Origin of the sequence: Jannaschia pohangensis, assembly GCF_900113875.1 — a bacterium.
Classification (GTDB): Bacteria; Pseudomonadota; Alphaproteobacteria; order Rhodobacterales; family Rhodobacteraceae; genus Jannaschia; species Jannaschia pohangensis.
Genome location: NZ_FORA01000005.1, coordinates 168,920 through 226,098, shown reverse-complemented (window position 1 = coordinate 226,098; position 57,179 = coordinate 168,920). Strand labels below are relative to the sequence as shown.

Genomic DNA, 57,179 nt, shown 5'->3' with positions numbered 1-57,179 from the left:
GGCCGATCATGCCAGCGCCCTCGTGCAGGCGCTGCCCGATCTTGCGAAAGCGACAAGGATCGGCAATTCATCGCGCTAGGGTCATTCTTTCGACATCAGACAGCCCGAATTCGCCGCCAACCGAGAGTTTCCAACAAGAGAGAGTTCCGCCGATGTGCAATGTCTGTTTTGCGACCCAAACATTTGATCCGCTCCGCCATGGAAGCGATGGTCCCCAGGGCCTGATGATCACCGAGGGCGTCGACGCAGCAGAGAGCACATCGACCAGCTATCGGATCAGTGTCGGGGACACGTTCCGCGGCACCCTGTCGAACAGTTCCGACGAGGATTGGATCGCGGTCACGCTGACGGCGGGCGAAACCTATGCGATCAGCATGACAGGAATTACGCTGTCGGACCCGTTTTTGTCGCTCTACGACAGCAGCGGAACGCAACTTCTCGCCTTCAATGACGATTTCGCTGGTCTCAATTCCCAGATCACGTTCACGGCGACCACGACGGGAACCTACTATATCGAGGCCGACGCCTATTCGACCGAGACCGGAACCTACGATGTCCGGATCGTCGAAGTGGCGCCGCCGCAACCCGCCTCCCTGGCAACGCTCGACGAACTGGCCCTCTATCTGACCGAAGGCTATTGGGGCACCGAGATCACCTTCAACACCTCGTTCTCCAACAGGATCACGGTCAATCTCAGCCGCTTGACGCCGGAAGGTCAGCAATTGGCCCGTTGGGCGATGGAAGCTTGGGAAGCAGTGGTCGACATCGATTTCGTCGAAGTGGCCACAGGCGAGATGCTGACATTCGATGACAACGACTCGGGGGCCTATGCCTTTGCTCCGGGCGGACGGCGGCCCGATGGGGTTGAAATCAACATCGCGACCGATTGGCTGGATTTCAATGGCACGACGATCGACAGCTATTCGTTCCAGACCTATGTCCACGAGATCGGACATGCCATCGGACTGGGCCATCAGGGCAATTACAACGGCAATGCCAGGTACGCGATGGATGCGACGTTCCTGAACGACAGCTGGCAAGTGTCGGTCATGTCGTATTTCAACCAGAACGAGAACACGACGATAAACGCTTCTTTCGGCTATACCGCCGGACCGATGATGGCGGACATCCTCGCGATTCAGAACCTCTATGGCGCACCCGGCGCAGGATCTGCCACGGCGGGCGATACCGTGTACGGGCGGGGTTCGAACCTCGGAAACTATATGGATCAAGTCTTCGCCTGGATGGCGACGGGCACGACGACAGCCCGCGTGACCGGCAGCCCCATGGTCTTCACGATCTATGACCACAGCGGAAACGACCTTCTGGACTTCACCTACCTGACGGTTGGCGCGCGTCTTGACATGCGAGCGGAGCAATTCTCGGACATCGGCACGCAGATCGGCGCCATGGGCATCGCCCGCGGCACCGTGATCGAGAACGCATCGACCGGATCCGGCAACGACACCATCACCGGCAACGATGCCGCCAACGCGATCAATAGCGGTGCGGGGAACGATTCAGTCAACAGCGGCAACGGAAACGACACGGTCAATGGTGGCGTCGGCAATGACAGTTTGTTTGGCGGGGCCGGCAATGACAGGATGGAGGGTGGAGTCGGGGCGGATCTGCTGGAAGGCGAAATCGGCTTCGACACGCTGAACGGTGGTGATGGCAACGACACGCTGATGGGGGGCGATGGCGCGGATTCGCTTTATGGTGATGCGGGCAACGACCGAATCGAGGGCGGGCAGGGCTTCGATCAGCTCTACGGCGGCATCGGCAGCGACTCGCTGTTCGGCGGCGAAACCGCGGACCGGGTCTTTGGCGGCGCGGGCAACGACTTCATCAGCGGCGGCAGCAATTTCGGCATAACCGTAGATGGCCTCTATGGCGAAGACGGCGACGATACGATCTTTGGCGACGGCGGCTTCGACCTTCTGGATGGCGGCGCCGGGAACGATTTTCTCGACGGGGGCGACCAAGCAGACAACCTGTTCGGCGGCGCGGGCAACGACACTCTTTACGGCGGATCGGGCCTTGATCGGCTGTTCGCGGGCGAAGGCAACGACCTGCTGTTTGGCGGCGTGGGCAACGACGGTCTGTTCGGCGACGCCGGCAACGACACGATGAACGGTGAGGACGGCGACGACCGCTTCTTTGGCGGGTCGGGCAATGACCTGATGTTCGGGGGCGCGGGCAATGACACGATCAATGGCGGCTCGGGGTTCGACACGATTACCGGCGGCACCGGCGACGATCTGATGTTCGGCCGCTTCAACGCGGATACCTTTGTTTTCTCAAATGGCCACGGCAACGACACCATCGGAGATTTCGCGGCCGGCAACCAGTTCGAGCGGATCGACCTGTCCGCAGTCTCCGCGATTTCGGATCTGTCGGACCTGCAGATCGGAAACCCGAACGGCGGGGCGGCAACGCAGGTCGGATCGGACGTCGTCATCGACACGGGCGGCGGCAATTCGATCACTCTCCTCAATGTCAGCCTCGCCGATCTGGACGCCACCAATTTCATCTTCTAATGCAGGCCTGAAAACGCACTGACCTGATGGATCCATCCGGGGCATATCCAGGAGCTTCGAAGCCGTGTCTACGCCTCCAGTTTTCGGGAATCTGTTTCTCAGCATAGGTGCGATGAAAGCGGGCACGACATGGCTCTATGCGGTGCTGGCGCGAAATCCGGCACTGCATTTCGCGATGGAGAAGGAGATTCACTACTTCTATCACCGTCACGTCGATCCGTCCTTCCTGAGCGAAGAGCGGCGAATGACCGAGGTGCGCGATCGCTACGTCCCGCGCTTTGATCCCAAGACCTCTCATATCGACGTGGTTCGTCAGAATTTCCGTTGGATTTCCGCCTATCTGGACCGTCCGATCGATGATGTCTGGTATGCCAACCTGTTTCAGGTGCGTGGCCCCCAGGTCTATGCCTGCGACTTCTCCAACCTGAACGCGCATCTACCGACAGAAGCCTGGAGAAGTATCAGGCATCAGACGGATCGGCTGCGCGTGCTCTACACGATGCGCGACCCGGTTAAGCGACTTTGGAGCCACACCAAATTTCACCTGGAAGTCACAAACGAGCTTGATAAACTTGAGACTTGGACAGCAGACGAGTTTCATCAGTTTCTGCGCAAACCGCACATCTGGAATAATGCGGAATACGGGGGCGTGCTACGCCGCCTCCGAGAAGCTCTCGACCCGGAACAATACAAGGTGATCTTCTACGAGGATATGCACGCCGATCAGCGCGGCACCCTGCGCGGGATAGAGACATTCCTGGACGTGCCCGCCGTCGATTATCCGCAGGACCTGCTCGACAAACGCTTCACCGAAAGCGTGCGTCACAAGATGCCCGACTTCTTTCCCGAACTCGTCGCGGGGGATATTGCACGCATTCGTGCCGAGATCGAAGCCGAGGGATACGAGATCCCCGGCGGCTGGACCTGAGCGCGTTCGCGTCTCGATGGCAAATCCCCGCTCCGCCGCCCGCTTCCTGCGCAACACGTTTCGCCCCGTCCTCATCCGGCGCTTCGTCACTAGCCTGCGCGAAGAAGGCTGGGGTATGGCGACGGCAAAGGCGCGCATCTACATGGGCATGCGTCTGCGGGGCGAGGCGCTCAGCTCCCTCGCTCCGTCCGAAGCAGGAAACAGAGAGGGCGAAACCCTGCATGGCAGTTGGCTGCAATTGGCACAGGGTGGGGGCTTCCACGTCTCGTCACGCCGCATCGGCACCGCCCCGCGGCTCGCTTTGATCGGCGATCTGAATCTGCCACAGTGTCGAAAGTACCGTGTGGAACAGCTGGCGGATTTCTGGCGCGATCAAGGGGTCTATTGCGAATTCGCGCATTACCAGGACATTCCCCGCGCCTTGCGGTTGATGTCCACGGCGACGCATCTGATGGAGTACCGCCTGCCGGTCACCCCCCTGACAGAAATGCTGCGATATGAGGCGCGTCGCCTGCGTCTGCCGATCCTCTACGACATCGACGATCCGCTGTTCTCGGTGTCTGCCTATGAGACCTACGGCAACATGGCCGAAGTGGATCCCGGCATGAAGGCGCATTTCCTGCGCGAGGCGCCCAAGTACCTGGCAATGATGAACGGGGCCGACGTGCTGTCGCTCTCGACGCCGGGTCTGGCCGAACACGCAGCCCTCTATAGCAACCGGCCGATTTTCCTGCGCCGGAATTTTGCCGACGCCAAGACGCTGAAGGCTGGGACGCGGGCCCGGACGGCGCGGGTCGCGGAAGACGGGCTGTTCCGGATCGCCTTCGCCAGCGGCTCCCAGGGGCACGAGGCGGACCTTGCGACCATCGCCCCGGTGCTGGAGGCATTCCTGGCGGGGGGCAGCGACCGGCGCCTGATGCTCCTGGGTCATGTCGACCTGAAACGGCTGCCCGGCGCGCTGGCAGACAAGGCCGAGGTCGCGGCCTTCTCGACCTACGACAAGTATCTTGCCGCGCTTGCGCGCGCGGACGTGGCTGTGATGCCGCTCGCCGACGATATCTTCAACCGCTGCAAGAGCGCTGTGCGCGTGATCGACGCCGCCTCCGTTTCGGTTCCCGCAATCGTGGGACCCGTGGGCGACCTTCCGCAAATGATCCGGGATGGCGAGACCGGCGTGGTGGCGGATGGGCCCGCCGCATGGGCCGCCGCGCTGGAGATGCTGTCCACCAACAAGGGGCAAGCCGCCGCCATGGGCCGCGCAGCCCGCACCGATCTGGAGACGCGCTGGACCGGGCAGGCTGCGGATCACATCATCTCGCCGGGTCTGATCGACTGGGTCCGCGGATGACCGCCCCTCGTCATATCCTGCTGGCCAATGTCTTCTTCGCGCCCTTCACCTACGGCGGCGCGACCATCGTCGCCGAGGAGGTCGCTCGCGCCCTGCAGCGGCGGGGAGACTACCGCATAACGACAGTGTCGCTCTGCACCCGCGCGGAGCTGATGACCTACACCGTCCTCAAAACCGAAGTCTACGGGATCACGAACTACGTCATCAACGTCCCGCCGGGGCGGGGCTTTGTGCAGATGTACGACAACCCCGAAGTCACGGAAATCCTGGGCGACCTGATGGACATGCTGGCCCCGGACCTGGTCCATGCACATTGTCTTCAGGATATGGGAGCGGGCCTCCTTCAGGCGGCGAAAGCCCGCGACATCCCCACCATTCTGAGCGTGCATGACTTCTGGTGGCTGTGCGAACGACAGTTCATGATCCGCCCCGACCGGACCTACTGCGGCCAGAACCCGGTGCGCGTCGAGGCCTGCAAGGGCTGCGTCGAGGATATCTCCGCCACGATCACGCGCTTCAACTATCTGCAGGAGATATCCGCCCTGCCCGACCGCGTCACCTATCCCAGTCGCTTCGCCCGTGACCTGAGTGTCGCTTCGGGCTTCGCACCTGATCGCGGCACCATCTGGGAAAATGGCGTCCGCCTGCCGGGGCCCGGGTTCGCCGCGGCGCAGGCCGCGCGACGGGCCGCCGACCCGCGTCCCGTTTTCGGCTTCGTCGGCGGTCCATCCCAGATCAAGGGCTGGCCCGTCATCCGCGATGCCTTTCGCGCTCTGGGGCGCGAAGACTTCCGCGTCATCGTCGTAGACGGAGCCGCCACGGGCGGATGGTGGGACAACGTCAACCTCGGCGACCTGCCCGGAGACTGGAAGATCCATCCCCGCTTCAGCCAGGACACGATGGACGGCTTCTATACCGAGATCGACGTCCTGCTGTTCATGTCGCAGTGGAAAGAGACCTTCGGCCTCGCCATCCGGGAAGCTCTGGCCCGTGGCATCGGCGTGATCCAGACGGACAGTGGCGGCACCGTCGAACATGGGGCAGTTCCGGAACAGGACCTGATCCCGATCGGCGCGCCCGCGACGGTCCTGAGAGATCAGCTTCGGAATGTGATCACCAGTTTTCCGACCGAGCGCGCGCCGCACCCCGTGGCAGGCTATGACGATCAGGCCGCCGCCTTCGACCGTCTGGTGACCGAGGTCCTTGCCGCGCGGGGTCGGTCCTGATCTGCCTTGGTCGGCGCCTCGCAGGTGTGACCCAGGGCTTCGGCGTCAGCGGTCAAGAAGATCGCGATGATAGCGCAGGAGGAACAGCAAACCCACGACAAGGCCGATCATCGAAATCGCCATGACATAGGCCACGGAGGCATAGCTTGCGTCATAGCTGGCATAGAATCCGCTGCGCATGACCCCGACGACATGGACGAGCGGATTGAACCACAACCAATCCTGATACGGCTGCGGAATGCCGTCGAACAGAAAGAAGATGCAGGAAATCAGGAACAGGGGACGGGTCAGGATCGCCCAGATGATCTGCCACACCGGGAACTTGAGAATCAGAAAGCAATTGAGTGTCCCGACGCCGGTCGCCAGGGCCGCCGTCATGGCAAACGACAGGATGATCGCTGCAAAATCGAGTGATCCCCGCATGTCATAGAAGACCAGGACACCGGTGAAGACGACATAGCCCACGATGGCCTGGGTCATCGTGTTCACCAGAATGCGCGCCAGAATGGCGTCGACGAATGTGACGCTGGGATAGGCCAGAAGCTGTCTCGAGAACTGAATCGACTGACTGACTTTCGTGCTGACGGCGGTGAAGAACAGGAAGGGGACGATGCCGGACGCGTAGAACGGCGCGAAATCGGGACCGAGGGGCGGTGCCCGAAAGCCGATCGAGAAGATGATCGTCAAAAGCGCGATACCGGCCACCGGTTCGAGCAAAGCCCAGATGTATCCGCCGGGCGAGCGTCCATAGGTCGTCTGCATCTCGCGAAGCATCAGCGCGAAAATCGATCGAAACGACGCAAATCGCCGACGGTTGACGGCGCGCAGGGTTTTCGGTTCGCTCGACGAGGGCGACCGATCGTCAGAGGGAGAAGCGGATGACTGCACGACAAAGACCTGCGGCTATCGGAATAGGTTCTATCTGGTCACTTATGTGGGTAAGAAGACGGACAAACAACGGGGGCAGATGAAGCGTGCAGCGATCCGACGAAAAGTCTCCGGCAGCCCCCGCCCCGGCAAATGGGCCGAAACCGGCTGGCGGACAGCAGGCCCCGCAGGCCCCTAAACCCAAAGCCGCCGGTCAAGGCCCCGCGGCCCCGGTCGCACCGGCGCAGGTTCCGCCGACGGTGCCCCGCGCGACGGTTCGGCGTCGTCACATATTCGCGCTTTTCAGTTTTGTGCTGTTGGTCGCAATCCCGACGGCCATCGGGGCCTGGTATTTGTGGACACGCGCCGCCGATCAATACGCGTCCTACGTGGGTTTTTCGGTCCGCAAGGAAGACACGAGCTCTGCGATCGAATTGCTCGGGGGAATCACGGAACTCTCCGGGTCGAGTTCCTCCGATACGGACGTGCTCTACAAGTTTCTGGAGAGCCAGCGCCTCGTGCGGATCGTCGATGCCGAGCTGGACCTGCGCGCGATCTGGTCCAAGGCCGATCCCGATATCGATCCGATCTTTGCCTATCACCCGCCCGGAACCATCGAGGATCTGCTCGATTACTGGGAGCGCATGGTGAACGTGCACTATGATTCTGCTTCCGGATTGCTGGACCTTCGGGTCAACGCCTTCACCCCCGAAGATGCGCAGGCAATTGCCGAGGCGATCTTCCGGGAGAGCACGGAGATGATCAACGCGCTGTCCTCGATCGCGCGCGAGGACACCCTTCGGTACACCCGCGAGGAACTTGAGGTTTCGGTCGAGAGACTGAAGGCCGCCCGCACCGCGATGACAAAATTTCGGAACGACAACCGGATCGTCGACCCCGAAGCCAACATCCAGACGCAGGTCGGCCTGCTGGGATCGCTTCAGGCGCAGCTGGCCGAAGCCTTGATCGATGTCGATATGCTGACCGGCAATTCCAGCACCACAGACCCGCGCGTCGAACAGCAGCGACGCCGGGTAGAGGTGATCGAGGCGCGGATCGCCGCCGAACAGGACAAACTTGGCGGGACTGGCGGAGATTCAGACACGGTTTTTGCAAACATCCTGAGCGAATACGAAGGCCTGGCGGTGGATCGCCAGTTTGCCGAAGAAGCCTATCGGTCCAGCTTGGCCGCCTTCGACTCCGCCCAAGCCGAAGCCCGTCGCCAAAGTAGATATCTGGCCGCCCACGTAGAACCCACACTGGCAGAAGCATCGGAATATCCCCGTAGAGCTCTTCTTCTGAGCCTGATGAGTCTTTTCCTCTTCCTGTTCTGGTCCAGCCTGACGCTTGTCTTCTATGCCGTGAAGGATCGCAGGTAGGGCCGATGATCCATCTGCAGAACCTTACCAAGATCTATGCGGCCCGCGGATCATATACGGTGGTGGCCGACAATATCACAACGACGTTTCCGGACGGCCGGGCTGTCGCCCTGTTGGGCCGGAACGGCGCCGGCAAGTCGACCTTGCTGGAAATGATCGCCGGGACCCGGTCCCCCACGTCGGGGCAGATCCTGTCGAGCGGCCAGATTTCGTGGCCCGTGGGGTTTGCGGGGTCGTTTCACCCAGATCTGACGGGCGCGCAGAACGTCCGCTTCGTCGCCCGGATCTATGGCGCGGATACCGAGGCGACGATGGCTTTCGTCGAAGATTTCTCGGAGTTGGGGCAGCATTTCTTTCAGCCGTTCCGCAGCTATTCCGCAGGGATGCGGTCCCGCCTGGCCTTCGGAGTTTCGATGGCCCTGCCGTTCGACACCTACCTGATCGACGAGGTGACCTCTGTCGGCGACGCGAGCTTTCGCGCTAAGAGCATGGCCTATCTCGAGACGCGGATGAAGACGGCGGGGGCGATCATGGTGTCGCACAGCACACCGATGATCCGCCGCATCTGTGATGCCGGGGTCATCCTGGAGCGGGGCAGGCTGACCTACTACGAAGACCTGGAGGAAGCGATCGCCCGTCACGATCGCAACATGGGCGTCGCCTGAAGCGTCCGATCCGATTGTCCGGATCACACCTTGAGCGCGGCCAGCACGTCACTCAGGCCCGCGGCCCAATCGGGGCGGGCGATCCCATGGTCCCGCGCGATGTCCGAACAATCGAGCCGGGAATTGGCGGGCCGCGCCGCAGGCAGGGGGAATTCGCTGCTCGGAATGTCCTTGACCGCGCAGTCGAGCCCGGACCGGGCAAATATCGCCCGGGCGAAATCGGCCCAGCTCACATCCGGTTCGCCCGCGAGGTGATAGATGCCCGAGGGACCATCTTTCCGCGACATGTTCATCGAAAGTGTCAGGCAGGCGGCTGCGATGTCGGCAGCAGGCGTCGGGCCACCCACCTGGTCCGCGACAACCGAGATCATGTCACGCTCTGCACCAAGCCTCAGCATCGTCTTCACGAAATTGTTGCCATGAGCCGAGAACACCCAGGATGTGCGCAGGATCACGTGACGGACACCGGTGGCGATGATGCCCTGTTCCCCGGCCAGTTTGGAACGCCCGTACACCCCTAGCGGCCCGGTCGCGTCGCCGGGTTTTCGAGGGGCGGTGCCCGACCCGTCAAAGACGTAGTCCGTCGAAATCTGAATGAACGGAATGTCCGCGTCGGCACAGGCCCTGGCCATGGCCGTGGGTGCGTCGCCGTTGACCCGCATTGCCGTGTCGGGGTCACTTTCGGCCTTGTCGACGGCCGTATAGGCCGCGGCGTTTATCACGGCGTCCCAGTCACCCTCCGCAATCCGGGCAGCGCAGGCGGCGGGATCAGAGAGGTCAGCCGCCGCGCGATCCATAAAGGTCGCGTCGGGAGCCAGCTGTTGCAACTCGCTGGCGACCTGTCCGGTCCGCCCGAAGACCAGAAGCCGCATCATCGCGCCCCGGGTCGGGCGTTCGCGCCGATCCCCGAGATCGGCAACGTCTTGCAGGACGCGAAGGACCAGCTCTCAGAGATCGTCATTTTTGCCCCGGTTCCGCGTGATAATTCTCGCCCCGCAATTGCCGGACGGCATAGCCCATGTCCGCCAGAAGCGCATGGCAAGCGTCCTGCTGGCGGGAAATCTCGACGATCATCTCGGGCCGGTCCCGTTCCAGCCAAGGGCGCAATGCGGTCAGCAGTTCGAGTTCGTGGCCTTCCACATCGATCTTCACCGCTTCGATCCGACCGATGCGGGCCGCCTCCATGACGGTCTTCACGGCCCGGACGGTCGAGACGACGGTTTCGACCGTATTCACGTTCGGTTTTTCGTCGATGGAGTTCCCGGTGCCCAGAAAATCCGACACCCGGGGCATATGAACCTGCACGGTGCCGTCCCGGTCGGACAGGCCATAGGGGTGCAGGGTAATCCTGTCGGCCAGACCGTTGAGGCGGAAGTTGATCTTGGCGCGCTCCGCCGTGCGCAGCATCAGCTCGAAGGCATGGGTGGTGCAACCGTTCCGCGCGGCGACCATCGCGTAAAGCCCACTGTATGCACCGATATCGAGCGCCACGCCGCCGTGCTGCCCGACGTCTTTTGTCAGCCGGTCCCAAAGGTCCATGAGCGCCTTTTCATAGGCGCCGGTCCAGAAGAACAGCCAGGCCACCACGTCATCGTTGACCGAGAACATGTGGTATTCGTGATCGCCGACCGGACAGACCACGTTGCCCATATAGGGGTGCGAATGCTTGAGTTGGTCGACCGCCGCGATCAGGTCGCGGGCCGTGTCGAATGTCTCGCGGCGGAAGGCGTCGCGCCGGTCCAGGGCGATCCGGTTCCGGGCCTCGAGCGCCGGGAGCAGTGTCGAGGTGGGGGGCAGGCCGGACGACATCCGCTCAGCCCCGCCGCGCGACGGACATCAGGGGACCGGCGAAGCGCGGCAGAGACCCCCGGGCGCGCCGAACATGACGCGCGGCTCCGTCGGTCCACTGTGAATTTCGGCTATCCGGCACTGAACGCACCCCCCTGCTGGCCGCCCCGAATGCTGACATCCGGCGCTCCCTGCGGACGTGTCTAGCGGCAGGACCACCCTGTCGCAACGTTTCCTTGGGTCCCGGGCCGGGGGAAATCGTGATGAACCACGGGGGTTTCCGCGCCAATGTCGACGTCAGGACCTTCGGTTTCGACGAAGGCACATTGTTGTTCGCCGTGTAAGTGGCTTTACTCCTAGGTTCAGAAAGACCGACCGGAGCAGCTTATTGAAGGCCATGCCTCCGCCGAAGATCATAGTCTTCTGCGTATCGCTCTCGAACCAGTTTCTCCAAGCTTGGATTTCGGAACGCCGATTGAGGGGGAAACTGGCCTGCAACTCTGCGAAAGCCCGCGATGTCAGACCCGTCGAAGTCAGAGAGGTCCTGATTTATCTCCAAGAAGGAACGCGTGGCGTGAGGCGAAAATTCTCTCAGACTTACGTCGCGCAACACATCGCTCTTGTTCCAACTCTCTTTGAGCGATTCCATTTCTATCACCAACGTCGGCGTGGTGGCTCGAATGTGATATGTCTGGCTTTGCCAATGTTGATCGAGCAGCGTATCGTCTCGTACACTGACGTATTGGACAAACTCTCGGAACGATATTGTGCTTGCTTCAGACGGGCGTTCTTGATTTCGACGGTTCCGCCAGACGGTGTCGAGCACTTCTGCGGCGAAAGGCTCCTTCGCACTTGGAATAACAAGCTTGTTAAGATAGGCTGAAACAAGGCGATCGTAGGGATCTCTCAACACCGCAAGACAAGGCCATTCAGACGTGTCTTGATCTGTTTCAGTGAAAACGTGATCGAACTCATGGGGATTTCGATCTTGAATCACCGACCAACCAAGTGAATTGATAACCGTTGAACATGCGTTCTTCGGAATCTTGACGTATTTTATTTTGTGTTCTGGAAAGTAGAGCAACATTCTATTTTTCATCCTCTGCCTACCAAATAACGGCCAGGCATCTAGCCTAGACATCAACCGGCTTTTGATTTTCATCCTCAAGACCTAGATCAAAATGGTCCGTTATTTTTTCCGTTTTTCACCGAAGCCATCCACTCTGCCGTTCGCCGCATTCCGTCGACGAACGGGGTCCGCGCCTTCCAGTTCAGTTCCTTCTGTGCCAGCCGACAATCGAGCACGTTCACGCTGACATCCGTCGGGCGGCCAGGAAGGAAGCGGGTCTGTAGAGGGCTTCCCGTGACTTCGGCGACCGTCGCGACGATCTCTTTCACGGTCATACCCTTGCCGAACCCGATGTTGAAGACCGGCGTGCTGCCCCGATAGCGCAGCGCGGCCAGGACCGCTTCGCAGACGTCCCCGATATAGAGATAGTCGCGCACCGCCGACCCGTCACCCCAGATTTCGACCTGCGTGCCGTTGAGTCCGCGCCACAGGAAATTCGAGATGACGCCCTGACCATCGGAAAAGGACTGATGCTCGCCAAAGGGGTTCGACACCCGCAGCACCGTCGCGTCGAGCTTGTTCAGGTTCGCGAACATCGCGATGTACTTTTCGATCGCCAGCTTGGTGATGCCGTAGGACGACTTGGGGTTCGTCGGATGCTTTTCGTCCAGGGGCCAATAGACGGGATCGCCATAGACCGCGCCACCCGAAGAGATGAAGACCAGTTTCATCTCGTCGCAGTCCGCAAGCCGTTCGAGCAGACGGACGTTCCCGACCACGTTCGACGTGATGTCGAAGGGGATATCGGCGTTCGAGGAGCCGGGCTTTGTCGTGGTCGACAATTGGACACAGGATTTCACGCCCGCGAGCATGGCATCGAGGGATGAGACATCGAGCATGTCGCCCTTGACGTATTCGATCAGCGGATGGTCGAACGTCGGCTCGCCCGAACGCGACACGGCACGAACCGCAATGCCTTGGCCGGCAAGGTGCGCAACCAGATGGCGTCCGACGAATCCGGAGGCTCCGATGACGAGACAGGGGGAGATTTCACGTTTGATTGGACTGCTTTCCGTGGGTCGAAGTTTGTCGGTCAGATCGGCGAAGAGAAGAACGCCGGAATGGGTGCGTCCTGATCCCGCAGGGTCAGAAACGCCTCGGCCGCCGTCATCGCCTCGTGGATGGTGACGTCCATATCCATGTATTTGTACGACCCCAGTCGCCCGACAAAGCTGATGTTCTCCTGCGTCTGGGCGTATTCGACGTATTTTCGGAGCATGTTCGTCTCGTTGACGAGGCGGATCGGATAATACGGGATATCTTCCTTGCCGCAGAAACGACTGTACTCATGGAAGATCACGGTATCCTCGTGCGTCTCCCAGGGGGTGAAGTGCTTGTGTTCGGTGATCCGCGTGAAGGGGACGTCTTCATCAGGATAGCTCATCACGGCACAGCCCTGATAATCGCCCTTGTGACGGCTCATCGTGAAATCGAGCGTCCGATACCCCAGTTGACCAAGTTCATAGCCGAACCAGGCATCGATGGGCCCGGAACAGAAGACGTGGTCGTAGCCGTCGCAATCCGCCTGGGTGATCTTTCGGCCCAGCGTGACCGTTACAAGCGGATGGTCGAGTATACGGTCGACCATGGTCGTATACCCTTCGGCAGGTATCCCCTGATACCGATGGTTGAAATAGTTGTCGTTGTAGTCAAACCGGACGGGAAGACGTTTCAGAACCGATGCGGGAAGTTCGCTTGGGTGCATTCCCCACTGCTTGATCGGATACCCCATGAAGAACGCCTGATAGAGTTCCGGCCCGAGGAACCGCAGCGCCTGATCCTCGAAGCTCTTGACCTCCGTGATCGACTGCTCTGCACGGGCTTCGATGAAAGCCCGCGCTTCGGCGGGAGAGAAGGTCTTCCCGAAGAATTGATTGATGGTCAGCAGGTTGATGGGAAGCGAAAAGACGCGGCCGCCGGTCGTCGCCTTGACCTGACAGATATAGGGCCGGAAATCGGCAAACTTGTTCACATATTCCCAGACGGGTTCATTGTCGGTGTGGAAGATGTGGGGCCCGTGCTTGTGTAGCATGATGCCCGTCTCGGTGTCCGTCTCGGTATAGCAATTGCCGGCAACGTAGGGACGGCTTTCGACAATATCCACCTGATAGCCCGCTTCGGCGAGCCGTCGACCAATGACGGCGCAGGTCAGCCCTGCCCCGATCCCAAGGATGCGGCCGCGCGGCGGAACGGCGGGATTGGTGATCGTGTTCATTACTGATCCTTGTCTATCGCGCGCTTCACGCGATTGGCCAATGGCCAGATCTTGACCTTGATCCGGTGGGGCAGAGCACGCCAGGTGGCGGTCGTGGCTCTCCGCAGGACACCACGATCTTTCACCAGAGATGGGTCTTGGAGAGCCATCCTGGCTGCGTTTGGGTCATGTGGCAGGTATCTTCGATCAAGGAACTCGAAAAGGATGGTCTCATACCATGGAGTGCCACGCAGAGCCTCCCAATAGTAGTGTGACAATGGGTTCAACGAATTGCGCCACGGTTTTCCGATGCCCGCATAGTGGACGATTGCCGGGTTCTCGAAGCTCTGTTCATACATTTTCCGGTCGCCATCGCTCAGGAGCGATGAATGATCATGATCCATCCACAGCACATTCCACCGACTGGAGATGGACTTGATCTTCCCGAACAGATGCTTGTTCAGAATGTCCTGATCCAGAAACCAGTAGGTGTTTTCGGCAAGGTCGGTAATCGCGTCCCGCAGGATACCCGAGGCCCGAAGTCCCTTGAGATCCATGACCAGCGTTCCCGCCTGATGATAGCTTTCGATGGCCGGTTTGCCGTTCAGGCTCATGTTCAGATGGTCCGCGATATAATCTGCGGTTTTCAGCGACCCGGTTTCGTGAAGGGACGGCACACCCATCTTTGCGAAGGCGCGTATGACAAGGTCGGGCGCCGCAGCGATGAGGGCACCATCGAGGTCCATGTTGTAGAGAACGGCGATATCATCGACCACGACCATGTCGGTGTCGAGAAATAGAATCCTGTCACGTTTCGTCAGAATGTCGGGCAGGCTCAGCCGGAAGAACGTGGCCCGGGAAAAGCCGCTGTGGACGGACAGGCCGAGATACTTTTGCGTCATGTCCACGAAGGAGATGCTCGAGTCCGCGCGGGCCTGGCCGATTTTCCGGATCAGTCGCCGCCCGCCTTCTCCAAGGCCGCCGTCGAGAACGATGAAGTCCAAAAAATAGTCGGACGACGTTGTGCTGAAGATCGACTCGACCAACGCGCCCAGGTGCGGAATATAGGCGGCGTCGCAGGAGGCTACGACCGTTATGATGCTCTTGTCGGTTTCCGGCAGCGGCGGCTCTTCGGGATCCGCTGTCGTATCCCTGACAAAGACCCGCTCCAGCTCCTTGATGACAAGACGCGGCTTCGTCGCCTTTTGCCGCAAAATGAAGACCGTCAGGAGGCGCTCCGCAATGTAGCCCACGGCACGGGCTTCCTGCCACGAATACTCCGACACATCGATTTCGGCGTCCAGCCGTTCAAGGATCGGGAAAATCCACGAACAATACTCTTCGAACACCTCACGGGTGAACAGAAACATGTTGTTCGGGTAAAGCAGCCTTCCGGACATGGCCTTGTCGAAATACGGAACATATTCCGGCGATAATTCCCCCAGGATCCGACCGGCAAGGTCGAGGTCCTCGATATGATGGTGCGGCGCCGTTTCGTAGTGAACCCTCAGGTTTGCGGGACCCGCGCCTCGAACGTCGAACGGCGCGGGAACAAGCATATCGCAACCGTCCATTACCTTTTCTATCACGTCCCGTGTCAGGCCGTATTTCTTGATCAGGCTCTCATCAAGTTGGGGATGGTACATCAACCCATGCTGATCGATCTGCCGCGACGGCTCTGACCGGAAATCGAAAAAGCGACGATAATGCATGAAGCCGAAAACGTCCGATTTGCGATCGTTCTTCCAGGCCCAGTAGATGCCCGTCATCTCGCAATATGCGGGGTTGCGCGCCGAAATGTTGTCGCCGGTATCGTCCCCGATCATGTCGAGCTTGAGATCAGAGTTCGCTGCGCCGACCTGAATGGGCCTGAGCACATCGGTTTCGATTATTTTCGCCGGAGCGAAGTAATTGACGTAGATAGAGATCAAATTTCTCGTCCATTCGAGTTTTTAAATTCGGTTTGAGCGGACCTGCTCAAATATTGGTTCTTCAAACGATACAGGATTGAAAGTTAAGTCGCGTCAGTCATTATGATATTGTCATCTCTCTCGGGGTCGAGTCTGCGGCTTCTTTTGTTCCGGACCCTCGTGAGTTTCCACTCAGTGATCTTGAACGCACCTGACTTCGATCCGACGTGGTCTATACTGAGCAAAGCACGAGCAGGCAACCGCGACAGCGGCTCGGTCGCGCCTCGGCGGAACCATGCGAAGGCGCAGGCGCAGAGGATCAGGTTCTCTCTGCCCAAGCACATGAATTGACCCTTGGTATTTTGGTTGGACGCCCTGTCGGTATGTGTATCCACGCGAGCCCGTGGTCAGCGTTATGACGGGCCTTGGCAAACGGCTGGTCAGCGATAACATGCCCTTCTCGTGCGAATGACGCGGCCCGACATATTGGAAATCCGATTGGAGTCCAGGCAAAGCTGCAACCGGTTGCAGTCCGCGCATACGACTGGCACCCTGACCCGAACAGGAGGGGCCATGTCCGTTACCCTGAAAGACGTCGCACTTCGCGCCGGGGTCAGCCGGTCCGCCGTCTCCAGGACGTTCACCGAGGGCGCGTCGGTCAGCGTGAAGACCCGCGCCAAGGTCGAACAGGCGGCAACGGAACTTGGCTATGCGCCCTCCGCGCTTGCCTCGGCACTGTCGACGGGGCGCACCAAGCTGATCGGGCTGGTCTCCTCGAACTTCCATAACCCGATCTTCTTGGAAGTGTTCGACCGCTTCACCCGCGGCCTTCAGGAGCGGGGGCTGCGGCCGCTGCTGGTGAACCTGTCGGATGAAACCGATCCCGACGCCTCGGTCCGGATGCTGCGGCAGTATTCGGTGGACGGCGTGATCGTCGCGTCGTCGACATTGCCGCCCGGCTTTGCGCGGGCCTTTCGCGACGCCGGCTTGCCTGTGGTCCATTCCTTCGGGCGCTGGTCCGGCACGCCCGAAACCCATGTCGTCGGCATCGACAACGTCGAATGCGGGCGCATGGCAGCCCGAACCCTGATCGCCCGCGGATACACCCGCGTTGCCTTCCTGGGCGGGCCGGAAACGGCCACCTCGACCCAAGATCGGTTGTCCGGCTTCCTCGACGGGCTGAAGGCGCAACCAATCCGAGGCGTGACCACCAGCTTCGCTGCGGCCTATTCCTTCGACGCCGGGCGGACCGAGATGCAGCGCCTCGTGGCGAACGACCCTCCGGCCGAGGCCTATTTCTGCGGTGATGATGTGCTGTCCATCGGCGCGCTGTCGGCGCTGGCGGATGCCGGTTTGGCGGTTCCGGGCGACGTGGGTGTCATCGGGTTCAACGATATGGAAATCGCAGGATGGGCCAATATCGACCTGACCACGATCCGACAACCGATCCCCGCGATCATCGACGCCGCCATCGACCTTGTCATCGCCACGATCGAAGCCCCGGACCGCCCGCCCGAGGCGCGGTTGTTCCCCTGCCATGTGGTCGAACGCGGGACCCTTCGCGCGCCGTAATCCGGGAACGCGGCTCTGCTCAGAACCCGATGGACTGCAAGTATTCGCGGTTCGCCCGCGCGTCCCCCAGGCTGTCGTTGTCTCGGGTCGGATCGCAGTCCTGCTCGACGGTGCACCAGCCCTCGAACCCGGCCTCCAGGAGGATGCGGCGGACCGACCGGAAATCGACATCGCCCTTGCCGAGATTGCAGAAGATGCCGTCCCCGCACGCCGTATAGAAATCGGTGCGGTTGGCGACCGCATTTGCCTTCACCTTCGGATCGATGTCCTTGAAATGCATATAGCTGATGCGCCCGATATGCCGCGCCATGAAGGCCACGGGGTCGAAGCCCGCATAGGAATGGTGGCCCGTATCGAAACAGATTTTGAGAAGGCTTTCGTCCACCTCCTCAAGAAGGCGCTCCAGCTCCGGCTCGAAATCCAGAAAACCGGCGGCATGGGCGTGGATGCCCACGGTCAGCCCGAACTCCTCGGCCCCGATCCGGGCGACGGTCGCGATGCGGTCGCGAAAGGCGGCCCATTCGGCCTTGTCCATCTGCTCGGCTTCGGTCGCGCGGCCCGCCGTCGGCGCACGGCGCGGCGAGATGGAATCGATCAGGACAAGGTGCTGTGCGCCATGGGCCACCAGAGCCCGACAGGTGCGCAGCGCGCCGTCCATCACATCATCCCAGGCGGTCGGATCGTGGAAGGGGCGAAAGACCACGCCGCCGATCAGGCTCAGATCATGGCCGGCCAATGCCTCGGCCAGCACAGCCGGATCCTCGGGCATGAAGCCGACCGGGCCCAGTTCGATCCCGGTGTATCCGGCCGCCGCGCATTGCCGCAGCACCTCCTGCCAAGTGGGATAGCCAGGGCCGCTCGCAAACTCGATCCCCCAGGAGCAGGGCGCGTTGCCGATGCGAATTGTCATGGGACCCTCCCCCTCGCGAGACCGGAAAGGAATTGCAACCGGTTGCAATAGCCGTATGCTCGGGGTTGAAACCACGCAAGTGATTTCCGGGGAGGAGATCTGATGACCCAGACGGTTCGTCTGACCGTGGCGCAGGCCATCGTCCGCTGGCTCATGACACAATACATCGACATCGACGGGACGGAGACGCGGATCTGCGGCGGCGGTTTCGGCATTTTCGGCCACGGGAACGCCCCCTGTCTGGGCGAGGCGCTGTACCCCGTGCAACCCGATCTGCCGCTCTATCGCGGCCAGAACGAGCAGGGCATGGGGTTCGCCGCAGCCGCCTACGCCAAGTATCATCTGCGCCAACGGTTCATGTTCTGCACCGCCAGCGCCGGGCCCGGCACCGCCAATCTGCTGACGGCGGCGGCGCTGGCCCATGCCAACCGCCTGCCGATGTTGATGCTCTGCGGCGATACATTCCTGACCCGACTGCCCGACCCTGTGTTGCAGCAGCTGGAGCATTTCGGAAATCCGACCCTGGGGGTGAACGACGCCTTCAAGTCGGTCAGCCGGTATTGGGACCGCATCACCCATCCCGCACAGATCCTCCAAAGCCTGCCCGCCGCCCTCGCCACGATGCTCGACCCCGCCGATTGCGGCCCCGCGTTCCTGTCCCTGCCCCAGGATGTGCAGGGATGGGCCCATGACTACCCCGAGGTTTTCTTTGCCCGGCGCGTCCACCGCATCCGCAGGCAGGCCCCCGACACGGCCGAGGTTGCCGATGCCGCCTCCCTGCTGATCACCGCCAAACGCCCGGTCATCATCGCCGGGGGCGGCGTGCAGTATTCGCGCGCCGTGGCCGAGCTTGCCGCTTTCGCCGAGGCGCACCAGATCCCCGTGATCGAGACGATTGCCGGCCGCGCCAATCTGGTCGACACCCACCCGCTCAACATCGGGCCGGTCGGCGTCACCGGGTCGGACAGCGCCAATGCCGTGGCCGAACGCGCCGACGTGATCCTTGCGGTCGGCACCCGGTTGCAGGATTTCACCACCGGCAGTTGGACGGCCTTCGCCCCCGACGCCCGGATCGTCCACTTGAACGCCGCGCGCCACGATGCCGCGAAACACGGGGCCCAAACCGTGGTGGGCGATGCCAGACTGGGGCTTCGCGCCATCGGAGCCGAGATCAGTGGCTATGCCGCCCCCGCCCAATGGGTCGATTTCGCCCGGACCGCGCGGGCCAAATGGGTCGCCTCGGTCGCCCGGAACGTCAGCCCGGGGAACCGCCCCAACTCCTATGCGCTGGCGATCGGGGTAGTGAATGCGCTCTGCGATCCGTCCGACCGCATCATCGCCGCCGCCGGGGGCCTGCCGGCCGAGGTCACGGCCAACTGGCGCACGCTCAGGACCGGCACCGTGGATATCGAGTTCGGCTTTTCCTGCATGGGCTACGAGATCGCGGGCGGATGGGGCGCGCGCATCGCCCAGACCGAGCGCGAACCCGATCAGGACGCTATCGTCTTCACCGGCGACGGCTCCTATCTGATGCTGAACTCGGACATCTATTCCAGCGTCCTGACGGGCAAGAAGCTGATCATCCTCGTGCTCGACAACGGCGGCTTCGCGGTCATCGACAAGCTGCAGAGGAACACCGGCAACGAAAGCTTCAATACCCTGATCGCCGACACACCCACAGCCACGCACCCGGTCGGCGTCGACTTTGCCGCCCACGCCCGCGCCCTGGGGGCACAGGCCGAAACAGTCTCTGATCCTGGGGAATTGGCCGATGCCTTTCGCCGGGCCAAGGCGGCGGACACCACCTGCGTCATCGTCATGCAGGTCGATCCGTACGACGGCTGGACGACCGAAGGTCACAGCTGGTGGGAAGTCGGCATGCCCGAGGTTTCGGACAGCAAGCGGGTCCGCGACGCCCATGCCGAAGCGGAAGCAGGCCGCGCGAAACAGCGGCACGGGGTCTGAGCGATGTCGGACACCCCGCCAGACAAGCAGCCAGAATTTCCGCGCAAGCGCTTTCTCATCGTGGGACGGGCGGGCATGGATTTCTATCCCGACCCGCCTGGCACCCGAACCGAGGAGGCGACGCGCTTCGTTTCCTGCCTTGGCGGATCATCGGCGAACATTGCCGTGGCGCTTGTCAAACAGGGCTGCACCGCGGCGCTGGTGACACGGGTCAGCGACGACGCCATCGGGCGCTATGCCCTCAACCAGTTGGGCCACTATGGGGTCGACCGCCGTCACGTCAGCCCGGCGGGCGGCGAGGCGCGCAATTCTCTGGCGGTGGTGGAAACACGGGTCGAGGATCATCAGTCGGTCATCTACCGCAATGGCGCAGCCGATTTCGCCATGACGACGGCGGATGTGGAGGCGGTGGATCTTGCCCCCTTCGATGCGCTCATCACGACCGGCACCGTCTTTGCCGCCGATCCCAGTCGGACCGCCGCCTTCCGGGCCTTCGATCTGGCCCGCGCACGCGGCCTGCCGCTGATCTTCGACATCGACTACCGTCCCTATTCCTGGACCAGCGCCGAGTTCGCCGCCGATGTGCTGAGCCGTGCGGGCGAGATGTGCGACGTGATCGTCGGCAACGACGAGGAGTTCGGCTTCATGGCCGGGGCCTATGAAAAGGGTCTGGAAAAGGCTCGAACGCTGGCGAAAGCGGGCAAGCTGGTCGTCTACAAGATGGGCGAAAATGGCGCGATCACCTTTGCCGACGGTGGCGAATTTCGGACCGGTATCTATCCGACCGCAGCCCTCAAACCGACGGGCGCGGGCGACGGCTTCATGGGCGGCTTGATCGCCGCGCTGGCAAATGGCCATGACGTCAAGACGGCCGTTCTGCGCGGCTCGGCGACGGCGGCCATGGTCGTCGCGCGTGTCGGTTGCGCCCCCGCGATGCCCACGACACAAGAGCTCGAGGCCTTTCTGGCCGATCATCCCGGACCCACGGAGTAGCCGATGCACATCCCGCCCCACGACAACCACAACAAGCCCATCGTCGACGTGAACGACGCGCTGGTCCCGCTCAATTATTTCAACATCGTCAAGCTGACCGAAGGGCAATCCTTCGACTACCGCGTGCCCGGATACGAAACCTGCATCGTGCCCGCGACCGGCACGATCAATGTCCACGTCGATGGCGAGGTTTTCACCGACATCGGCGTTCGCACGATCGACGTCTTCGACGGCGACCCCGAGGGGGTCTATGTGCCGACCGACACCCACGCCCATTTTACCTGCCGCACGGCAGAGGCCGAAGTCTTCATCGCCGGGGCAAAATTTGCCGAAACCCTCAAGCCCTTCGAAGTCCGCACCAAGGACCTCGACAAGGTGCAGTTCGGCAGCGACAAGACCAAGACGCACCGCCGCATTTCCCATATCCTCGGGCCGCAATACCACGACCGCGTCGGGCGCCTTCTGGTGTCGGAGTTGTTCACCGTAGGCGCCGGCGGCTGGTCCGGGTTCCCGAGCCACAAGCACGACACCGACCGTCTGCCCGACGAGACGCGCCATGACGAGACCTACAATTTCCGGTTCAAGCCCAACTATGGCGCGGGCGTTCAGATCCTTCAGCGCGAGGACAACAAGCCGGGAGATGCCTATCATATCATGGATGGCTCAACGATTTGCCTCGACAAGGGCTATCATCCCTGCGCCGCGCTGCCGGGCTATGAGATGTATTACTTCACCATCCTGGGGGGTCTGTCGCAGCGGTCGCTGAAGCAATACTTCCAACCGACCCACGCCGAGCAATTGCACACGATCCCGGGCATCATGGACATGGTGGCCAAGTTCAAATGACACTGGCGACCCTTGCCCAGGTTCTTGAGCCCGCCCTGCGGGACGGCAGTGCCGTGGCGGGGCTGGTTTGCCTTGGGTGGGAGGATATGCGCGCCTATGCGATGGCGGCGCAAGACTGCGGTGTGCCGGTGATCCTGCAGGCGGGGCCATCATGTCGCGACCACACGCCCTTGCCGGTTCTGGGTGCCATGATGCGGTCGCTAGCCGCCGATATGGACGTGCCCGTCGTGGCCCATCTGGACCACGGATATGAAGCCGACGACTGCCGCGCCGCAATCGACGCGGGCTTCACGTCGGTGATGTTCGACGGCTCGGCACTGCCACTTGCCGAGAACATCGCCCGGACCCGCGCCATCGTCGAGATGGCCCATGCGGCGGGCGTGTGCTGCGAGGGTGAGATCGGCTTTGTCGGCTACGCGAACGGCGTCGAAAGCCGTGGGACCGACCCGGCGGAGGCCGCGCGCTTTGCGGCGGAAACCGGCGTCGACGCGATGGCGATTTCCGTGGGCAATGCGCATCTTCAGAACGCTCCGGGAGCGGGTCTGGACGAGGCGAAAATCGCCGCAATAGGGTCTGTGACGACCATTCCGCTGGTCATCCACGGCGGGTCCGGCGTGCCCCATGATCAACGCGCGCGATTGGCCCGCGAGACGGCCATCTGCAAGTTCAACATCGGGACCGAGCTGCGACAGGCCTTCGGGCGTTCGCTGCGCGACTCCGTCGCCCGCGACCCGGACCGGTTCGACCGGGTTCAGATCCTGCGCGACGTCGAAGACCCGATCCGTGCGGCCACCATCGCGGTCCTGCGCTCTCTGAAAGGCTGACCCATGCTGAAGATCGCCCTTCTGGGATGTGGCAGGATCGGTCGGGTCCACGCGGCGTCGGTGGCGCAGCTTCCCGGTGCCCGGATCAGCGCCGTGGTCGACGCCTCGGCCGAGGCCGCCGCGACCCTTTCCGCCTTGACCGGCGCGCCCGCGATGAACGGTGCCGACGCAATTGCCGATGCGGATGCCGTGATCATCGGCACCCCGACCGACACCCATTTCGACCTGATCCGGACCGCCGCCGAAGCGGGCAAGGCGATCTTCTGCGAGAAGCCTGTCGACCTGAGCACGGACCGCATCCTGCGGTGCATCGATATCGTCGCGCGCGCGGGCGTGCCGTTCATGACCGGCTTCAACCGCCGCTTCGACCCGAATTTTGCGACCCTGCGAGACCGATTGGTGGCGGGCGATATCGGAACCCCCGAAATCGTCACCATCCTGAGCCGCGATCCGTCGCCACCGCCGCTGTCCTACATCACGTCATCGGGCGGCTTGTTCCGGGACATGATGATCCACGACCTCGACATGGCGCGGTTCCTTCTGGGAGAGGAGCCGGTCATGGTGCAGGCCACGGGTGCGGCTCTTGTCGACCCGGAAATCGGGGCGGTGGGCGACGTGGATACCGCCGCGGTCCTGCTGACGACGGCGACCGGGAAGATCGCACAGATCAGTTGTTCGCGCCGCGCGACCTATGGCTACGACCAGCGGATCGAGGTGCACGGCTCGGGTGGTCTGCTTCGCGCGGAGAACCAGTTGGAAACCACGGTCGAACTTGCGAACGCGACCGGGTTTCGCCGCGCGCCCGCGCAGCACTTCTTTCTGGAACGCTATGCCGCCGCCTATCTGTCGGAAATGACGGCCTTCGTTGCAATGGTCACGCAAGGGACGCCGCCGAGCCCGTCCATCGAGGACGGCCTTCGGGCGCAAATCCTGGCCGATGCCGCGACCCGGGCGTGGTCGGAGCGCATGATCGTCATGGTCTGACCCGTGCGGGAAAGCGGAAACGATCGGTCACAAGATCTGCGACCGGTTCCAGATGCGCACCACGTCGGGAAAGAGCGTTGCAAATCGGCCTATATGCGTCCGCTTCTGGCGTCGGGAAGCCTTGAATATTCAACCTTTTCCGGCCGACGATCAGATCCGGTACTCTAATTCGCCGCGAGGCACATTCATGAACGCGACATTCAAACAGGCTGACCGACGCGGTCGTCTGAAAACGGCCCTTGGGACAGACAAGCTCGTCCTGTTGCGGATGGATGGCACTGAAGAGCTTTCTGGCGGATTCGAATGGCGTGTCGAAGCCTTGTCCGACGATCCCGCCGTCGACCTCAACAGCCTGTTGGGCACCCATTCGACTGTCGAAATCGATATGGCCGGTGGAACGCGATCTTTCGATGGTGTCGTGGCCGAAGCGACGCGCGGCGGGACGACCGAGAACGGCAACCGCTATGACCTCGTCCTGCGGCCCTGGCTTCATGTTGCGGGCCTGCGCCGAAACCAGCGCATCTTCCACGACATGACGGTCGTGCAAATCATCAAGGAAGTGCTCTCCGACTATGCCTCCCTCGGCTCTCCGCATCTGACGGTGCAGCTGACCGAAGAATATCCCCAGCTTGAGTACACCGTGCAGTACGGCGAAAGCGACGCGACCTTTGCGATGCGGCTGATGGAGCGGTTCGGGATCAGCTGGCGGTACAGGCATACCGGCGGCAACCATACCCTGATCCTCAGCGACAGCGCCGACACCCACCCGGATGTGGACGGATCAAGCAGACCCTATGTCGGGATCGAGGCGCATCATCACGCGGACCAGGAGCATTTCCGCGAATGGCGCGGTGGCGCGCGGATGACCACGGGCACTGTCCGCCTGACCGAATACAACTTCAAGATGCCCCGCGCCGCGCAGGAGGTCGACCGTCAGGGCGACGACACCTATGCCCATGGCCATATCGAGAGTTTCGACTGGCCGGGTGATTATCTGGACCAGGGGGCGGGCAAGACGGTGGTGGCCCGCAGACTTCAGGCCGAGGGTGGACAGTCCCTGCGCTGCGTGGCCAAGGGCGACGTCGTCAGCCTGTCGGCAGGGATGGGCATGACGCTGAGCGGCGAGGAGCTGGAGGGCATGACCGGCAAGCGGTTCATCTGCCTGAAGGCCGAGCATCGGTTTCGCGCCATGGCCTACGGCTCGGGCGACGCCCAAAGCGATGAGCGTGCCTATGACGGCACCTACGTCCTGCTGCCGGATACGGCGCCCTTCCGCCCGGAACGCCGCACCCCCCGTCCGATCATCCAGGGACCGCAGACCGCCGTCGTCGTAGGCGAAGGCGAAGTGGATTGTGACGAATTCGGCCGCATCCTGGTCCGCTATCACTGGGACCTCGCCGCCGAATGGTCCATGCGATGCCGCGTCAGCCAGAACTGGGCCGGGAAGGGATGGGGTGGCATGGTCATTCCGCGCATCGGCATGGAAGTGATCGTCGAACATCTGGAGGGCGACCCCGACAAGCCGATCGTGACGGGATGTGTCTATAACGGCGCGAATATCCCGCCGGCCGACCTTCCGGCGAACAAGTCACGGTCGGTGTTCAAGACCAATTCGCATCAGGGCGAAGGCTTCAACGAACTGACGTTCGAGGACCAGTCGGGCGAGGAATTCATCTATCTTCATGCCCAGAAGAACCTCGACATGCATGTCAGGAATTCATCCAAGCGCCGGGTCGATTTCGATGACAACGTCTCGGTGGGCAACGCCTCCAACCTCGATGTGGCCGCAAACCGGACTGAAACCATCGAGGGCAAACTCGACGTGAAGGTCACCGGCGCCATCGCCGAGAAAACGGAGGCCGACCGCGGCGCGGATGTCGCGGGAAATTATGCGATCAGGACCGGCGGCGATCTGACGATCAAGGCGGCGGGCGAAATCGTGCTGGACGCGTCCAAGATCACCCTGGTGTCGGGCGGAGCCGCGCTAACCGTGCAGGGTGGGGCCGTGAACGTCTCGCCGATGCTGAATGTCGGCTCGGCGTCGCCGGGGGCCGCAGCGATCCCCGCCATTCCGGCCGTGTTGCAGGCCGCGGCGGGCGAAGGCTCTCCGTTTGTGTCCCATTGCCCCCTCAAGGACGGCGCATGACCGACGTCTGGATTGCGACCTGCACCCTGGCCGCAGATACCCCGAGCAAACGTTTCTGGGGCACGCAGGATTCGCGCGTGTCGGTCCGCCTTCTGCTGCGCGCGCCGGACGCCGCGACCTTTGCGGCGAACATCCGTAAATCGGTCGAGGCGGGGGGCGCCCGTCTCGAGGCGATGACGAACATGCAGACCGTGGCGCAGCGCTACGACGGACGAGAGATGTCGGAGGCGATGCGCGATGCCGTCGCCCGCGCCGATACCGCAACCACCCTGATGGTCAGCAGGCCCGCCCCCGCACCTGCGCAATCAGGTGTCTACTGCAAGGAAATCGGCTGGCCCGACGTCCATCCCGGCCCGAACCTCTGGGCCGTCCTCGACGGTGTCGCCTGGCCGGGCCTTCCCCAATTGCTGGAGGGATCTGGCAATGCCTTCACCTGTCTCTACTCCTCGGCTGATGTGCAGATTCTGGCGGCGGCGCCCTGGCTTGTCCGGCTCGACCGGGATGCGGGGGTCCTGACGGAGCTGCGCAAACGGTCAGGCGATCTGCACAGCGGCATCATCCTGCGCTCGCGTCATCCGATGGAAGGGCTTCGCAGGCACCTGCGACGCTACACGATGCTGCCGACCCCGATCGGCGGAGAGGTGCCGCAGTATTTCCGCTTTTACGACCCGCGGGTGATGCTGGACGCCATGACGGCAATGACCCCTGATCTTCTGGGGCAGATGCTCGAACCGTTCGAGACGATCATCGCTCCACTCAGCCCGCTGTGCCTTCTGCCCGATGGGACGGATGTAACGGCGCCACCCGATGTCTTCTCGGAGATCAAGGACTATGATGGCCGTCTTGCCCATGTCACCTGGGGCCCGCCGGTCAAGGCCGGCCCGCATGTGCGCGTGGCGATCGACGACGCGAGTTTCGCACGCTTTGGTGCGCTGCAGTTGCGCCGGTCGGTCGGACGACTGGCACGCAAGCTGCACGACGAAGCGGACGGCGCCTATGGCACGCAAGCCTGCATGGATGCCGCAGAGGCCGCTCCGAAGGCCGCCGCGCTGTTCAATATGCACAGCAAATTGCAGGTCACGACGATGGCCCGTGCAATCCTGCATCACGGGCCCGACTTCTGGATGCGCCTGTCCGAGGCTCAGGCCATTCTGACCAAGGCCGACCGGCTGCCGTGGCAGCGCAAGGACGACCTTGCGGCCTGGCTGGCCCGCGTTCCGCCCTCGACCGGGGCCGCCCTTGCCGCAGGAGGACTTCGATGAAACCGACAGCTCGGCTCGGCGACACCCACATGTGTCCGGCCCATGGCCCCAATCCCATCGTTCAGGTTGCCTCCAAATCGACGTGCGACGGCCTGCCTGTGGCCACGGTCGGCGACAAGACAGCCTGCGGTGCGATCATCATGACAGGCAGCTCGAAGTGCCTTACCGACGGCAAACCGACCGCCCGGATCGGGTCCGAGACCAACCACGGCGGCAAGATCATTACCGGGTCGCCCAAGCAGCTTATTCCCTAGCATCCGCCGACGCCGATTTTCAGACCAGCAAAGCGATTTGAGATGACCACTTACACACCGACGGTAGATGACTACCGCTATCTTCTCGAAAACCATCCCGAGCGTTTCGCGTCGAGCCATGACGCCAGCACCGTTCTCCGTCAGATCGGCGGCCGCGACGCGCCGAACGATGACTACCGGCTTGGCGTGATCGAGCAGAATTACCTGGCCGGTGGAAACGAGGCCTTGGCCTATAGCCCGATCCCGATCCCGGACCTGGACGGTGATGGTGTGTTCGATCCGGCCTTCGCGGTTGCCTGCCCCGTCTGCGAGGCAGGGCAACCCTGCTGCTTCAAAGGCGGGACGATTACCGACTCGGACAACGGCACACGCAAATTGCACTGGCCCCCGCAGAACAATCAGACCCGGATGTTGGTCATCGCCGCCGAGATGGAAGGCAATCACCTGGTCGGCAAGGTCGACGTCGCGTGGGAAGGCCAGAACTGTCAGGTGAACCGGTCGGGCGTGCCGAATATCCAGACCGCGAACCTGGCCGACGGCACCCGGAGCATTTCGGCCAAGAGCAAGGAAGTCAGCATCGGCGATGCACAGGGCTTCAATACTGTTTTGGCGCTGCGCAACTATGTTCCCGAAGAAGTCCTCTATGCGCTTTTCGCCTTCGACGCGATCATGGCCTTGGGCCGGGCGCGGCGCGGTATGCCTGAAGGCCGGTTCGAGCCGTTCCAATGCGTCACCGACGGCCCCATGGCGACCAGCCTGTCGGTCATGGCCGTCCCGATGGCACGCCTGTCCGGGAAGGTCGAGCTGGCCACGCGCATCAGCTTCACCACCGGCGGCGTCAGTGCAGCCGCAGAGGCCAAGGGCAACCTGAGCGGTCAGTACGGCAACATCACCTTCGAAGCGAAGGGCAAGGCCGGTGGCACGACAAGCACAGGCAGTGCGCTGCAATCGGACGATGACAAGAATGCCCCCGGTCTGATCGGCACAATGGCAAGCATCATCGAAAGGCTCGACCACTATGTCGCCGTCGGCAACACGCAGGACCGGCGCAGATACGACCTGGGCCAGTTTGCATCAGGTTTGACACTCACCAAGGCGCTTGTGTTCGACACGACCGGCTTCCTGCTGATGTCCAAGGGCAACAGCCCCGATCTCAGCCTCCGGATCGGAACGATGACGTCGACCCTCTCGCTTGGGGTGTCCGGCCGGATCGATTTCATCGATGCGTTGGCCATGATGTTCACCGGACCCGGTGCCCAGGCGATCCGCCGGGCACGCAGCCTGATGGCGAGGGGCGAACACGTCAATGGCCGTCTGGACGCCTATCTGGAACTGGCCGCCACCGGCACATTGACCCATTCGGTCGACAGCGGTGCGACGATCACGATTCCGGCCGTCGGGGATATGGCGGCGGCCTTTGCGGGCATCACGCAGACATTCGGGGGCGCCCTGCGACTTCGGGCCATCGTCGCCATCGGCATCCACCTCGAAGCGAAAGTCTGGGTGTTTCACGCCAAAGCCGGGGCCGCTGCGTCGGCACATACGTCCTGGACTTGGGAGATGCGGATGCATGAAGGTCGGCGCCAGAAGAAGTACAAGTTCGAGGGCGTCGTCATCACCCTGCGTGCCTATGTCGACGCCGGGATCAGCACCGAAAGTGGCGGTTTCGGAGAGGATGTCGTCCGGTTCGCGGGCGAGGTCGAGCTGGAGGAGAACGCCGCTGACCTCTACGACCAAGTCGCGAGCGAAATTCACGACTCCGACCAGGATTCCAGGATGATGCAAAGGCTGCGCGCTATGGCTCCCTATGATACGGGAACTGAATCCTGGCCCATATTCCGACCCGAGGAAACCCAATGGGAAGATTACTGACGAATGCCACCGTCACCTGCGCGCTTGCCGCGCTCATCCTCGTTCTCACGCTCCTGAAGGGACCCGCCATGGCCCAGAACCTCGATCATGGGTATTACGCCCGGATCTCCACCCTGAATGTCGCCTGGTCTCTTCGCGTCAATGACATGTTCGTGCGCGAGAACGGGCAAGTCGACCTGGCATCGTCGAACGGTAGCATCGCGACCGAGGTGCAGCCGGGACAGAATACACTGTCACTGTTGTTTTCGCCGCTCACGGGTCGCGATCCCGTTACGGGTGAATTTCAATTCGAGCTGCGCGACGGAGTCGAGATCGAGATCGCCATCGACCGGCTCGACTTTGCCACACGCGCCGTTCAGTTCGTCGACGCTGTGCATCTGCGCTACGATGCCACCGAAGGGGCCTTCGTCGACGTCGCAACGACGATGGTCGGCACCGACCGCATCCTGAGCCAGCCGCTGATCCGCAGCGACGGCAAATACCGGCTGAGCGAGCTTGCGCCCGACAAACCATTCGTCCTGCGGTCGGGGCAGAAGATCGGGGGCTTTCGCCTCGACGTCGATTTCACCCTGGATGACGATGCTATTCCCCCCTTTCACTGGTCCGAAGACGCCGTACAACTTCGGGATACGCCGGAAATGCGTGCCGAATTGCTCCTGGCTTACCAGGGAATCCATGGCCTGATCGCGCGGGGCGACGGCGAGGCCGTGCTCAAGGCATCGGAGGCGGTCTGGACCCGGATGGCAAAGGTGTTGACTTCGCAGCCTGATGCCCGCGCCTTTGTCGAGGCTTCGGACCAGGGATTGGCGCGCTTTGCCCCGACGCGGCCCGATGGCGCGATCCTGCAACCACTGAAGTTCCTGACCGAACTGCAGGATGTATCGCTGCAATTCATGGCGGACAATCGGCTGGTCCGAATCCGTCCTGACCCGATCGCCTGGGAGCTTCTGCCCGAGGGCAGCAATCGATATGACCAGTTTCCGGTGGTCTTCTATCGGAATGCCAACGGTGACTGGCTGATCGGGGCGATAACCACAGGCCTGTGATCGGCGTTTGTCTCGGTTGGTCGGGCAGAGAGGATTCGAACCTCCGACCCCCTGCTCCCGAAGCAGGTGCGCTACCAGGCTGCGCCACTGCCCGACCGTTCCGAAAACCGCGCCGTTTCCACGCCCCGAAACCGGGACCGTCGGACAACGCGATCGACAGAGCGGCACATACCGAGACGGCCCAGACGTGGCAAGGGCAAATGGATCGCCCGGACCTCAGCGCTGGTCCTTCGGAACCATCCTCTCCTCGTCCGTCAGCATCGGAGAGACGCGCATTCCGGTCCCCGTCTCGGGCCGGGACCGGGTGCGCAAAACCGGCGAATTGCGCGATCCGCCACGCCCCTCGCGGAAGACGATGTAGAGACCCGAGGCGATGATGATCGCCGACCCAAGCGCCGTGCCCATGTCGATCGTCTCGTCGAAGAAGAGCCAGCCATAGAGCGCGGCCCAGAGGATCTGACTGTATTGCATCGGCGCCACCAGGACGGCGTCCGTCCGCCGGTAGGCATGGATCAGGCAAAGGCCCGCGACGAAGGCGAGACCCGCCATCATCGCCCAGAGGCCCAGATCGGGCAGCGGCATGGGTTTATAGACGAAGGGCAGCAACATCCCCATGATCGCGAAGTTCGCCATCATCGGATAGAGCATCAGGACGGCGGGCCGCTCATCCCGCCCGATCTTGCGCACGATGACCGAGGCCAGCGCGCCGGTGAACGCCGCCACCAGCGCCGCGACATGGCCCAGTTGCAACTCCAACCCGTCTTCTCCGCCGGGGCGCAGCACGACGAGAACGCCCAGAAGCCCCACAACGCAGGCACCGCCGCGATGAAGGCCCACCTTCTCGCCCAGAATCGGGATCGCAAGGAGCGTGATGAGAAGCGGAGAGGCGAAGATCATCGCATAGACCTGCGCAAGTGGCAGGACGGAAAAGGCATAGAAGGCCCCGAACCCGGTGATGACGGCGGCGACCGTCCGCAGCGCCGACCAATAGGGATGTCGCGGCAACAACGTCCCCGGCTCGCTGTCGCGCAGGAGAAGGAAGACGACCAGAGGGAAGGTCAGAAGGACGCTGATGAACACGATCTGGAAGACCGCATAGCCGCCGCCCAGCATCTTGACGGCAATGTCATGGGTCGAAAACAGCGCAAAGGCCAACAGCGCGAGCAGAATTCCAGAAAGCGGGGAGGATCTGTCTGGCATCGTGGTTCTCCGTCGAATCGTGTGCCGCGGCGCCCTCCTCCCAGAGGCGCCACGGAAGATATGTCAGGTCAGGCGGCGTCGAGCGCGGCCAGGATGGCGTCACCCATTTCCGTGGTCGAGACGGGCGAGCCACCCTCGGGGCCCATCAGGTCGGCGGTGCGGACGCCGTCGGCCAGAACCTTTTGAACGGCACCTTCCAGCAGGTCGGCATTCTCGCCTTCGTCGAAGGAGTAGCGCAGCGCCATCGCAAAGCTGAGGATACAGGCGATCGGGTTCGCCTTGCCCTGCCCCGTGATGTCGGGGGCGGAACCGTGGACCGGCTCATAGAGAGCCTTGGGCCGCCCGTTCGCCATCGGCAGGCCGAGCGAGGCGGACGGCAGCATGCCAAGCGACCCGGTCAGCATCGCGGCGCAATCCGACAGGACATCGCCGAACAGGTTGTCGGTGACGATGACATCGAACTGCTTGGGTGCGCGGACCAGCTGCATCGCGCCGTTATCGGCATACATGTGGCTCAGCTCCACATCCGGGTATTCCGCATCGTGGATTTCCTGAACGACCTGCCGCCACAGGATGCCCGATTCCATCACGTTGGCCTTCTCCATCGAGCAGACTTTGTTCGACCGCTTGCGCGCCAATTCGAATGCCGAACGGGCGACGCGGGCGATCTCGCTCTCGGTGTAGCGCTGCGTGTTGATGCCGACCCGCTCGTTGCCTTCCTTGTGGATACCCCGGGGTTCGCCGAAATAGACGCCGCTGGTCAGTTCGCGCACGATCATGATGTCGAGACCCGCAACCACGTCCTTCTTGAGCGAGGAGAAATCGGCCAGCGCGTCGAAACACTGCGCCGGGCGCAGGTTCGAGAACAGGTCCATCTCCTTGCGCAGACGCAGGAGGCCCCGCTCCGGCTTCACCGAGAAATCCAGATCGTCGTACTTCGGGCCCCCAACGGCCCCGAGCAGGACGGCGTCCACTTCCTGGGCGCGGGCCATGGTGTCGTCGTGCAGCGGCGTGCCGTGCTTGTCATAGGCAGCACCGCCGACCAGATCCTCGGACACGTCAAAGGCCAGATCCCGATTGGCACCGAACCAGTCGATCACCCGGCGCACCTGCGCCATGACTTCGGGACCGATACCGTCACCGGGAAGGATCAAGAGAGAGGGGTTTGCCATATGTCCGGGCCTTTCGATTTACCTTGCCTCCGGCGTTAAGCGGAGAGACTTCGGGCGTCAAGGAATGGCCACATCCACCCAGACCAACCGACCGGGGCCCGCACGCTCGACCATCTGCGCCAGGGGGTCGCTCGCATCGGGCCAGATCACCCCGGCGCTGACCACCCCAAGACCGCGCGGCGGCAGGACATAATCGACGCGCATCGGCCCCACACTGTCCCAGACGACGGTCGCGCGGCCAGCGCTGGCACTTTCCGGCATCGGATCAACCAGTTTCGGGTGTGTCAGAAGGGATAGCAACGCCGCGCGATCCCCCTCGCCCCGGTCGGGGTCAAGGTTCGCGCGGCCAAGCACCAGCGGCAGCGCCGCATCCTCTGCCAATTCGGCGATCCATCGCAATTCATCCGCGTTGCGCAGACCGTTCCTGTCCTCGGGTCCGTCAAAAACGGGCGTTCCGGCCGCCATCGTGATCAGCGTCAGACGCGTCCCGCCGATCTGAACGGGAACGACCCATTGGGCGGTGGTGGCCAGCGGCACAACGGCGCGCGCCGCCTCGGGCAGGACATCCGCGGCATCAGACCGGCTGGACCAGAGGACGGCGCTGCGGTCGTCGATCTCATCCAGCGGCAGGCGCGACAGGATCGCCAGACCGCTGTCGCCCGTGAACCACCCATAGCCCAGCGCATCCCGCGCCTCGTGCGCCACCCCGTTGCCATCCAGATCGACGCCTGACGGCAGGCCGGAATTGGGACGAAGCGCGACGCGATAGGGATAGTCCAACCCGCCATCGCGCAGACGATCGGTCAGCGCGGTCAGACCGACACCGTCCAGATCCCAGTCGACATCCGCCAGAAGGATCACATCGGCCCGCGCGGCCAGAATGACGGCCAGCGCGGCTTCGGCCTGGTCGTCGCGGCCCGATTGCAGGTCGCGCAGCATCAGACCCGGACCCTTGCGCCCCAGCCCGGTGTCGAAAGTGGCGAAACGAAATGTGTCCGGCGCGGCGCAGGTCGCGCAGACCAGCCAGATCAGGCCGGCAAGAAGGCCGGATCGGGGATGCCGTCGGGGTTGGCGAAGCGGCGACGCTTCTGCGAGATCATGAGGGCGAGCCTGCGCATCGCGATGCCGCGCAGGAACAGCGATGCCGGAAAGAAGGCCCATAGCGTCATCACCCAGGTCATCATCAACGGGCTTTCGAGCATCGAGACCCCGTAGGACCGCGCGATGAAGACGGCGAGCGGCGGTGTCAGATATGGCAGCAAAAGGCCTAACAGAATGTTAACGCTGCCGTCGCGGTTCAGTCGCTTGACCACATCCGCCCCGGCGGTCGGATCGAAGGTCGGCAGGTTGATCCAGACGTTGAACGTTCCCGTGGGCGATGGCCAGCCGCGCAGGCGGATCATGATCGCGAAGACGGTCAGACCCACAAGGCTGACCAGATAGGCGAGGCCCGCCGCGGCACGAACCGATCGCGCTTCGGTCAGCGTGGTGCCTTCGGGCAGAAGCCACATAACCAGGCGCACCGGGCTGAAGGGGAAGTCGGTCGATTGACCCAGAAGAACGCCGACCGCCATCACCAGCCGCGACAACACCGACGAATCCCAGGCCTCGCTTTCGGCCAGAGCGATCAGGGTCAGCGTCAGGAACAGGATACCGAAGCGCACCCGGTTAAACGGCGGCGCGCCCCGGAATTCGACGAGACCCGGATAGGTCGACCCGTATTCGACGATGACGAACAGGGCGGCAAACAGGGCAATCAGAACGGCAGCATCCGTCACTTGCTGGTCGCCCGCAGGCAGCAGCAGCGATGGTGTCAAAACCATCACGGCCACGAGGAATGCACGAATGCACGCACCTGGGAGCTGCGAAATCACTGCCTGTCGATCCTTGTCGGTCGATCCCTGTTGCGGGACCTTGTTTGTCTTGTTGCCCTCGTTGGGGCGACTGCCTCATTCTTGCCCTGAACCTGCCTTGTTTAACTTCGCCCCGCAACCTTCTGGGTTCTAACGAAAAGCCCTGAGCGGTTTTGTGTGCCCAGAAAGCCGCAAACCCTCCCCAAATCATGGGAAGGGTTTGCAAAATCAAATATTTACGATGGGATGTTAAAGTTCTTGACGTCAGACCCAGGGTCTGTCCTGTGCCAGCTTCGCCTCGAAGGTATCGATCGAAGCGGCCTTCTCCATGGTCAGCCCGATGTCGTCCAACCCGTTGAGCAGACAATGCTTCTTGAAGGCGTCGACGTCGAAGGCATAGGTCGTGCCGTCGGTGCCGCTGATGGTTTGCGCCTCCAGATCGACGGTGATGCGCGCATTCTCGCCGTTGCGGGCATCTTCCATGAGCGCGTCGACCTGATCCTGCGGCAGGGCAATGGGCAGAATGCCGTTCTTGAAGCAGTTGTTATAGAAGATGTCCGCGAAACTGGGCGCCACGACCACACGGATGCCGAAGTCGAGCAGGGCCCAGGGCGCATGCTCCCGGCTGGAGCCGCAGCCGAAATTGTCGCCCGCAATCAGAATCTGCGCGTTGCGATAGGCCGGCTGGTTTAGGACGAAGTCCGGCAATTCGGCGCCGTCGTCGCCATAGCGCATCTCGTCGAACAGGTTCACCCCGAGACCCGACCGCTTGATCGTCTTGAGGAACTGCTTGGGGATGATCATGTCGGTGTCGATGTTGATCAGCGGCAGAGGGGCGGCAACGCCGGTGATTTTGTCGAACTTGTCCATGGGATCCTCCGGAGAATGACCCGAACCGCTTACTACTGCGGCACCGCGAAGGTCAACGCGGCCCAATGCGTCTGCCACACCGGATCGCCTTCGAGGGCGGGCTCCACCGGCAAGACGGTGACCGAATCCAGCAGGTATTCGTGGCCGGCCACCACCGGCAGCGTCACGCGGCCGTCCGCATCGGTGCGATGCAATGTGACCTCCACCTCTCCGTTCGGGGCCTTGGCGAACATCTCGACCTGGGCATTCGCCTTGGGCGCGTCGTCAAAGAAAACCTGCACGGGCAAACCACCGCTCAGATCGTCGGTATAGGGGTTGGCCCCTGCCACGATCTCGGCCCGCAGACCGCGCCGGGCATCCGATCCGGCGCCATCGCCCACGGCAATAAGGGCCTTCGCATATCGCAGATAGCTTTCCTTGAAGCCCTCTTGCGGCAAGCCGCGGTCGATGTGGGCCTGCTGCGCAAAGGTGAAATCCTTGTGTTCAGTGAATTTCACCCATTTTTCCCATTCGCTGTAGACCAGGGTCTGCGCCGTCGTCTCCTGAATGACGGTCAGCAGGCCATCGGGCAGGCCCGCGACCTGAAAGGCGGGGTTGTTGCCGATGCGGCTTGAAACCGGCACCACCTCTTGGCCCACAACCATGTCGAATCGCGCCGACCGGGCGGGGATATAGCTGAGGACGGCACCGGAGAGTTCCTGGCCGTTGCGGAACGTTGCCGAGACGGTCGTGCCACTCGCCGCGGTGTAGTCCTCGGCCTCGATCCAGAATTCATGCGCTTGAAGCGGCGCGCCGATCATGCACATTGCCATGATGGTAAACTTGGAAAGGCGTGTCATGTTCTCTCTCCTGCGGGTTGCGATCAGGGTGGCCCTTGCCGCCGTCTTGTCAATGGTCGGGGCCGTCACGGTTTCGGCACATGAGGTGCAGCCCTCTGTTTCGGATGTCATCATCACCGAAAGCGAGGTCACGATCACCCTTACCACGGCGATCGAGCCATTGATCGCGGGGCTGAACCTTGACGAAATAACCGACACGAACGACTCGCCCCTTGCGGGGTTTCACGACCGCCTGCGCGCCCTTCCCCCGGCCGAGCTGAGCACGGCCCTGACCGAGGCCTGGCCCGGCATCGCAGAGCAGATCACCCTGCGGGCAGGCGACACCGACTTGCCCATCGTCCTGGGCGAAATCGACATCCCCGACGTGGGCGATGTGGAGGTGCGGCGTGACAGCAGTTTGACCCTTACCGCCGATCTTCCGGATGACGGAACGCCGGTCGTCTTCGGCTGGGACGCCTCGCTCGGCGGGTTGATCGTGCGGCAGGGGGACGGCGAGAGCAGCTATGACGCCTATCTGACCGGCGGCGCCATGACCGATGCCATGCCGCGCGAAGGGGTGGCCGAGCAGACCCTGGGACAGGTGATCGCGCGCTATGTCGTGTCGGGCTTCGACCACATCATTCCCAAGGGCCTCGATCACATCCTGTTCGTCCTGGGTCTCTTCTTCTATGCGCTCGCCTGGCGGCCCATGCTCTGGCAGGTGACGGCCTTTACTGCCGCGCATACCGTGACGTTGGCCCTGGCTACCCTCGGCTATGTCCAGCCGACCATGTGGATCATTGAAACGCTGATCGCGCTCAGCATCGTCTGGATCGCGGTCGAGAACGTGATCGGCGGGCCGAAAAAGGAGATCGGCTGGCCGCGCATTGCCGTGGTCTTCGGGTTCGGTCTCCTGCACGGTCTGGGGTTTGCATCGGTGCTGTCGGAATTCGGCCTGGGTCAGCATTTCGTGGCCAGCCTGATTTCGTTCAACATCGGGGTCGAGATCGGACAGCTTGCCGTCATCGCCACCGCCTTCCTGCTCCTCGGCCTGCCCTTCGGGTCAAAACCGTTCTACCGCAAGGCCATCGTCATTCCGGGGTCGTTGATCATTGCGGCAATCGGGACCTACTGGGTCTTCAACCGGATCGGGTTGGTGGGCGACCTGCCCTATCTAACCTAGCAGCTTCAGAAGCGCCCGTTCCGCCTGCCGCAGGCCAGTCGGGCCTTCCGGCACCTTCGGGTCGCGCCAGGTTTCGGCCAGATCGATGACGTCGGGGTGGATATACGACGTCCGCGCGATGGTCGGCGTGTTGTGCAAGGCCTCCGCCGCCGCCTCGGACATGGCCTTGATCGTGACGCCGGGACCTATGTCCAACGCACGGGCAAGGGCCGCAACCGATCCGTTCCAGGTGCGAAAGGTCTTGGCGGTCGCCGTGTCCAGACCGGTCGCATCGCGCAACCAGTCGTTCACCTGATCGGCCTGAACAGTGTGCCGCGCGTCGCCCTCGATCCATTCGAACAGGGGCGCGCCGGGCAAGTCGGCCAGATCGTGCAGCGCCCGCATCAGGGTGCGATCCGACAGCTGCCGCCGGACCCGTTTTCCGCCCTTGGCCCGCCAGTCGAGGCGAAGGCCCCCCTCGCCGCTGCGCAGATTGCGCGACCGCAGGGTGGTTGCCCCCTCGGTCCCGTTTTCGGCCCGGTAGATTTCAGAGCCGATCCGGATCGACGTCCTGTCGATCAGGCGCAGGATCGCGGCAATCGCGAAATCCCGCTCGCCAGCTTCACCGCCAAGGGCCCGGACCACGCGACGGCGGAGTGCGGGGAGCGCGGCACCGAAGGCCGGAAGGTCGTCGTATTTCCGCAAGGCCCGCCATTCCGACCAGTCCGCGTGATACCGGTACTGCTTGCGCGCCCGCGCGTCATAGCCGGTCGCCTGAAGATGGCCGCGATGTTCCGGACTGATCCAGACGTTCTCATAGGCAGGCGGCACGGCGAGCGACTCGATCCGGTCCCGCTCGGTTGTGTCGTCGATGGTGGTGCCGTCGGCGGCCCGATAGGACCAGCCGCGTCCGGCCCTCCGGCGGGAAATGCCGGGGCGGTCATCGGGATAATAGATGAGGTCGGGATCACTCATGCGGGTCAACGCCCGACAGGGGCCCGCCGGTTCCCGCGATGCGGTCGAATCCGCCCCCGGTCCAGCTTGCACCCGTCGCCAGCCCGTGACACCCTTCGCCATGTCGCCCGAGACCCTCCCCTCCTGGCCCGAAGTTGCCGCCGACCTGATCGCCATCGCTGCCGGACGGGCCAGCGCGACGACGGTCATTCGCGGCGCGAAGGTGGCCAACGTCCACACCCGCGAAATCCTGAACTGGCAGATCGCCATCGCCCATGGCCGATTTGCCTATGTCGGCCCGGACGCCAGCCATTGCATCGGTCCCGAAACCGAGGTGATCGAGGCCGAGGGTCTATTTGCCATCCCCGGCCTCTGCGATGCCCACATGCACGTCGAGTCGGGCATGCTGACCCCCGCCGAGTTCTGTGCCGCCGTCATCCCCCATGGCACCACCGCCATGTTCACCGACCCGCACGAGATCGCCAATGTCCTGGGCCTGCCCGGCGTCCGCCTGATGCACGACGAGGCGCGGATGCAACCGTGCAGCATGTTCGTCCAGATGCCGTCCTGTGCGCCCTCGGCCCCCGGCCTTGAAACCACGGGTCACGAGATCACGCCCGACGACGTGGCCGAGGCGATGGCCTGGCCCGGCATCATCGGCCTGGGCGAGATGATGAACTTCCCCGGCGTGGTCCACGGCGACCCCAAGATGCTGGCCGAGATGGCGGCGACGGCCCGTGCGGGCAAGACCATCGGCGGGCATTATGCCTCGCCCGATCTTGGCCCCGCCTTTCACGCCTATGTGGCGGGCGGCCCGGCCGACGATCATGAGGGCACCTGCGAGGCGGATGCCATCGCCCGCGTGCGTCAGGGGATGCGGTCGATGATGCGCCTCGGGTCGGCCTGGTATGACGTCGAAACCCAGATCACCGCCGTCACCGAAAAGGGCCTCGACCCGCGCAACTTCATCCTGTGCACCGACGATTGCATGGCGGGCACACTGGTCAACGATGGGCACATGAACCGCGTCTATACCCATGCGGTCGCTTGCGGCTGTGACCCGATGGTCGCGCTTCAGATGTGCACGATCAACACCGCGACCCATTTCGGGCTGGAGCGTGAACTGGGCTCCATCGCTCCCGGTCGGCGCGCCGATGTGATCCTGACGTCCGATCTTGCGACGCTGCCCATCCACCGGGTGATCGCCTTGGGCCAGACGGTCGCCCTCGATGGCAAGCTGGTGGTCGATTGCCCGCACCTCAATTGGCCCGGATCGGCGCGTGATACGGTGAACATGGCCCGCGACCTGACCGATGCGGATTTCGAGATCGCGGCCCCGCCCGGGGCCAACGACGCCACCGTCCGCGTCATCGGCGTGGTCGAGAACCAGGCGCCGACCAAGGCGCTCAGCCGGGACCTGCCGGTGCGCGACGGGTTGATCGAAGGGACGGGCGACACCTGTCAGATCGCCCTGGTCGAACGGCACCGCGCGACAGGCGGCGTGGTCAACGCCTTCGTCTCGGGCTTCGGATATTCCGGCCCGATGGCCATGGCCTCGACCGTGGCGCACGACAGCCACCACATGATCGTCGTCGGCACCGACCGCGCCAATATGGCGCTGGCCGCGAACCGTCTGCGCGAGGTGGGGGGCGGCGTCACGCTCTTTGCCGAGGGTCGCGAACGCGCGCTGGTCGAACTGCCGATTGCGGGCCTCATGTCCGACAGCCCCGCCGCCGAGGTCGCCGCCAAGGCCAGCGCCCTGATGCAGGCGATGCGCCAGGCGGGATGCACCCTGAACAACGCCTATATGCAGCATTCCCTGCTGGCCCTTGTGGTGATCCCCGAATTGCGGATCAGCGATCTGGGCCTTGTGGATGTCACGAAATTTGAACTGACCGAGCTTATCGAGAGCACATGACAAGCGACCTTTCCCCGATCTGCGCGCCTGACCACACCGCGCACCACGCCTTCGACAACGCCGCCGATGCCGTGGCCGAGTTGTCCCGCCTCTATGACGCGGCGACCGGCTATCTGCGCGCCCACTTTCAGGAGGCGATCCGCGACGGCATGCCTGCCTGTCGCTACCGCGCGTTCTATCCCGAAATCCGGATCACCACGACAAGCTACGGGCGCACCGACAGCCGCCTGTCCTTCGGCCATGTGGCCGAGCCGGGGCATTACGCGGCGACGATCACCCGGCCCGATCTCTTCGCCAATTACCTGACGCAGCAGATCGATCTTCTGATCCGGTCGCACGATGTGCCGGTGACCGTCGGCTATTCCCAGACGCCGATCCCGATCCACTTCGCCGTGCTGAACGATGCCGACCTGACCGTGCCGCAGGACGGCGTTCTACCCTTCCTGATGCGCGACGTGTTCGACGTGCCCGACCTTCAGACGACGAACGACGCCATCGTCAACGGCGTGGGCTTTACCTTCGAAGACGGGGCCAAGCCGCTGGCCCCCTTCACCGCCCAGCGGGTGGATTATTCGCTGGCCCGCCTGTCGCATTACACCGCGACCGACCCGCGCGACTTCCAGAACCACGTTCTCTTCACGAACTACCAGTTCTATGTCGACGAATTCATCGCCTACGGCCGTCAAGCCCTGCGCGATCCGGAGTCGGGCTATGTCGCACTGGTCGGCCCCGCAGGCCAACGCCTGACCGCCGAAGACCCCGACGGCGCAATGGTCGATCCGCCCAAGATGCCGCAGATGCCCAGCTATCACCTGACCCGCAAGGACGGTCAGGGCATCACGCTGGTCAACATCGGTGTCGGCCCGTCGAACGCCAAGACCGCGACCGACCACATCGCCGTGCTGCGTCCCCATGTCTGGCTGATGGTCGGGCATTGTGCGGGTCTTCGCAATTCCCAGAGCCTGGGCGATTTCGTCCTGGCCCACGCCTATCTGCGCGAAGATCACGTGCTGGACGACGACCTGCCCGTCTGGGTGCCCGTGCCCGCCCTGGCCGAGGTGCAGATCGCGCTGGAAAACGCCGTGGCCAGCGTGACCGAACTCGAGGGTTACGAGCTCAAGCGGATCATGCGGACCGGCACCGTGGCAACCATCGACAACCGCAACTGGGAGCTGCGCGAACAGGCGGGCCCGGTGCAGCGCCTGTCGCAAAGCCGGGCCGTCGCGCTGGATATGGAAAGCGCGACCATCGCCGCCAACGGCTTTCGGTTCCGCGTCCCCTATGGAACGTTGCTCTGCGTTTCCGACAAGCCGCTGCACGGCGAGTTGAAGCTTCCGGGAATGGCGTCGGACTTCTACAAGACGCAAGTCAGCCGACATCTGCTCATCGGAATCCGGGCGGTTGAATCGCTTCGGGATATGCCTTTGGAGCGCTTGCACAGCCGGAAGTTGCGCAGTTTCGAGGAAACAGCCTTCCTCTGAGCGTTTTTTCCTCGCTCACAGGCACATTTCATCACTACAAATTCTTGTGACCGGCTGACTCCCTAGGATAAGGTCGCCACAATTCGAAGCCTCACGGTAACAGGGAGAAGACCACATGGCTACCAAACCGATGACCAAGACGCAGCTCGTTGCAGCGCTTGCCGAAAAGATGGACGCGGACAAGAAGACCGCATCCGGCGCGCTTGATGCGATCGTCGAGATCATCACCGAGGAAGTATCCGGCGGTGGTGCCGTGACCCTGCCGGGTGTCGGCAAGATCATGTGCCGCGAGCGTCCCGAGCGTATGGTTCGCAACCCCGCCACGGGCGAGCAGTTCAAGAAAGAGGCCGACAAGGTGGTCAAGATGACCATCGCCAAGGCTCTGAAAGACAGCGTCAACAACTGATCGGTTTCCGATCCGGAGCATCACTCCGCAACGATACGAACGAAGGCCCCGCTTGGTGGGCCTTTTTTCATGTGCGTACGGGTTCGCACCCCTTGCCGTCAGATGCCGAATGCCGAAAGGTGCGGGAAATCGAAAGTAGCAGGTCCGATGGACGTCCGCGCAATCCTCTACGGTCTGCTGTTCGCCTTGATGTGGTCCTCGGCCTTCACGTCCGCCCGCATCATCGTCGCCGAAGCCCCGCCGATCCTGTCGTTGTCCCTGCGCTTTGCCATTTCGGGCGCGCTCGGCCTCGTGATCGCCTATGGTATCGGGCAGCGCATGTCCCTGACACGCGGGCAGTGGCGCGCCGTGATCGTGTTCGGCATCTGCCAGAACGCGCTCTATCTGGGCCTGAACTTCGTCGCGATGCAGTGGATCGAGGCATCGCTCGCCGCCATCATCGCGTCCTGCCTGCCGCTTCTGGTGGCGCTGGCGAATTGGGTGATCTTCTCGGAAAAGACGCGCCCCCTGGGTGTCGTCGGTCTTGTGGCCGGCACGATCGGCGTGGTCCTGATCATGGGGACGCGGCTTCAAGGGGGCGCAGACCTGACCGGCATCGCCCTGTGCATTCTGGCCGTCGTCGCCCTGACCGTCGCCACGTTGTCGGTCCGCAGCGCGTCGGGCGGCGGTAACCTCTTGATGGTGGTCGGGCTTCAGATGCTGGTCGGCAGCGCGGTCCTGCTGCCCATCGGCCTCGCGTTCGAGACATGGGTTGTCACCTGGTCGCCCCGCCTCATCGGCGCGCTGGCCTATACCACTCTGATTCCCGGTCTTGCCGCGACCTGGATCTGGTTTCTTCTGGTGGCCCGCATCGGCGCGACCCCGGCGGCGACCTTCCACTTTCTCAACCCATTCTTTGGCGTGGTGATCGCCTGGGCCCTTTTGGGCGAACGGCTTGGCGCGCTCGACCTGGCTGGTGTGGTGATCGTCACCTTGGGGATTCTGGCGGTTCAGCTGTCTCGGCTGCGGCGAAATTGACCGCCGTCATGGAACGCATCCGACAATACCTGCGTTAGTGCGGCAGAGACAGACGACAAGACGTCGTTTGGTCAAACCCATGAAACCCAGGAGGCATCCCATGCACAGCATCTTTTACATCATCGGCGTCGTTGTCGTTGCCCTTGCCGTGGTCAACTTCGTCGCCTGAGGCGACCAGACCGACCTTTCCGACATTTCCAGAATTTTTAGAGGAGGATGAAGATGTCCGCCAACAAGACACATACGCCAAAATCCGGATCCAAGCATGCCGCAGGTGACAGCATCGGCGGATCTGGGTCTCCTGCGGACATCGCCGCCGACAAGGTGACGAAGCTGCGCGACAAAGCCGCCCAACAGGCGAGCCATCTGGCGGACGAAGCCCGGCATGCCGCCGACGAAAAGGTCGAGGATCTGAAAGGGCAAGCCACATCCCGGATCGAGGAGACCGCCGAGAACATCCGCAATGCGGGTCATGAGTTCGGTCACGACAGCTATCAGGCACAGGCCGCCGATTATCTGGCATCCAACCTGACGCAGGCTGCCGAAATGATCCGCGACAAGGATCTCGGGTCCGTTGTCGAGGATCTGAGCACCTTTGCCCGCCGCAATCCGGCATTGTTCCTTGGTGGCGCTGCCCTTCTCGGGTTCGCGGCGGCCCGGATGATGAAGGCCTCCGAACGGCAGATGACCCATCCGGTCATCACCTCCGACTACAAGCGGCCTGCCGATCCTTCGATGTTGGTGACGCGATGAAGGACGAAACCCAGGCACGCGGTACGACAAGCATCATTTCTGATGTGCTGGCTCATATTTCGAACCTGATCCGCAAGGAAATCGACCTCGCCAAGGCCGAAGTTTCCGAGAACATCAGTCGGGCCGGTATTGCCATCGGACTGATCGCGGCCTCGCTGATCATCGCTCTCGTCGCACTCAACGTGCTGGCAGGCGCGCTGGTGGCTGGCCTCACCGCTCTCGGCCTCGAGGCAGGATGGTCCGCCTTGATCGTCGGTGTCACCTTCGCCGCCTTGGCGCTGGGCATGACGCTGAAAGGGTTGAAGGACCTTAAGATGACCTCGCTCGCCCCCACACGCACGGTCAAGAACCTGCGCCGGGATGCGGATGCCGTGAAGGAGACCTTGTGATGACTGATCGCACAACGGACGAAATCGAGCGCGAAATCGAAGCGGAACGCGGCGCATTGGCCCGCTCCCTTGACGAGCTGCAGGGCCATTTCAGCCCCGAAGCCATCATCGATACCGCCTCGGGATATCTGCGGGACCACGGCGGAGAGGTTGCCGAAAACCTGATGCGCCAAGCCAAGCAGAATCCCATGGCCGTTGCCTTGGCCGGGGCAGGAATTGCTTGGCTGATCGCCGGGCCGGTGAAAGCCCGCGACACATCCGAAGACATGGCTTCGCGCCATCGTCCTTTGGCCCCGAAGCCAGCCTTCGACCCGGTCGGGCAGGAAACCGTCAGCGGGTTCCGGCATGCCGAACCCCGAATGGCGTCCTTTGACGACCGGATCGCGGCACTCGAGCCGGAGGAGGACGACACGAACCTCTGGCAGAACGTAAAGAACCAAGCGCGCGATACTGGCGCGCAGTTGAAAGGAGCATGGACCGACATGACCCATACATCATCCCACAGCGAATCCCTCCGCGACCGCCTTGCCCATGGAACGGAGCATCTGTCCGACATCGCCCGCGACCGCGTCATCGCCGCGCGCGCCGCAGCCTATGACGCGCAGCAAAAGATGTCCGAGCGGGCGGGTGACTATGCCGCCGCAGGACGCGATGCCTTCATCAGTCAGCCGCTGGTCGGCGGTCTGCTGGCCTTGGGCGTCGGCGCGATGATCGGGGCGATGCTGCCCCGGACCCGCAAGGAAGACGCCTATCTCGGGGCGCACCGCGACCGCGCGGTCGCCGAGGCAGAGCGAATCTTCCAAGAGGAGAGCGCCAAGCTGCGTGCCGTCGCCGAAGCGGCCGCCGGTGAAGCAAAGGCAGTCGCCGCCGAGACGCTTCGCAGTGTCAAGGAAGGCACGCCATCCGCCGACGAAGCGATGCAGCGGACCGAAGCGTCTTTGAAATCGGCCACCGACCGGGTCAAGGATGCCGCCAAAGCAGAGGCGGACCGCCAGAAGGTCGGCAGTTCCTTCAACTGACCCTCCGCTGGAGCAATGATTGCGCGCGTCCCGACCGGGGCGCGCGTTTTGTCATGAGCCGATGCGCCCGCCCGCATCGCCGACCTGCCCACGATGCAGCAGCAGGTGGTCAAGCACGACACAGGCCATCATCGCCTCGGCCACGGGCACGGCGCGGATGCCGACGCAGGGGTCATGCCGCCCTTTGGTGATGATCGTGGTGTCTTCACCCGACCGGGTGATCGTACGCCGCTCCGACAGGATCGAACTGGTCGGCTTGACTGCAAAGCGCACGACCACGTCCTGCCCCGTGCTGATCCCACCCAGAATCCCGCCCGCGTGATTGGATGAATAGACCGGCCCGTCCGGCCCCATCGAAATCTCGTCCGCGTTGTCGCGCCCGGTCAGGCGGGCAGCGTTCATGCCTTCGCCCACCTCGACCCCCTTGACCGCGTTGATCGACATCATTGCCGCCGCCAGATCGGTGTCGAGCTTGCCATAGATCGGCGCGCCCAGACCCGCTGGCACCCCGCGCGCCACGCATTCGATGATCGCGCCGACCGAATTGTGGTCATCCTTGCGCAGCCAATCGAGGTGGTCTGCAAATTCCTGCGCCGCGACCGGATCGGGGCACCAGAAATCGTTGCGCGCGATCTCGTCCCAGTCGAACCGGCTACGGTCGATGTCGAGCGGTCCCATGGCCGTCATGTAGCCGGTGATCCGGACCTCTGGCGCCAGTACCCCCAAAGCCGCCCGCGCCACACCGCCTGCCGCGACCCGCGCCGCCGTTTCCCGCGCCGAAGACCGCCCGCCGCCGCGATAGTCGCGCACGCCGTATTTCTGCCAATAGGTGATGTCGGCGTGGCCGGGCCGGAACTTTTCGGCGATGTCGCCATAATCCTTGGAACGCTGGTCGGTGTTGCGGATCATCAGCTGGATCGGCGTCCCGGTGCTGACCCCCTCGAACACCCCCGACAGGATCTCGACTGCGTCAGGTTCCTTGCGCTGCGTGGTATGCTTGGATTGCCCGGGCTTGCGCTTGTCCAGCCACTGCTGAATGTCTTCGGCCACGATCCGCACCCCCGGCGGACACCCGTCGACCGTCGCACCCAGCGCGGGCCCATGGCTCTCGCCCCAGGTGGTGACGCGGAACAGGTGACCGAAGGTGTTCAGGGACATGGGCGGACCTCACGATTGCGCCCCGGCCCTAGCGCAGGACCAGGCCCAAGGCAATCGAGGCGGGTGGCGCGAATGGCTTGCGATCCGGTGTGACGGAGGCGGTGCGTGACGGCCCTTGGCGGACGTTCATGCCACTTGCGGCGAAGGTGCGGTGCGAGGCCTGAATCACGAAATCTGCGGCGCTCTTGAATGGCAGCTCTTCAGTTGCAGCTAGCAAACTTCAAAGCCGGATGATGATGCCGCGAAAGTTGCGACCAATTTCGCCGTCTCTTCGTCAATGTCCTTTGGCAGGGCGTTGTTGTTAACAAGCCTCGTCAGATGTTCACAGATCGCAGCCGCTTCTGGCGCGGTCACTTGCGTGCACAGATGGTAGGCAAGCATTTGCCCTCGTTCGCCATCTACGATCTCTGCCCGTACAATCTCAGATGCTACGGGCCTCCAGACGATGTTCCTGAGTTGAAGGTCATGCAAACCATCTTTCAGGCTGATAAGAATAAATGTCATTGAACAACCGTAATGGCGGCATGTGTTTAAAACAACGATGCAATCTTTCACAAGCCGACCTTTCTATCGCTAAGAACTATGGCAGCGTCGTCCGCTCAGCGGAAGTCGATGCCATACGCGGTGAAAGTCCGGAAAGAGCCCAGAACGACCGATGCTGCGGTATGCTCGAATGGCCGGGTTTCGTATGTTCATTTCATTGGTATACTCTTTACTTGAGAGCATTCCGGGAGAGATAAAACCGTGATCACAATTGATGCTGCCCGCGAGATTGCAAAGCGGCATGTGCAGTCTTTGGGCGAAGACCTGATGCTCTTCGATAAGCCGATCACATTCGGTGACTACGGTTGGGTTTTTTCATTCCAAAGCAAAGTATTTATTGAGACCAACGATATAAGGGACGCTTTGGTAGGGAACGCTCCAATACTTGTCGATAGCGACAAAGGCCAGATTTTCACTCTGGGTACCGCTTATGAGGTGAGCAAATACATTAATATTTATCAGCGCTTTGGCGACCCGCACGCAGAGCCCGGCTCGTTCGTGGAGTTATCTGGTTGGAGCGAAGGAGCCAATAAGGTGATGGCCACAAAGATCATCAAAGAACTTACTCAACTAGGTCTGAAAGATGCTAAGGGAGCGGTTGAGGCTTGTCTGGAGGGGCAAAGGCCGATTGTGCACTGTGCTGACCCAGAAAGCGCAGAAATACTCGCTCACGAGCTTAGCGTTGTTGGGTTCGACGCAAGACAGCTTGCCCTCTAACTACGGTTGGCCAAACCGAACCAACGATAACTTCTTTCGACAATAAGCGCCTCTCCAAAGCCGCCGTTCGCGCATCTGCACCAACCGTCCGCTCCCCACCCAATCCCGGCGACGCCGGTCTGTTGCATCCAGCACATTGAACAAACGAACGACACGGGCTCCAACCGAGCGCACCGGCGCTCAGCGCGCAGATCACTCCGCAGCCTCCGAAGTTGACCGCACCGTTTACCTCTGCATCCTCCCTATTTGTGCATTTTTAAGGGATGACGCAGATCACCCGTAGATCACCCGTGGATCATACCTGAAATCCGCCGCTGGACCCCGGCGTTCAGGCGGGCTATCCACCCCCTACCTCGGGGGGCCTTCACTGGCTGAGATGCGCAAGCGGACCCGTTGAACCTGAACCGGTTAAGACCGGCGGAGGGAAGGTGCGATGCTCTCACCCGAACCCGTCCGGCCAAAGGAGAGAGACATGAAAAAGACCCTCACCCTGGCCCTGATGATGATCGCCACCTCGGCCAATGCCGAGCCGCTCACCATCTATGCGCCCGATTATTTTGCCTCCGAATGGGGCCCCGGCCCCGCCATCAAGGAGGCGTTCGAGGCCTCCTGTTCCTGCGAAATCGAGTACGTCACCGGCGACCTTCTGCCCCGCCTTCGGCTGGAGGGCGACGCGACCCCTGCGGATGTGGTCATCGGCCTGAACACCGACGACGCGGAACGCGCCCGACAGACCGGCCTGTTCGCCCCCCACAATGTGGCGATCGAGGGGCTGACCATGCCCATCGACTGGACGGACGACACCTTCGTCCCCTTCAACTGGGGCCACACCGCCTTCGTCTATGACACGACCAAGATCACAGATGTTCCCACATCTTTTCAGGCACTTCTTGACGCCGACGACAGTCTGCGTATCGCCATTCAGGATCCGCGGACCAGCGTCTCGGGCCTGGCCCTGGCGCTGTGGGTTCACAAGGTCTTTGGTGACGGGGCCGAAGATGCCTGGGCCGCCCTGGCCCCCAAGATCGTGACCGTCACGCGCGGCTGGTCCGAAGCCTATGGCATGTTCACCGATGGCGAGGTCGACATGGTCCTGAGTTATACGACCAGCCCGGCCTACCACATCATCGCCGAAGAGGACGAGACCAAGAAGGCGGCGCTGTTCGACGAAGGCCACTATGTGATGGTCGAGACGGCGGGCCAGATCGCGACCACCGACCAGCCCGAACTGGCGCAGGCCTTCCTCGACTTCATCCTGACCGAGCCATTCCAGTCGATCATCCCGACCGGCAACTGGTCGCTTCCGGCCAAGCTGGACCCCGCAAAGATGCCCGCCGGGTTCGAAAAGGTCGCCCTGCCCGAAACGGCGCTGATCTATGGGTCCGCGGAGGCCGAAGCGCTGCGCGATACCGTCGTCGCGGAGTTTGAGGCCGGTCTGGGACGCTAGCCGATGACCTTGGGCGCCCGCCTTGGCCTGATCGCCGCGCTTTGCGTGGCGGGCGCCCTGATCCTGCCGTTGATCGCCGTTGTCTGGCGCGCCGAAACGCTGAGCGGGTTCAAACCGTCCGACGCGGGCGTCCTGTGGTTCACCCTCTGGCAGGCGGTCGTTTCGGCGGGCCTGTCGGTCCTGCTGGCGATCCCGGTGGCCCGCGCCCTCGCCCGTCGGCAGTTCGCGGGGCGCGGGGCCGTCATCCTGATTCTGGGGGCGCCGTTCATCCTGCCGGTGATCGTCGCGGTCCTGGGCCTGATCGCGGTCTTCGGGCGATCCGGAGTGGTCAATGTCGCACTGGCGGCCGTCGGGATCGACCCGGTCACACTCTATGGACCACAGGGCGTCATCTTGGCCCATGTGTTCTTCAACATGCCACTGGCCACACGCCTGATCCTGCAAGGTTGGCTCGCCATTCCGGGGGAGCGGTTGCGCCTTGCCGCGACACTTGGTTTCGCGCCGCCCGACACGTTCAGACGGCTGGAATGGCCGATGTTGCGGTCGGTGGTGCCGGGGATCTTTCTGGTGATCTTCCTGATCTGCACGACGTCCTTTGCGGTGGCGCTGGCATTGGGGGGCGGTCCGCGCGCGACCACGGTGGAGTTGGCCATCTATCAGGCCTTCCGCTTCGATTTCGATCTGTCGCGCGCGGCGATCCTGGGGGGCCTGCAACTGATCCTCGGGGTCGGGGCCGCGATCCTGTCGCTGCGGCTGACGTTGCCGTCGGGCCTTGGCGCGGGCCTCGACCGCGCGGTGCCCCGGTGGGACAGCGCGTCGCCCTTGCTGCGGGCGCAGGATGCGGTCGTGATCGCGCTCGCCTGCGGGTTCCTGCTTCTGCCCATCGTTCTGGTGCTTGGCGAAGGGGTCTGGCATCTGACCGCTTTGCCGTCCTCGGTCTGGCTGGCGGCAGTCAGGTCGTTGGCCATCGCCCTTGCCGCGGCCATCCTGACCCTGACGCTGGCTTTGCCGATGGCGCTGGCTGTGGTGACGACGACGCGGGGCGGCTGGATCGAGGTGGCGGGGACGCTGTCCATCGCCGCCTCGCCGCTGGTTCTGGGGACGGGGCTTTATATCCTGCTGCTGCCGCTGACGAACCCGGTCAAGCTGGCCCTGCCGGTGACGCTCTTTGTCAATGTCGTGCTGGCCCTGCCCTTCGCACTTCGCGCGCTGATCCCAGCAATGCGGGACCTCGACCGGGATTTCGGGCGGCTGTCGACCTCCCTCGGGATGCGCGGCCTTGACTGGGTCCGGCTGGTCGCCATTCCTCGGCTTCGCCGTCCGGCGGGGTTTGCCGCGGGGCTGACGGCGGCGCTTGCGGCGGGCGACCTCGGGGTGATCGCGCTGTTTGCCTCGCCGGATCAGGCGACGTTGCCGCTGGTGCTCTACCAACTGATGGGCAGCTACCGCCTGGACGAGGCGAAGGCGGCGGCCCTTCTGCTTGTGGTTCTGTCGCTCGGGTTGTTCTGGCTGTTCGAACGGGGGACGCGCCATGCTGAAGCTTGAGGCGGTCACGCTCAGCCAAGGCTCCTTCACCCTGCGGGCCGACATCGGGTTCGAAAATCGTGGCGTCACCGCCCTGATGGGGGCCAGCGGTTCGGGGAAATCGACGCTTCTGTCGGCCGTCGCGGGTTTCCTGCGGCCCTCGGCAGGGCGCATCACCATCGCAGGGCAGGACGTCACCGACCTGCCACCCGGCGCGCGGCCCCTGTCGATCCTGTTTCAGGACCAGAACCTGTTTCCGCATCTGACTTTGGCCCAGAACACCGGTCTGGGTCTGCGTCCGGACCTGCGCCTGACGGACGACCAAAGGCGAACGCGGGACGAAATGCTGGAGCGGGTCGGCCTGGCGGGGATGGGCGACCGTCTGCCCCGGGATCTTTCGGGCGGACAACAAAGCCGTGCCGCGCTGGCCCGCGCCCTGGTTCGGGGCCGTCCCTGGCTTTTGCTGGACGAGGCGTTTTCGGCCCTTGGCCCGGCCCTGCGCAATGAAATGCTGGACCTGCTGCGCGACACGGCGATGGATCAGGGGCTGTCGGTCCTGATGGTGACGCATGATCCGGCGGACGCCCGGCGCATCGCGGATAGCACGGCCATCGTCACCGACGGCGAGGTGACGGCACCGTTGCCGACGCAGGCTCTGTTCGACGCTCCCACTGCGGCGCTCCGGCGCTATCTCGGCGATTGATCTAGACCTGTTCGACTCCGACGCGGCGCGGCAAGGCGGCGGCAAGCGCCTCGGCCCCGGCAATGGCCCCGGCCAAACCCCCGGATACGCCGCTGACCAGATTGTAGATCGGCCCGTGTCCCCGCACCCGACTGCCACGGGGGGCGGCAACGCCATGGGGCGAAAGGTAACGGTCCCGCATGTCTTCGGGCGTCATGGTCAGGCTGGCGGCGATCCGGTCGGCAAAACCCGGGATCACCCCGTCAAGCCGCGCCATGACCCGATTGCGCAAGACGGGTGCGGCATCCGACCATCTCAAGGGGGTCCGATGCGCCAGGTGCGGCACGGGCACCAGCACATAGAACGTATCACCGCCCGAGGGGGCAGACGCCGGATCGGCAAGGGTCGCACGATGCAGGTGAAGGACCGGATCGTCGGGCAGTTGCCCACGCTCGATCTGGTTCAGGTTCGCGCGCATGTCCCGGCTCGACAGGATCGTGTGTTGCCCGACGTCGGGCCAAAGACGGGCCGTATCGCGCGTGCCGAAATGCCAGATAAAGGCGCTCGTCTCGTCGGGTTGCGGGCGGGACGTCGTCACGGGTGGACAAGCCGTGACGACCACATCGGCCCGGATCACCTCACCGTCGGCAAGCTGCAGACCGGGGCGCGGCGACGGGTCCAGAACGGCGGTGACCTCGCATCCGAGCCGCAGCATCCCGCCGCGACGGACAATCACATCCGCCATCTTCTGTGCCACGGTCCCAAGCCCGCCGCGACTTCCGACAATGCCCCCTCGCAGGATCTCGGGAAGCGAATGATCCAGCCCGGTGCGGCGGGCGTTCCGCGCCATGAAAACAGACGGAAGAGCCAGCGCCATGCGAAGCTGCGGATCCTTCACCTGCCGTTCGACCCGGGACATCAGGCGCGGACCGGGCAGGAGGCGACGCAACCGGGCGATCACGTCGGAGGGTGTTCCGGGTTTCTGGGGCACCCCGTTCTCACGCCACATCTGAAGCCAACCCGTCAGGTCCGACGGCGCATGGCGGCGCACCGTTTCGGTCATGTCGTCGCCGAACGAGATGGGCAGTTCGCGGCCATCGGGCGCGCGAATCGTCCACAGCGGGTTCGAGGCCGACAGGGACAGGGCGGTATCGGGGTCTTCGCCGCAATCGAGGAACAGGCGCCGCAGCAGATCAGGCTCGGTCAGAAGTGTGGGGCCAAGGTCGAATCTGTGCCCCCGCGTGGTGATCGCGGTCGCCCGGCCACCGGGCGTTTCAAGCCGGTCCACGACAGTGACGTCCCACCCGCCAGCAGCCAGCCGCATGCCGACCGCCAGCCCGCCGAACCCGGCGCCAAGGATGGCCACACGCGGCGCGCTCTGGCTGAAGTTGTCGAACATGTCGGACATCGAACCGTCTGAAAAATATTACACTCGACGTTACACGCGACAGGACCGTTGCAACAACTGTACAACTTCCGGATGCGGCGAAAGGTCCGGCTATCTGGCAGAGAAAAGGCCCCGACCAGATGGTCGGGGCCTTCGATCCGGGCAATCAGCCCAAAGTTTCGTCAGCTGGCTTCGTCAGCGAACTGCGCCAGGAACGCATAAAGATTGATCGCATCCTCTTCCTTGCGGACCTTGAAGGACATCTTGCCCCGGCCGGATTCGCCCGAAGCTTCGCGCAGGTGCTCGGTCGGGTCCATGACGTAGGGCACGAAATTCGCCTCGTCATAGATCATCCCGGCTTCACCCGCGGCGATCATCAGGTCGGAATAGGCGAAACCTTCAACGGTGCCGGCGGTGCGGCCGACGACACCATAAAGGTTCGGGCCCGTGCGCCCGTTGCGGCCGGCCAGGACTTCGCCATCGCCGTTTTCGACGACATGGCAGGACTGGCACTGGCGGAATGCGGATTCGCCTTCGGCTGCATCGCCGGTCGCGGCGAGGTGGCCATCGGCGAACGCGGGCGCGGCAACCAGCACGGCTGCGGCGATCGTGAGGCTTCTGATCATCATGGGGTCTCCCTTTTCGATAGTCTCATTAGATATAACCTGAGCGGAAGGACAATCCATCCCCCGTCTTCGCAACACATAGCTGTGTCGAAATGCCGAAATGTCCAATGCAATTTGGATTCTTTCCGGTTTGGGTTATGATTCGGCATCCGGCTCGGGAATGACCAAACTTCGAGCAGGCGCCATGCATGCCCCATCTGATCGCGGAGTTGCGCGAATGAACAGCCGTACCCAACGCGACGTGCCCCTCCCGGTTGGCTCCGACCTGGAAAACCTGACCGTTGTCCCGCTTGCAGACGCCATCCTGCGGGTTGATTCGCGCGGTCGCATCGAGGCGGCCCCGACCCTCGGGTGCTTTGGCGACCTGTCGGATTGGCAAGGTCAGGAGATGGCGGCCATTGTCGACCGGGCCGACCGTGACATCGTCGACGCGGTCCTGTCAGCGGGACCGAACGCCACACCCGTGCGGGTGGTCGGGATGAAGTTGCCGTCGGGGCGCATCTGTCCCGTGTCGGTGTCGGCCGTCGCCGATCCGCAGGCCGATGTGGTCTGGCTCTATCTTCAGGACGCCCGGCCGATGGCGGACCTTCAGGCCCGGCTTGCCGTCGCCCAATCCAGTCTGAAGGACGAGCTTCGGGCCGATCGATCGGTTGCAACGCGGTACCGCGCACTCCTGTGGCATCTATCCGAGCCGGTCGTTCTGATCGATGCGTTTTCGGGGCGAATCCTCGATCTGAACGCGGGGGCCGCAGGTCTTCTGGGCGGATCCGTTTCGTTTCTTGTGGGGGCGGCGTTTACGCAGTGTTTCGAAGGTCGCAGGCGCAGCGAATTTCTCGACGCGCTGATGGCTCTGGGCCTGGCCGACACGCGCGACACCATCACGAGCGAGCTTCGCCACAACGGCCAGCCCATCGACCTGTCGGCCAGCATCGCGCGCAGCGGGCCTGAGACGGTCATCATCTGCACCCTGCAGGGTGAGATGGCCGACCCGTCCATTGACCTGACCGAGGCGCTTGCCGATGGCGTCGTCGAACTGTCGCCGGAGCTGCTGATCGGGAGGACGAACGCGGCGTTCATGGAATTGGTCGGCGCGACGGCCCCGGTACAGGTGAATGGCCGTCCGTTCTCCCAATTCCTGGCGCGGGGCGCGATCGACCTGAGGGCCCTGACAGACCCGGACGAGCACAGTGTCGTGACGACGCAATTGCTGGACCTCGTGGGCCAGCGTCAGCCCGTCGAGATTTCATCTGCCCCGCTCCCGACCGGGGGCCATGCCCTTGTCCTTCGGCAGACCGCTCTCATCGAGGTGTCACGCGGAACCCCCGAGGCACAGCGCGGCGGTGGCGGCGTTCCGGATGCGGCGGGCCGTGTCGGAACGGAATCCCTTCGCGATATCGTCGCGTCGATGACGGATGTTCTGGAAAAGCAGTGTATCGAGGAAGCGCTGAGCCTGACGCGCAACAACAGGGTCGCAGCCGCCGAGATGTTGGGGCTGAGCCGTCAGAGCCTCTATGTGAAGCTGCGGCGGTTCGGTCTGCTCAACACCGGCGAGAGCTGACGCAGGACGGCAGCTTCTCTTCCGCATCGAATGACAATATAAGTTTACACATTCGATGCCAGAGCGGACGCCCTCCATGCCGAACCGACCCCTTTCAGACATCATGATTCCGGCGTGGGTCGATGGAAAGCTGACGCCAGTCGAGAAGCTGGACGCCCATTTGCGCGGTCTGCGACACAAGGCCGTCTCGGTGTTCGTGATGGAAGGGCCGCGCGTTCTGATCCAGCAGCGGGCCTCCACGAAGTACCACACACCCAACCTCTGGGCGAACACCTGCTGCACGCATCCGGAGTGGGACGAGGACGGCGCGACCTGTGCGACGCGCAGGCTTTCCGAGGAATTGGGGATCACTGGCCTGACACTGACGCAGCGCGATACGTTGGAATACCGGGCCGACGTCGGCGGCGGTCTGATCGAACATGAAGTCGTGGAAGTCTTTATTTGCCAAGCGGATAAGGACCTGAAACTTGATTTGAATCCGGACGAGGTTCAGGCTGTCAGATGGGTCGACCTGCACAATCTGGCCGCCGAGACCTGGCAATCACCCGAGCGGTTCACGCCCTGGATCCGCATCTACATGCAGGACCATTTCGACCGGATCTTCGGAATGCTGACCCGCGCCTGACACGTCTTCCGCCATCGGCATGCAGGGTACTCGCGCCACCCACGGCAGGGAACGACCAGACCCGCCGTTAGACCGGGTGGCGCGAGCTATCCCTCTCGGCAAGCCGTCGGGGAATTCGGATCCCTTGCCAAACTGGGCTGACATCGATCGACCCAGGGGGAATGGCAACTGATCACTCAGGTGTAAATATAATCTGACACTTCGTCCGTCCAGACAAATTTGCATCGGGGCATCGAACCAGGTGCAACCGACCCCCGGGGCTGGCACTCGGGGGGCACCCGGGCCATATCGGGGCAGGATCACAGGAGACACGACATGAGCAAAGACAGCTTTCCCGGGTGGCACGGCACCACGATCATCGGCGTCCGCAAGGGCGGCGAAGTGGTCGTTGCAGGTGACGGGCAGGTCAGCCTGGGCCAGACGGTGATCAAGGGCACCGCCCGGAAGGTGCGCCGCCTGTCCCCGGGCGGTCATGATGTCGTCGCGGGCTTCGCCGGATCGACCGCCGACGCCTTCACCCTTCTGGAGCGGCTGGAGAGCAAGCTGGAGGCGACGCCCGGGCAACTGGCCCGCGCCGCAATCGAACTGGCGAAAGACTGGCGTACCGACAAGTATCTGCAAAAGCTGGAGGCGATGCTGATCGTCACCGACGGCACCGATCTGTTCGTCATCACCGGCGCAGGTGACGTGCTGGAACCGGAACATGACGTCGCCGCCATCGGATCGGGCGGCAATTTCGCCTTGGCCGCGGCACGTGCCCTGATGGACAGCGACCTGTCCGCCGAAGACATCGCGCGCAAGGCCATGGCGATCGCCGCCGACATCTGTGTCTATACCAACGGCAACCTCAAGGTTGAGCGCATCAAGCCATGATCGACCGTGACGCGCTTCAGGCCGCCGTCGGATCGGGACTTGTCACCGAGGCCCAGGCTGCCGGTCTTCTGTCGCTGGCCAACGCCCGCGCGACCGCGCTCGACCAGGCCCGCAGCGGGGAAGAACCGTTCGAACTGTTCAAGGGCTTCAACGAGGTCTTCATCGTTGTGGGCCTCGCCATCCTCACCTTCGGCTGGATGGCGATCTGGGCGCTTGTTGCGGGAACTTCGGGCGATTTCCGTACCACGTGGTTGATCGCGGGTGTCGCGACAGCGGGGATCATCGTGCTTCTGTCGGAATACTTCATCCGGCGTCGTCGGATGGTGGCCCCGGCCATTGCCCTTGCCTGCGGCTGGACGGCCACGGCCTTCGGGTTCTG

At 63.0% G+C, this 57,179-nt stretch carries 53 protein-coding genes, 1 tRNA gene and 1 riboswitch (2 of these 55 running past the window's edge); of the genes, 34 read left to right on the top strand and 20 right to left on the bottom strand.

Annotation, left to right across the window (positions count from 1 at the left end; all coding sequences use genetic code 11):
- The 5 genes from BM002_RS16650 to BM002_RS16630 form a co-directional block, all read left to right on the top strand.
- On the top strand, positions 1-79 hold the final stretch of the coding sequence (locus BM002_RS16650; protein ID WP_139212403.1) for a hypothetical protein. The gene continues 275 nt to the left of window position 1, outside the view; only the last 79 of its 354 coding nucleotides appear in the window; its start codon lies off the left edge, out of view; the stop codon is at positions 77-79.
- 145 nt (positions 80-224) lie between these two features.
- Positions 225-2,540: a M10 family metallopeptidase gene (locus tag BM002_RS16645; RefSeq protein ID WP_175484940.1), complete on the top strand. Its 2,316-nt coding sequence runs from the start codon at positions 225-227 to the stop codon at positions 2,538-2,540.
- 112 nt (positions 2,541-2,652) lie between these two features.
- On the top strand, positions 2,653-3,468 hold the full coding sequence (locus BM002_RS16640) for a sulfotransferase (protein ID WP_092783884.1): 816 nt from the start codon (positions 2,653-2,655) through the stop codon (positions 3,466-3,468).
- Positions 3,469-3,484: 16 nt separating this feature from the next.
- Complete coding sequence (locus BM002_RS16635; protein ID WP_092783881.1) at positions 3,485-4,816, top strand: glycosyltransferase; 1,332 nt, start codon at positions 3,485-3,487, stop codon at positions 4,814-4,816.
- Complete coding sequence (locus BM002_RS16630; RefSeq protein ID WP_175484939.1) at positions 4,813-6,042, top strand: glycosyltransferase; 1,230 nt, start codon at positions 4,813-4,815, stop codon at positions 6,040-6,042. Before BM002_RS16635 ends, BM002_RS16630 begins: the two co-directional genes overlap by 4 nt.
- A 45-nt stretch (positions 6,043-6,087) precedes the next feature.
- Here the strand turns inward: BM002_RS16630 and BM002_RS16625 are convergent, their stop codons facing one another.
- On the bottom strand, positions 6,088-6,870 hold the full coding sequence (locus tag BM002_RS16625) for an ABC transporter permease (RefSeq protein WP_281243847.1): 783 nt from the start codon (positions 6,868-6,870) through the stop codon (positions 6,088-6,090).
- 350 nt (positions 6,871-7,220) lie between these two features.
- Between BM002_RS16625 and BM002_RS16620 the strand changes: the two genes are divergently transcribed.
- Positions 7,221-8,288, top strand: coding sequence for a KpsE/RkpR family capsule polysaccharide export protein (locus tag BM002_RS16620; protein ID WP_245749299.1), 1,068 nt, complete (start codon positions 7,221-7,223; stop codon positions 8,286-8,288).
- A 5-nt stretch (positions 8,289-8,293) separates the two neighbouring features.
- Positions 8,294-8,953 (top strand): ABC transporter ATP-binding protein, encoded by a 660-nt coding sequence (locus BM002_RS16615; RefSeq protein ID WP_092783869.1) that lies wholly within the window; start codon positions 8,294-8,296, stop codon positions 8,951-8,953.
- A gap of 23 nt (positions 8,954-8,976) precedes the next feature.
- Here the strand turns inward: BM002_RS16615 and rfbD are convergent, their stop codons facing one another.
- The 6 genes from rfbD to BM002_RS16585 form a co-directional block, all read right to left on the bottom strand.
- Positions 8,977-9,825, bottom strand: coding sequence for a dTDP-4-dehydrorhamnose reductase (gene rfbD / locus BM002_RS16610; protein WP_092783983.1), 849 nt, complete (start codon positions 9,823-9,825; stop codon positions 8,977-8,979).
- Between the two features lie 85 nt (positions 9,826-9,910).
- Positions 9,911-10,762 carry an FkbM family methyltransferase gene (locus tag BM002_RS16605; protein ID WP_092783866.1) on the bottom strand — a complete coding sequence of 284 codons (852 nt, stop codon included), beginning with the start codon at positions 10,760-10,762 and terminating at the stop codon, positions 9,911-9,913.
- A gap of 364 nt (positions 10,763-11,126) precedes the next feature.
- Complete coding sequence (locus BM002_RS16600) at positions 11,127-11,828, bottom strand: sulfotransferase family 2 domain-containing protein (RefSeq protein ID WP_175484938.1); 702 nt, start codon at positions 11,826-11,828, stop codon at positions 11,127-11,129.
- Between the two features lie 89 nt (positions 11,829-11,917).
- Entirely contained in the window at positions 11,918-12,841 is a 924-nt protein-coding gene (locus tag BM002_RS16595; RefSeq protein ID WP_281243846.1) for an NAD-dependent epimerase/dehydratase family protein, read from the bottom strand.
- Between the two features lie 62 nt (positions 12,842-12,903).
- Entirely contained in the window at positions 12,904-14,085 is a 1,182-nt protein-coding gene (glf, locus tag BM002_RS16590) for a UDP-galactopyranose mutase (RefSeq protein WP_092783857.1), read from the bottom strand.
- Complete coding sequence (locus tag BM002_RS16585) at positions 14,085-15,995, bottom strand: DUF4422 domain-containing protein (protein WP_092783854.1); 1,911 nt, start codon at positions 15,993-15,995, stop codon at positions 14,085-14,087. Before BM002_RS16585 ends, glf begins: the two co-directional genes overlap by 1 nt.
- 552 nt (positions 15,996-16,547) lie before the next feature.
- On the opposite strand from BM002_RS16585, the gene BM002_RS16575 reads away from it, so the two are divergent.
- On the top strand, positions 16,548-17,546 hold the full coding sequence (locus BM002_RS16575) for a LacI family DNA-binding transcriptional regulator (RefSeq protein WP_092783849.1): 999 nt from the start codon (positions 16,548-16,550) through the stop codon (positions 17,544-17,546).
- 19 nt (positions 17,547-17,565) lie between these two features.
- Here the strand turns inward: BM002_RS16575 and BM002_RS16570 are convergent, their stop codons facing one another.
- A complete protein-coding gene (locus BM002_RS16570) occupies positions 17,566-18,456 on the bottom strand; it encodes a TIM barrel protein (RefSeq protein ID WP_092783847.1) in 891 nt (296 codons plus the stop codon).
- 102 nt (positions 18,457-18,558) lie between these two features.
- Here BM002_RS16570 and iolD point away from each other — a divergent pair, with 102 nt between their 5' ends.
- The 10 genes from iolD to BM002_RS16520 all read left to right on the top strand — a co-directional run bounded on the left by iolD (position 18,559) and on the right by BM002_RS16520 (position 30,648).
- The gene (gene iolD / locus BM002_RS16565; protein ID WP_217641179.1) at positions 18,559-20,421 is read left to right on the top strand and encodes a 3D-(3,5/4)-trihydroxycyclohexane-1,2-dione acylhydrolase (decyclizing); all 1,863 of its coding nucleotides are present in this window, start codon (positions 18,559-18,561) and stop codon (positions 20,419-20,421) included.
- A gap of 3 nt (positions 20,422-20,424) precedes the next feature.
- On the top strand, positions 20,425-21,414 hold the full coding sequence (gene iolC / locus BM002_RS16560; protein ID WP_092783842.1) for a 5-dehydro-2-deoxygluconokinase: 990 nt from the start codon (positions 20,425-20,427) through the stop codon (positions 21,412-21,414).
- Positions 21,415-21,417: 3 nt separating this feature from the next.
- Positions 21,418-22,260, top strand: a complete 843-nt coding sequence (locus BM002_RS16555; RefSeq protein ID WP_092783839.1) for a 5-deoxy-glucuronate isomerase — start codon at positions 21,418-21,420, stop codon at positions 22,258-22,260.
- Positions 22,257-23,084 carry a class II fructose-bisphosphate aldolase gene (locus BM002_RS16550; protein WP_092783836.1) on the top strand — a complete coding sequence of 276 codons (828 nt, stop codon included), beginning with the start codon at positions 22,257-22,259 and terminating at the stop codon, positions 23,082-23,084. The genes BM002_RS16555 and BM002_RS16550 overlap by 4 nt, the downstream gene beginning before the upstream one ends.
- A 3-nt stretch (positions 23,085-23,087) precedes the next feature.
- Positions 23,088-24,068, top strand: coding sequence for an inositol 2-dehydrogenase (iolG, locus tag BM002_RS16545; protein WP_092783833.1), 981 nt, complete (start codon positions 23,088-23,090; stop codon positions 24,066-24,068).
- A gap of 187 nt (positions 24,069-24,255) precedes the next feature.
- Complete coding sequence (locus tag BM002_RS16540; RefSeq protein WP_092783829.1) at positions 24,256-26,214, top strand: type VI secretion system Vgr family protein; 1,959 nt, start codon at positions 24,256-24,258, stop codon at positions 26,212-26,214.
- Positions 26,211-27,476: a DUF4123 domain-containing protein gene (locus BM002_RS16535; protein WP_092783825.1), complete on the top strand. Its 1,266-nt coding sequence runs from the start codon at positions 26,211-26,213 to the stop codon at positions 27,474-27,476. The genes BM002_RS16540 and BM002_RS16535 overlap by 4 nt, the downstream gene beginning before the upstream one ends.
- Positions 27,473-27,730 carry a PAAR domain-containing protein gene (locus tag BM002_RS16530; RefSeq protein WP_092783821.1) on the top strand — a complete coding sequence of 86 codons (258 nt, stop codon included), beginning with the start codon at positions 27,473-27,475 and terminating at the stop codon, positions 27,728-27,730. Before BM002_RS16535 ends, BM002_RS16530 begins: the two co-directional genes overlap by 4 nt.
- A gap of 42 nt (positions 27,731-27,772) precedes the next feature.
- On the top strand, positions 27,773-29,602 hold the full coding sequence (locus tag BM002_RS16525; RefSeq protein ID WP_092783818.1) for a hypothetical protein: 1,830 nt from the start codon (positions 27,773-27,775) through the stop codon (positions 29,600-29,602).
- On the top strand, positions 29,587-30,648 hold the full coding sequence (locus BM002_RS16520; protein WP_092783815.1) for a hypothetical protein: 1,062 nt from the start codon (positions 29,587-29,589) through the stop codon (positions 30,646-30,648). Before BM002_RS16525 ends, BM002_RS16520 begins: the two co-directional genes overlap by 16 nt.
- 17 nt (positions 30,649-30,665) lie before the next feature.
- On the opposite strand, the gene BM002_RS16515 is transcribed toward BM002_RS16520, so the two are convergent.
- The 7 genes from BM002_RS16515 to BM002_RS16485 all read right to left on the bottom strand — a co-directional run bounded on the left by BM002_RS16515 (position 30,666) and on the right by BM002_RS16485 (position 36,582).
- A tRNA-Pro gene (locus tag BM002_RS16515) sits at positions 30,666-30,742 on the bottom strand.
- Positions 30,743-30,864: 122 nt separating this feature from the next.
- Positions 30,865-31,848, bottom strand: coding sequence for a DMT family transporter (locus BM002_RS16510; RefSeq protein ID WP_092783812.1), 984 nt, complete (start codon positions 31,846-31,848; stop codon positions 30,865-30,867).
- Positions 31,849-31,916: 68 nt separating this feature from the next.
- On the bottom strand, positions 31,917-33,020 hold the full coding sequence (leuB, locus tag BM002_RS16505; RefSeq protein ID WP_092783809.1) for a 3-isopropylmalate dehydrogenase: 1,104 nt from the start codon (positions 33,018-33,020) through the stop codon (positions 31,917-31,919).
- A 57-nt stretch (positions 33,021-33,077) separates the two neighbouring features.
- Complete coding sequence (locus tag BM002_RS16500) at positions 33,078-33,959, bottom strand: endonuclease/exonuclease/phosphatase family protein (RefSeq protein ID WP_175484931.1); 882 nt, start codon at positions 33,957-33,959, stop codon at positions 33,078-33,080.
- Positions 33,960-34,048: 89 nt separating this feature from the next.
- Positions 34,049-34,843 (bottom strand): hypothetical protein, encoded by a 795-nt coding sequence (locus BM002_RS16495; protein WP_245749298.1) that lies wholly within the window; start codon positions 34,841-34,843, stop codon positions 34,049-34,051.
- 294 nt (positions 34,844-35,137) lie between these two features.
- Positions 35,138-35,743 carry a 3-isopropylmalate dehydratase small subunit gene (gene leuD / locus BM002_RS16490; protein WP_092783803.1) on the bottom strand — a complete coding sequence of 202 codons (606 nt, stop codon included), beginning with the start codon at positions 35,741-35,743 and terminating at the stop codon, positions 35,138-35,140.
- A gap of 32 nt (positions 35,744-35,775) precedes the next feature.
- Positions 35,776-36,582, bottom strand: a complete 807-nt coding sequence (locus tag BM002_RS16485) for a DUF4198 domain-containing protein (RefSeq protein WP_092783800.1) — start codon at positions 36,580-36,582, stop codon at positions 35,776-35,778.
- Between BM002_RS16485 and BM002_RS16480 the strand changes: the two genes are divergently transcribed.
- Positions 36,581-37,744: a HupE/UreJ family protein gene (locus BM002_RS16480; protein WP_092783797.1), complete on the top strand. Its 1,164-nt coding sequence runs from the start codon at positions 36,581-36,583 to the stop codon at positions 37,742-37,744. The two genes, BM002_RS16485 and BM002_RS16480, sit on opposite strands and share 2 nt — an antisense overlap.
- Here BM002_RS16480 and BM002_RS16475 read toward each other — a convergent pair.
- Positions 37,736-38,698: a DNA topoisomerase IB gene (locus BM002_RS16475; protein ID WP_092783794.1), complete on the bottom strand. Its 963-nt coding sequence runs from the start codon at positions 38,696-38,698 to the stop codon at positions 37,736-37,738. The two genes, BM002_RS16480 and BM002_RS16475, sit on opposite strands and share 9 nt — an antisense overlap.
- Positions 38,699-38,798: 100 nt before the next feature.
- On the opposite strand from BM002_RS16475, the gene BM002_RS16470 reads away from it, so the two are divergent.
- From BM002_RS16470 to BM002_RS16440, 7 genes are all read left to right on the top strand, one after another.
- Positions 38,799-40,595 carry an adenine deaminase gene (locus tag BM002_RS16470; RefSeq protein ID WP_092783977.1) on the top strand — a complete coding sequence of 599 codons (1,797 nt, stop codon included), beginning with the start codon at positions 38,799-38,801 and terminating at the stop codon, positions 40,593-40,595.
- Positions 40,592-42,076: an AMP nucleosidase gene (locus tag BM002_RS16465; RefSeq protein ID WP_092783791.1), complete on the top strand. Its 1,485-nt coding sequence runs from the start codon at positions 40,592-40,594 to the stop codon at positions 42,074-42,076. Before BM002_RS16470 ends, BM002_RS16465 begins: the two co-directional genes overlap by 4 nt.
- 115 nt (positions 42,077-42,191) lie before the next feature.
- The gene (locus BM002_RS16460; RefSeq protein WP_092783788.1) at positions 42,192-42,482 is read left to right on the top strand and encodes an HU family DNA-binding protein; all 291 of its coding nucleotides are present in this window, start codon (positions 42,192-42,194) and stop codon (positions 42,480-42,482) included.
- Positions 42,483-42,629: 147 nt separating this feature from the next.
- Entirely contained in the window at positions 42,630-43,499 is an 870-nt protein-coding gene (locus tag BM002_RS16455) for a DMT family transporter (protein ID WP_092783784.1), read from the top strand.
- Between the two features lie 222 nt (positions 43,500-43,721).
- Positions 43,722-44,252 (top strand): hypothetical protein, encoded by a 531-nt coding sequence (locus tag BM002_RS16450; protein ID WP_139212402.1) that lies wholly within the window; start codon positions 43,722-43,724, stop codon positions 44,250-44,252.
- Entirely contained in the window at positions 44,249-44,641 is a 393-nt protein-coding gene (locus tag BM002_RS16445) for a phage holin family protein (protein ID WP_092783778.1), read from the top strand. The genes BM002_RS16450 and BM002_RS16445 overlap by 4 nt, the downstream gene beginning before the upstream one ends.
- On the top strand, positions 44,641-45,660 hold the full coding sequence (locus BM002_RS16440; RefSeq protein WP_092783775.1) for a DUF3618 domain-containing protein: 1,020 nt from the start codon (positions 44,641-44,643) through the stop codon (positions 45,658-45,660). Before BM002_RS16445 ends, BM002_RS16440 begins: the two co-directional genes overlap by 1 nt.
- A 51-nt stretch (positions 45,661-45,711) precedes the next feature.
- Here BM002_RS16440 and aroC read toward each other — a convergent pair whose 3' ends face one another.
- Both aroC and BM002_RS19190 read right to left on the bottom strand, forming a co-directional pair.
- A complete protein-coding gene (gene aroC, locus BM002_RS16435) occupies positions 45,712-46,818 on the bottom strand; it encodes a chorismate synthase (RefSeq protein WP_092783772.1) in 1,107 nt (368 codons plus the stop codon).
- A gap of 210 nt (positions 46,819-47,028) precedes the next feature.
- Positions 47,029-47,322 carry a hypothetical protein gene (locus BM002_RS19190; RefSeq protein ID WP_139212401.1) on the bottom strand — a complete coding sequence of 98 codons (294 nt, stop codon included), beginning with the start codon at positions 47,320-47,322 and terminating at the stop codon, positions 47,029-47,031.
- 240 nt (positions 47,323-47,562) lie between these two features.
- On the opposite strand from BM002_RS19190, the gene BM002_RS16430 reads away from it, so the two are divergent.
- From BM002_RS16430 to BM002_RS16415, 4 genes are all read left to right on the top strand, one after another.
- Complete coding sequence (locus tag BM002_RS16430; RefSeq protein ID WP_092783769.1) at positions 47,563-48,078, top strand: ribosomal protein L7/L12; 516 nt, start codon at positions 47,563-47,565, stop codon at positions 48,076-48,078.
- A gap of 344 nt (positions 48,079-48,422) precedes the next feature.
- Positions 48,423-48,521: riboswitch (TPP riboswitch) on the top strand.
- Between the two features lie 29 nt (positions 48,522-48,550).
- The gene (locus BM002_RS16425) at positions 48,551-49,525 is read left to right on the top strand and encodes a thiamine ABC transporter substrate-binding protein (protein WP_092783766.1); all 975 of its coding nucleotides are present in this window, start codon (positions 48,551-48,553) and stop codon (positions 49,523-49,525) included.
- Between the two features lie 3 nt (positions 49,526-49,528).
- The gene (locus BM002_RS16420) at positions 49,529-51,070 is read left to right on the top strand and encodes an ABC transporter permease family protein (RefSeq protein ID WP_092783764.1); all 1,542 of its coding nucleotides are present in this window, start codon (positions 49,529-49,531) and stop codon (positions 51,068-51,070) included.
- Positions 51,057-51,752, top strand: coding sequence for a thiamine ABC transporter ATP-binding protein (locus BM002_RS16415; RefSeq protein WP_092783761.1), 696 nt, complete (start codon positions 51,057-51,059; stop codon positions 51,750-51,752). The genes BM002_RS16420 and BM002_RS16415 overlap by 14 nt, the downstream gene beginning before the upstream one ends.
- Before the next feature lies 1 nt (position 51,753).
- Here the strand turns inward: BM002_RS16415 and BM002_RS16410 are convergent, their stop codons facing one another.
- Positions 51,754-53,139: an FAD-dependent oxidoreductase gene (locus tag BM002_RS16410; RefSeq protein WP_092783758.1), complete on the bottom strand. Its 1,386-nt coding sequence runs from the start codon at positions 53,137-53,139 to the stop codon at positions 51,754-51,756.
- A 161-nt stretch (positions 53,140-53,300) separates the two neighbouring features.
- Positions 53,301-53,744, bottom strand: coding sequence for a c-type cytochrome (locus BM002_RS16405; RefSeq protein WP_342707407.1), 444 nt, complete (start codon positions 53,742-53,744; stop codon positions 53,301-53,303).
- A 217-nt stretch (positions 53,745-53,961) separates the two neighbouring features.
- On the opposite strand from BM002_RS16405, the gene BM002_RS16400 reads away from it, so the two are divergent.
- The 4 genes from BM002_RS16400 to BM002_RS16385 form a co-directional block, all read left to right on the top strand.
- Complete coding sequence (locus BM002_RS16400) at positions 53,962-55,302, top strand: helix-turn-helix domain-containing protein (RefSeq protein WP_175484937.1); 1,341 nt, start codon at positions 53,962-53,964, stop codon at positions 55,300-55,302.
- Between the two features lie 103 nt (positions 55,303-55,405).
- Positions 55,406-55,927: an isopentenyl-diphosphate delta-isomerase gene (idi, locus tag BM002_RS16395; RefSeq protein ID WP_092783970.1), complete on the top strand. Its 522-nt coding sequence runs from the start codon at positions 55,406-55,408 to the stop codon at positions 55,925-55,927.
- 315 nt (positions 55,928-56,242) lie between these two features.
- The gene (gene hslV / locus BM002_RS16390) at positions 56,243-56,800 is read left to right on the top strand and encodes an ATP-dependent protease subunit HslV (protein ID WP_092783752.1); all 558 of its coding nucleotides are present in this window, start codon (positions 56,243-56,245) and stop codon (positions 56,798-56,800) included.
- Positions 56,797-57,179 carry the 5' end (the start) of a hypothetical protein gene (locus BM002_RS16385; protein ID WP_092783749.1) on the top strand. The gene runs 676 nt beyond the window's last position, so only the first 383 of its 1,059 coding nucleotides appear in the window; its start codon is at positions 56,797-56,799; the stop codon falls past the right edge of the window. The genes hslV and BM002_RS16385 overlap by 4 nt, the downstream gene beginning before the upstream one ends.

Bases quoted from the DNA above. Each gene is read 5' to 3' on its own strand.
- iolD (WP_217641179.1), top strand. From the start codon at position 18,559: ATGACCCAGACGGTTCGTCTGACCGTGGCGCAGGCCATCGTCCGCTGG.
- BM002_RS16535 (WP_092783825.1), top strand. From the start codon at position 26,211: ATGACCGACGTCTGGATTGCGACCTGCACCCTGGCCGCAGATACCCCG.
- BM002_RS16415 (WP_092783761.1), top strand. From the start codon at position 51,057: ATGCTGAAGCTTGAGGCGGTCACGCTCAGCCAAGGCTCCTTCACCCTG.
- BM002_RS16450 (WP_139212402.1), top strand. From the start codon at position 43,722: ATGTCCGCCAACAAGACACATACGCCAAAATCCGGATCCAAGCATGCC.
- BM002_RS16555 (WP_092783839.1), top strand. From the start codon at position 21,418: ATGCACATCCCGCCCCACGACAACCACAACAAGCCCATCGTCGACGTG.
- rfbD (WP_092783983.1), bottom strand. From the start codon at position 9,825: ATGCGGCTTCTGGTCTTCGGGCGGACCGGACAGGTCGCCAGCGAGTTG.
- BM002_RS16470 (WP_092783977.1), top strand. From the start codon at position 38,799: ATGTCGCCCGAGACCCTCCCCTCCTGGCCCGAAGTTGCCGCCGACCTG.
- BM002_RS16570 (WP_092783847.1), bottom strand. From the start codon at position 18,456: ATGACAATTCGCATCGGCAACGCGCCCTGCTCCTGGGGGATCGAGTTT.
- idi (WP_092783970.1), top strand. From the start codon at position 55,406: ATGATTCCGGCGTGGGTCGATGGAAAGCTGACGCCAGTCGAGAAGCTG.
- BM002_RS16605 (WP_092783866.1), bottom strand. From the start codon at position 10,762: ATGTCGTCCGGCCTGCCCCCCACCTCGACACTGCTCCCGGCGCTCGAG.
- BM002_RS16615 (WP_092783869.1), top strand. From the start codon at position 8,294: ATGATCCATCTGCAGAACCTTACCAAGATCTATGCGGCCCGCGGATCA.
- BM002_RS16575 (WP_092783849.1), top strand. From the start codon at position 16,548: ATGTCCGTTACCCTGAAAGACGTCGCACTTCGCGCCGGGGTCAGCCGG.
- BM002_RS16485 (WP_092783800.1), bottom strand. From the start codon at position 36,582: ATGACACGCCTTTCCAAGTTTACCATCATGGCAATGTGCATGATCGGC.
- leuB (WP_092783809.1), bottom strand. From the start codon at position 33,020: ATGGCAAACCCCTCTCTCTTGATCCTTCCCGGTGACGGTATCGGTCCC.
- BM002_RS16425 (WP_092783766.1), top strand. From the start codon at position 48,551: ATGAAAAAGACCCTCACCCTGGCCCTGATGATGATCGCCACCTCGGCC.
- BM002_RS16550 (WP_092783836.1), top strand. From the start codon at position 22,257: ATGACACTGGCGACCCTTGCCCAGGTTCTTGAGCCCGCCCTGCGGGAC.
- BM002_RS16455 (WP_092783784.1), top strand. From the start codon at position 42,630: ATGGACGTCCGCGCAATCCTCTACGGTCTGCTGTTCGCCTTGATGTGG.
- iolC (WP_092783842.1), top strand. From the start codon at position 20,425: ATGTCGGACACCCCGCCAGACAAGCAGCCAGAATTTCCGCGCAAGCGC.
- BM002_RS16510 (WP_092783812.1), bottom strand. From the start codon at position 31,848: ATGCCAGACAGATCCTCCCCGCTTTCTGGAATTCTGCTCGCGCTGTTG.
- glf (WP_092783857.1), bottom strand. From the start codon at position 14,085: ATGAACACGATCACCAATCCCGCCGTTCCGCCGCGCGGCCGCATCCTT.
- hslV (WP_092783752.1), top strand. From the start codon at position 56,243: ATGAGCAAAGACAGCTTTCCCGGGTGGCACGGCACCACGATCATCGGC.
- BM002_RS16400 (WP_175484937.1), top strand. From the start codon at position 53,962: ATGAACAGCCGTACCCAACGCGACGTGCCCCTCCCGGTTGGCTCCGAC.
- BM002_RS16445 (WP_092783778.1), top strand. From the start codon at position 44,249: ATGAAGGACGAAACCCAGGCACGCGGTACGACAAGCATCATTTCTGAT.
- BM002_RS16530 (WP_092783821.1), top strand. From the start codon at position 27,473: ATGAAACCGACAGCTCGGCTCGGCGACACCCACATGTGTCCGGCCCAT.
- BM002_RS19190 (WP_139212401.1), bottom strand. From the start codon at position 47,322: ATGACATTTATTCTTATCAGCCTGAAAGATGGTTTGCATGACCTTCAA.
- BM002_RS16525 (WP_092783818.1), top strand. From the start codon at position 27,773: ATGACCACTTACACACCGACGGTAGATGACTACCGCTATCTTCTCGAA.
- BM002_RS16465 (WP_092783791.1), top strand. From the start codon at position 40,592: ATGACAAGCGACCTTTCCCCGATCTGCGCGCCTGACCACACCGCGCAC.
- BM002_RS16480 (WP_092783797.1), top strand. From the start codon at position 36,581: ATGTTCTCTCTCCTGCGGGTTGCGATCAGGGTGGCCCTTGCCGCCGTC.
- iolG (WP_092783833.1), top strand. From the start codon at position 23,088: ATGCTGAAGATCGCCCTTCTGGGATGTGGCAGGATCGGTCGGGTCCAC.
- BM002_RS16640 (WP_092783884.1), top strand. From the start codon at position 2,653: ATGAAAGCGGGCACGACATGGCTCTATGCGGTGCTGGCGCGAAATCCG.
- BM002_RS16635 (WP_092783881.1), top strand. From the start codon at position 3,485: ATGGCAAATCCCCGCTCCGCCGCCCGCTTCCTGCGCAACACGTTTCGC.
- aroC (WP_092783772.1), bottom strand. From the start codon at position 46,818: ATGTCCCTGAACACCTTCGGTCACCTGTTCCGCGTCACCACCTGGGGC.
- BM002_RS16475 (WP_092783794.1), bottom strand. From the start codon at position 38,698: ATGAGTGATCCCGACCTCATCTATTATCCCGATGACCGCCCCGGCATT.
- BM002_RS16440 (WP_092783775.1), top strand. From the start codon at position 44,641: ATGACTGATCGCACAACGGACGAAATCGAGCGCGAAATCGAAGCGGAA.
- BM002_RS16500 (WP_175484931.1), bottom strand. From the start codon at position 33,959: ATGCTGCGCGACCTGCAATCGGGCCGCGACGACCAGGCCGAAGCCGCG.
- BM002_RS16460 (WP_092783788.1), top strand. From the start codon at position 42,192: ATGGCTACCAAACCGATGACCAAGACGCAGCTCGTTGCAGCGCTTGCC.
- BM002_RS16600 (WP_175484938.1), bottom strand. From the start codon at position 11,828: ATGTTGCTCTACTTTCCAGAACACAAAATAAAATACGTCAAGATTCCG.
- BM002_RS16405 (WP_342707407.1), bottom strand. From the start codon at position 53,744: ATGATCAGAAGCCTCACGATCGCCGCAGCCGTGCTGGTTGCCGCGCCC.
- BM002_RS16420 (WP_092783764.1), top strand. From the start codon at position 49,529: ATGACCTTGGGCGCCCGCCTTGGCCTGATCGCCGCGCTTTGCGTGGCG.
- BM002_RS16540 (WP_092783829.1), top strand. From the start codon at position 24,256: ATGAACGCGACATTCAAACAGGCTGACCGACGCGGTCGTCTGAAAACG.
- BM002_RS16410 (WP_092783758.1), bottom strand. From the start codon at position 53,139: ATGTCCGACATGTTCGACAACTTCAGCCAGAGCGCGCCGCGTGTGGCC.
- leuD (WP_092783803.1), bottom strand. From the start codon at position 35,743: ATGGACAAGTTCGACAAAATCACCGGCGTTGCCGCCCCTCTGCCGCTG.
- BM002_RS16520 (WP_092783815.1), top strand. From the start codon at position 29,587: ATGGGAAGATTACTGACGAATGCCACCGTCACCTGCGCGCTTGCCGCG.
- BM002_RS16630 (WP_175484939.1), top strand. From the start codon at position 4,813: ATGACCGCCCCTCGTCATATCCTGCTGGCCAATGTCTTCTTCGCGCCC.
- BM002_RS16495 (WP_245749298.1), bottom strand. From the start codon at position 34,843: ATGGTTTTGACACCATCGCTGCTGCTGCCTGCGGGCGACCAGCAAGTG.
- BM002_RS16645 (WP_175484940.1), top strand. From the start codon at position 225: ATGATCACCGAGGGCGTCGACGCAGCAGAGAGCACATCGACCAGCTAT.